Origin of the sequence: Bowmanella pacifica, assembly GCF_014645355.1 — a bacterium.
Taxonomy (GTDB): domain Bacteria; phylum Pseudomonadota; class Gammaproteobacteria; order Enterobacterales; family Alteromonadaceae; genus Bowmanella; species Bowmanella pacifica.
The window spans coordinates 172,484-229,887 of record NZ_BMLS01000005.1 but is presented as its reverse complement, the minus strand read 5'-3'; the positions used below and the strand labels follow the sequence as shown (position 1 = coordinate 229,887).

At 49.5% G+C, this 57,404-nt stretch carries 53 protein-coding genes, 9 tRNA genes and 1 pseudogene (2 of these 63 running past the window's edge); 41 read left to right on the top strand and 22 right to left on the bottom strand.

From position 1 onward, the window contains the following. Together IEX02_RS15525 and IEX02_RS15520 are read left to right on the top strand one after the other, a co-directional pair. On the top strand, window positions 1-294 hold the end of the coding sequence (locus IEX02_RS15525) for a sensor histidine kinase (RefSeq protein ID WP_188697156.1). It extends 399 nt beyond the left edge of the window; 294 of the gene's 693 nt are visible here — the last part of the coding sequence; its start codon lies beyond the left edge, outside the window; its stop codon occupies window positions 292-294. A 44-nt stretch (window positions 295-338) separates the two neighbouring features. Beyond that, window positions 339-1,103 carry a hypothetical protein gene (locus IEX02_RS15520; protein ID WP_188697153.1) on the top strand — a complete coding sequence of 255 codons (765 nt, stop codon included), beginning with the start codon at window positions 339-341 and terminating at the stop codon, window positions 1,101-1,103. 10 nt (window positions 1,104-1,113) lie between these two features. Here the strand turns inward: IEX02_RS15520 and IEX02_RS15515 are convergent, their stop codons facing one another. Next, window positions 1,114-2,046, bottom strand: a complete 933-nt coding sequence (locus IEX02_RS15515) for a LysR family transcriptional regulator (protein WP_188697149.1) — start codon at window positions 2,044-2,046, stop codon at window positions 1,114-1,116. A gap of 128 nt (window positions 2,047-2,174) precedes the next feature. Between IEX02_RS15515 and IEX02_RS15510 the strand changes: the two genes are divergently transcribed. Both IEX02_RS15510 and IEX02_RS15505 read left to right on the top strand, forming a co-directional pair. Continuing rightward, window positions 2,175-2,876: a CoA transferase subunit A gene (locus tag IEX02_RS15510; protein ID WP_188697146.1), complete on the top strand. Its 702-nt coding sequence runs from the start codon at window positions 2,175-2,177 to the stop codon at window positions 2,874-2,876. Between the two features lie 10 nt (window positions 2,877-2,886). Continuing rightward, window positions 2,887-3,543 carry a CoA transferase subunit B gene (locus IEX02_RS15505; RefSeq protein ID WP_188697143.1) on the top strand — a complete coding sequence of 219 codons (657 nt, stop codon included), beginning with the start codon at window positions 2,887-2,889 and terminating at the stop codon, window positions 3,541-3,543. 177 nt (window positions 3,544-3,720) lie between these two features. On the opposite strand, the gene IEX02_RS15500 is transcribed toward IEX02_RS15505, so the two are convergent. The 3 genes from IEX02_RS15500 to IEX02_RS15490 all read right to left on the bottom strand — a co-directional run bounded on the left by IEX02_RS15500 (window position 3,721) and on the right by IEX02_RS15490 (window position 7,855). Beyond that, window positions 3,721-4,317 (bottom strand): PEP-CTERM sorting domain-containing protein, encoded by a 597-nt coding sequence (locus IEX02_RS15500; RefSeq protein WP_188697141.1) that lies wholly within the window; start codon window positions 4,315-4,317, stop codon window positions 3,721-3,723. A 233-nt stretch (window positions 4,318-4,550) separates the two neighbouring features. Beyond that, window positions 4,551-6,290 carry a putative bifunctional diguanylate cyclase/phosphodiesterase gene (locus IEX02_RS15495; protein ID WP_188697139.1) on the bottom strand — a complete coding sequence of 580 codons (1,740 nt, stop codon included), beginning with the start codon at window positions 6,288-6,290 and terminating at the stop codon, window positions 4,551-4,553. Then, the gene (locus IEX02_RS15490; RefSeq protein WP_188697137.1) at window positions 6,287-7,855 is read right to left on the bottom strand and encodes a methyl-accepting chemotaxis protein; all 1,569 of its coding nucleotides are present in this window, start codon (window positions 7,853-7,855) and stop codon (window positions 6,287-6,289) included. Before IEX02_RS15490 ends, IEX02_RS15495 begins: the two co-directional genes overlap by 4 nt. Before the next feature lie 250 nt (window positions 7,856-8,105). Here IEX02_RS15490 and tcdA point away from each other — a divergent pair, with 250 nt between their 5' ends. Further along, a complete protein-coding gene (gene tcdA / locus IEX02_RS15485; protein ID WP_188697135.1) occupies window positions 8,106-8,900 on the top strand; it encodes a tRNA cyclic N6-threonylcarbamoyladenosine(37) synthase TcdA in 795 nt (264 codons plus the stop codon). Here the strand turns inward: tcdA and IEX02_RS15480 are convergent. The 9 genes from IEX02_RS15480 to gltX all read right to left on the bottom strand — a co-directional run bounded on the left by IEX02_RS15480 (window position 8,897) and on the right by gltX (window position 14,040). Further along, window positions 8,897-10,327: a DUF418 domain-containing protein gene (locus tag IEX02_RS15480; protein ID WP_188697133.1), complete on the bottom strand. Its 1,431-nt coding sequence runs from the start codon at window positions 10,325-10,327 to the stop codon at window positions 8,897-8,899. The genes tcdA and IEX02_RS15480 overlap by 4 nt on opposite strands. A gap of 20 nt (window positions 10,328-10,347) precedes the next feature. After that, entirely contained in the window at window positions 10,348-10,746 is a 399-nt protein-coding gene (locus tag IEX02_RS15475; protein ID WP_188697131.1) for a SufE family protein, read from the bottom strand. Continuing rightward, on the bottom strand, window positions 10,739-11,296 hold the full coding sequence (locus IEX02_RS15470) for a DUF6942 family protein (protein WP_229702242.1): 558 nt from the start codon (window positions 11,294-11,296) through the stop codon (window positions 10,739-10,741). The genes IEX02_RS15475 and IEX02_RS15470 overlap by 8 nt, the downstream gene beginning before the upstream one ends. Beyond that, a complete protein-coding gene (locus IEX02_RS15465; RefSeq protein ID WP_188697129.1) occupies window positions 11,289-11,666 on the bottom strand; it encodes a DUF2750 domain-containing protein in 378 nt (125 codons plus the stop codon). Before IEX02_RS15465 ends, IEX02_RS15470 begins: the two co-directional genes overlap by 8 nt. A gap of 276 nt (window positions 11,667-11,942) precedes the next feature. Beyond that, a tRNA-Glu gene (locus tag IEX02_RS15460) sits at window positions 11,943-12,018 on the bottom strand. A 151-nt stretch (window positions 12,019-12,169) separates the two neighbouring features. Next, window positions 12,170-12,245, bottom strand: a tRNA-Ala gene (locus IEX02_RS15455). 23 nt (window positions 12,246-12,268) lie between these two features. Further along, window positions 12,269-12,344, bottom strand: a tRNA-Glu gene (locus tag IEX02_RS15450). A gap of 140 nt (window positions 12,345-12,484) precedes the next feature. Beyond that, window positions 12,485-12,560, bottom strand: a tRNA-Ala gene (locus tag IEX02_RS15445). Between the two features lie 76 nt (window positions 12,561-12,636). Further along, a complete protein-coding gene (gene gltX / locus IEX02_RS15440) occupies window positions 12,637-14,040 on the bottom strand; it encodes a glutamate--tRNA ligase (protein ID WP_188697128.1) in 1,404 nt (467 codons plus the stop codon). 260 nt (window positions 14,041-14,300) lie between these two features. Here gltX and IEX02_RS15435 point away from each other — a divergent pair. From IEX02_RS15435 to IEX02_RS15395, 9 genes are all read left to right on the top strand, one after another. Further along, window positions 14,301-14,376: transfer RNA gene (locus IEX02_RS15435), tRNA-Val, on the top strand. 27 nt (window positions 14,377-14,403) lie between these two features. After that, window positions 14,404-14,479, top strand: a tRNA-Val gene (locus tag IEX02_RS15430). Between the two features lie 33 nt (window positions 14,480-14,512). Further along, window positions 14,513-14,588: transfer RNA gene (locus IEX02_RS15425), tRNA-Val, on the top strand. A 405-nt stretch (window positions 14,589-14,993) separates the two neighbouring features. Further along, on the top strand, window positions 14,994-16,616 hold the full coding sequence (locus IEX02_RS15420) for a response regulator (RefSeq protein ID WP_188697125.1): 1,623 nt from the start codon (window positions 14,994-14,996) through the stop codon (window positions 16,614-16,616). A 54-nt stretch (window positions 16,617-16,670) separates the two neighbouring features. Further along, entirely contained in the window at window positions 16,671-18,461 is a 1,791-nt protein-coding gene (locus IEX02_RS15415) for an ABCB family ABC transporter ATP-binding protein/permease (protein ID WP_188697124.1), read from the top strand. Continuing rightward, complete coding sequence (locus IEX02_RS15410) at window positions 18,458-18,670, top strand: DUF3820 family protein (protein ID WP_188697122.1); 213 nt, start codon at window positions 18,458-18,460, stop codon at window positions 18,668-18,670. The genes IEX02_RS15415 and IEX02_RS15410 overlap by 4 nt, the downstream gene beginning before the upstream one ends. A 4-nt stretch (window positions 18,671-18,674) precedes the next feature. Continuing rightward, a complete protein-coding gene (locus IEX02_RS15405) occupies window positions 18,675-19,070 on the top strand; it encodes a hypothetical protein (RefSeq protein ID WP_188697121.1) in 396 nt (131 codons plus the stop codon). Window positions 19,071-19,076: 6 nt separating this feature from the next. Beyond that, a complete protein-coding gene (locus tag IEX02_RS15400; protein WP_188697119.1) occupies window positions 19,077-20,111 on the top strand; it encodes a S66 family peptidase in 1,035 nt (344 codons plus the stop codon). Between the two features lie 208 nt (window positions 20,112-20,319). Beyond that, a complete protein-coding gene (locus IEX02_RS15395; protein WP_188697117.1) occupies window positions 20,320-20,940 on the top strand; it encodes a DVUA0089 family protein in 621 nt (206 codons plus the stop codon). A gap of 66 nt (window positions 20,941-21,006) precedes the next feature. Here the strand turns inward: IEX02_RS15395 and IEX02_RS15390 are convergent, their stop codons facing one another. Together IEX02_RS15390 and IEX02_RS15385 are read right to left on the bottom strand one after the other, a co-directional pair. Beyond that, window positions 21,007-22,329 (bottom strand): ABC transporter permease, encoded by a 1,323-nt coding sequence (locus tag IEX02_RS15390; RefSeq protein ID WP_188697115.1) that lies wholly within the window; start codon window positions 22,327-22,329, stop codon window positions 21,007-21,009. Further along, window positions 22,329-23,015, bottom strand: a complete 687-nt coding sequence (locus tag IEX02_RS15385) for an ABC transporter ATP-binding protein (RefSeq protein ID WP_229702241.1) — start codon at window positions 23,013-23,015, stop codon at window positions 22,329-22,331. Before IEX02_RS15385 ends, IEX02_RS15390 begins: the two co-directional genes overlap by 1 nt. A 62-nt stretch (window positions 23,016-23,077) precedes the next feature. On the opposite strand from IEX02_RS15385, the gene IEX02_RS15380 reads away from it, so the two are divergent. Together IEX02_RS15380 and IEX02_RS15375 are read left to right on the top strand one after the other, a co-directional pair. Next, entirely contained in the window at window positions 23,078-23,632 is a 555-nt protein-coding gene (locus IEX02_RS15380; RefSeq protein WP_188697112.1) for a DUF3299 domain-containing protein, read from the top strand. Window positions 23,633-23,769: 137 nt separating this feature from the next. Further along, a complete protein-coding gene (locus IEX02_RS15375) occupies window positions 23,770-25,908 on the top strand; it encodes a TonB-dependent receptor family protein (RefSeq protein WP_188697110.1) in 2,139 nt (712 codons plus the stop codon). Window positions 25,909-25,979: 71 nt separating this feature from the next. Here IEX02_RS15375 and IEX02_RS15370 read toward each other — a convergent pair whose 3' ends face one another. Further along, window positions 25,980-26,459: a zinc ribbon-containing protein gene (locus IEX02_RS15370; protein WP_188697107.1), complete on the bottom strand. Its 480-nt coding sequence runs from the start codon at window positions 26,457-26,459 to the stop codon at window positions 25,980-25,982. 189 nt (window positions 26,460-26,648) lie between these two features. Between IEX02_RS15370 and leuS the strand changes: the two genes are divergently transcribed. The 11 genes and pseudogenes from leuS (at window position 26,649) to IEX02_RS15315 (ending at window position 38,969) form a co-directional block, all read left to right on the top strand. Continuing rightward, entirely contained in the window at window positions 26,649-29,234 is a 2,586-nt protein-coding gene (gene leuS, locus IEX02_RS15365) for a leucine--tRNA ligase (RefSeq protein WP_188697103.1), read from the top strand. Continuing rightward, window positions 29,234-29,725, top strand: a complete 492-nt coding sequence (locus IEX02_RS15360) for an LPS-assembly lipoprotein LptE (protein WP_188697101.1) — start codon at window positions 29,234-29,236, stop codon at window positions 29,723-29,725. Before leuS ends, IEX02_RS15360 begins: the two co-directional genes overlap by 1 nt. Then, complete coding sequence (gene holA, locus IEX02_RS15355) at window positions 29,725-30,759, top strand: DNA polymerase III subunit delta (RefSeq protein WP_188697097.1); 1,035 nt, start codon at window positions 29,725-29,727, stop codon at window positions 30,757-30,759. Before IEX02_RS15360 ends, holA begins: the two co-directional genes overlap by 1 nt. Beyond that, the gene (gene nadD, locus IEX02_RS15350; RefSeq protein WP_188697095.1) at window positions 30,756-31,406 is read left to right on the top strand and encodes a nicotinate-nucleotide adenylyltransferase; all 651 of its coding nucleotides are present in this window, start codon (window positions 30,756-30,758) and stop codon (window positions 31,404-31,406) included. Before holA ends, nadD begins: the two co-directional genes overlap by 4 nt. Before the next feature lie 67 nt (window positions 31,407-31,473). After that, window positions 31,474-31,791 (top strand): ribosome silencing factor, encoded by a 318-nt coding sequence (gene rsfS / locus IEX02_RS15345; RefSeq protein WP_188697092.1) that lies wholly within the window; start codon window positions 31,474-31,476, stop codon window positions 31,789-31,791. A 6-nt stretch (window positions 31,792-31,797) separates the two neighbouring features. Beyond that, window positions 31,798-32,268 carry a 23S rRNA (pseudouridine(1915)-N(3))-methyltransferase RlmH gene (gene rlmH, locus IEX02_RS15340; RefSeq protein WP_188697087.1) on the top strand — a complete coding sequence of 157 codons (471 nt, stop codon included), beginning with the start codon at window positions 31,798-31,800 and terminating at the stop codon, window positions 32,266-32,268. 21 nt (window positions 32,269-32,289) lie between these two features. After that, window positions 32,290-34,182, top strand: a complete 1,893-nt coding sequence (gene mrdA / locus IEX02_RS15335) for a penicillin-binding protein 2 (protein ID WP_188697085.1) — start codon at window positions 32,290-32,292, stop codon at window positions 34,180-34,182. Continuing rightward, complete coding sequence (gene rodA / locus IEX02_RS15330) at window positions 34,154-35,269, top strand: rod shape-determining protein RodA (protein ID WP_188697082.1); 1,116 nt, start codon at window positions 34,154-34,156, stop codon at window positions 35,267-35,269. The genes mrdA and rodA overlap by 29 nt, the downstream gene beginning before the upstream one ends. A gap of 9 nt (window positions 35,270-35,278) precedes the next feature. Then, window positions 35,279-36,085 carry a septal ring lytic transglycosylase RlpA family protein gene (locus tag IEX02_RS15325; protein WP_188697080.1) on the top strand — a complete coding sequence of 269 codons (807 nt, stop codon included), beginning with the start codon at window positions 35,279-35,281 and terminating at the stop codon, window positions 36,083-36,085. Between the two features lie 200 nt (window positions 36,086-36,285). Continuing rightward, the gene (locus IEX02_RS15320; RefSeq protein WP_188697077.1) at window positions 36,286-37,458 is read left to right on the top strand and encodes a serine hydrolase; all 1,173 of its coding nucleotides are present in this window, start codon (window positions 36,286-36,288) and stop codon (window positions 37,456-37,458) included. Between the two features lie 130 nt (window positions 37,459-37,588). Then, a pseudogene (locus IEX02_RS15315) lies at window positions 37,589-38,969 on the top strand (IS4 family transposase). Between the two features lie 27 nt (window positions 38,970-38,996). On the opposite strand, the gene IEX02_RS15310 reads toward IEX02_RS15315, so the two are convergent. Beyond that, window positions 38,997-39,857, bottom strand: coding sequence for a type 2 periplasmic-binding domain-containing protein (locus IEX02_RS15310; RefSeq protein ID WP_188697074.1), 861 nt, complete (start codon window positions 39,855-39,857; stop codon window positions 38,997-38,999). Between the two features lie 26 nt (window positions 39,858-39,883). Continuing rightward, window positions 39,884-40,534 carry a 7-carboxy-7-deazaguanine synthase QueE gene (gene queE, locus IEX02_RS15305; RefSeq protein WP_188697366.1) on the bottom strand — a complete coding sequence of 217 codons (651 nt, stop codon included), beginning with the start codon at window positions 40,532-40,534 and terminating at the stop codon, window positions 39,884-39,886. A gap of 139 nt (window positions 40,535-40,673) precedes the next feature. Between queE and queC the strand changes: the two genes are divergently transcribed. After that, window positions 40,674-41,333: a 7-cyano-7-deazaguanine synthase QueC gene (gene queC, locus IEX02_RS15300; protein ID WP_188697072.1), complete on the top strand. Its 660-nt coding sequence runs from the start codon at window positions 40,674-40,676 to the stop codon at window positions 41,331-41,333. Window positions 41,334-41,364: 31 nt separating this feature from the next. On the opposite strand, the gene IEX02_RS15295 is transcribed toward queC, so the two are convergent. From IEX02_RS15295 to IEX02_RS15285, 3 genes are all read right to left on the bottom strand, one after another. After that, the gene (locus tag IEX02_RS15295) at window positions 41,365-42,279 is read right to left on the bottom strand and encodes a LysR family transcriptional regulator (RefSeq protein WP_188697069.1); all 915 of its coding nucleotides are present in this window, start codon (window positions 42,277-42,279) and stop codon (window positions 41,365-41,367) included. Window positions 42,280-42,413: 134 nt separating this feature from the next. After that, window positions 42,414-44,417 carry an excinuclease ABC subunit UvrB gene (uvrB, locus tag IEX02_RS15290; RefSeq protein ID WP_188697067.1) on the bottom strand — a complete coding sequence of 668 codons (2,004 nt, stop codon included), beginning with the start codon at window positions 44,415-44,417 and terminating at the stop codon, window positions 42,414-42,416. Then, window positions 44,414-45,796, bottom strand: coding sequence for an MATE family efflux transporter (locus IEX02_RS15285; RefSeq protein ID WP_373285020.1), 1,383 nt, complete (start codon window positions 45,794-45,796; stop codon window positions 44,414-44,416). The genes uvrB and IEX02_RS15285 overlap by 4 nt, the downstream gene beginning before the upstream one ends. 828 nt (window positions 45,797-46,624) lie before the next feature. On the opposite strand from IEX02_RS15285, the gene IEX02_RS15280 reads away from it, so the two are divergent. From IEX02_RS15280 to glpQ, 11 genes are all read left to right on the top strand, one after another. Further along, window positions 46,625-46,701 (top strand) — tRNA-Asn (locus IEX02_RS15280). 21 nt (window positions 46,702-46,722) lie between these two features. Further along, window positions 46,723-46,799: transfer RNA gene (locus tag IEX02_RS15275), tRNA-Asn, on the top strand. 142 nt (window positions 46,800-46,941) lie between these two features. Then, on the top strand, window positions 46,942-47,523 hold the full coding sequence (gene rsxA / locus IEX02_RS15270; protein ID WP_188697065.1) for an electron transport complex subunit RsxA: 582 nt from the start codon (window positions 46,942-46,944) through the stop codon (window positions 47,521-47,523). Beyond that, window positions 47,523-48,077, top strand: coding sequence for an electron transport complex subunit RsxB (gene rsxB, locus IEX02_RS15265; protein ID WP_188697063.1), 555 nt, complete (start codon window positions 47,523-47,525; stop codon window positions 48,075-48,077). The genes rsxA and rsxB overlap by 1 nt, the downstream gene beginning before the upstream one ends. A 13-nt stretch (window positions 48,078-48,090) precedes the next feature. Further along, window positions 48,091-50,595, top strand: coding sequence for an electron transport complex subunit RsxC (gene rsxC / locus IEX02_RS15260; protein WP_188697061.1), 2,505 nt, complete (start codon window positions 48,091-48,093; stop codon window positions 50,593-50,595). Beyond that, window positions 50,592-51,659, top strand: a complete 1,068-nt coding sequence (gene rsxD / locus IEX02_RS15255) for an electron transport complex subunit RsxD (protein WP_188697060.1) — start codon at window positions 50,592-50,594, stop codon at window positions 51,657-51,659. Before rsxC ends, rsxD begins: the two co-directional genes overlap by 4 nt. After that, a complete protein-coding gene (gene rsxG, locus IEX02_RS15250) occupies window positions 51,656-52,309 on the top strand; it encodes an electron transport complex subunit RsxG (RefSeq protein ID WP_188697057.1) in 654 nt (217 codons plus the stop codon). The genes rsxD and rsxG overlap by 4 nt, the downstream gene beginning before the upstream one ends. Continuing rightward, window positions 52,302-52,997, top strand: a complete 696-nt coding sequence (locus IEX02_RS15245; protein WP_188697054.1) for an electron transport complex subunit E — start codon at window positions 52,302-52,304, stop codon at window positions 52,995-52,997. The genes rsxG and IEX02_RS15245 overlap by 8 nt, the downstream gene beginning before the upstream one ends. A 41-nt stretch (window positions 52,998-53,038) precedes the next feature. Continuing rightward, complete coding sequence (gene nth / locus IEX02_RS15240; protein ID WP_188697051.1) at window positions 53,039-53,674, top strand: endonuclease III; 636 nt, start codon at window positions 53,039-53,041, stop codon at window positions 53,672-53,674. A gap of 41 nt (window positions 53,675-53,715) precedes the next feature. Next, complete coding sequence (gloA, locus tag IEX02_RS15235) at window positions 53,716-54,096, top strand: lactoylglutathione lyase (RefSeq protein WP_188697049.1); 381 nt, start codon at window positions 53,716-53,718, stop codon at window positions 54,094-54,096. Window positions 54,097-54,105: 9 nt separating this feature from the next. Continuing rightward, window positions 54,106-55,104, top strand: a complete 999-nt coding sequence (gene glpQ / locus IEX02_RS15230; RefSeq protein WP_188697046.1) for a glycerophosphodiester phosphodiesterase — start codon at window positions 54,106-54,108, stop codon at window positions 55,102-55,104. 30 nt (window positions 55,105-55,134) lie between these two features. Here the strand turns inward: glpQ and IEX02_RS15225 are convergent, their stop codons facing one another. Further along, complete coding sequence (locus tag IEX02_RS15225; RefSeq protein ID WP_188697044.1) at window positions 55,135-56,001, bottom strand: flagellar protein MotY; 867 nt, start codon at window positions 55,999-56,001, stop codon at window positions 55,135-55,137. Between the two features lie 145 nt (window positions 56,002-56,146). Here IEX02_RS15225 and rnt point away from each other — a divergent pair, with 145 nt between their 5' ends. Then, entirely contained in the window at window positions 56,147-56,785 is a 639-nt protein-coding gene (gene rnt, locus IEX02_RS15220) for a ribonuclease T (protein WP_188697041.1), read from the top strand. Window positions 56,786-56,872: 87 nt separating this feature from the next. Beyond that, window positions 56,873-57,404, top strand: partial view of a universal stress protein gene (locus IEX02_RS15215; RefSeq protein ID WP_229702240.1) — the 5' portion only. The gene runs 347 nt beyond the window's last position; only the first 532 of its 879 coding nucleotides appear in the window; it begins with the start codon at window positions 56,873-56,875; the stop codon falls past the right edge of the window.

The window sequence follows — 57,404 nt, the reverse complement described above, 5'->3', positions numbered from 1 at the left end:
TTGATCAACGCCTTGCGTTACAGCCAACATCAGTTAAAGCTGAGTACTTTTGAACAGGACGGTTATCTTTGCTTTCGTATCGAAGATGACGGTCCGGGATACCCACAAAGTATGCTGCTGGCCGGCAACAGTGCGATGCACGAATTTGATATTGCCAGCGGACGCACGGGATTGGGATTATTTTTTGCTCGCATGATAGCCCAGGCTCACAGCAATAACGGGCGTCATGGATCTATCCATCTGGAAAACGGTGGTATATTGGGCGGCAGTGTGTTTACCCTGAGATTACCTTAATATGCCCTGCCAAGCGGTTATAATAACAAGAAAGTGACGATTATATGTTTACCACTGTCATCATTTTGATCGTGGCTTTGGTCATTGTGGCCATAGTCATCAACGCCATTCAACAGCATAAAGAGCAGGTTGAAGCGGAAAGGCGTGCCGAATTGGCCAAGCAAAAATCTATTGTCGATGAGACTGAAGATGCGCTGATGGCCGCCGCACAGATGCCGGTTTCCCAGCAATTGATATTGATCTTGCACAAACGTGTGCACAACGCCCTGCAAACTATGTACGAACTCAACCCCAAGGCACTGGATATTAAACAGCGGGTGAAAGACGCTCAAGACCGGGTTGAGGCCACCAAGCCTGAACAACTGGCGCCCCCCAGTGACCATTTCCTGTTACCTGACAATGACAAGCAAATCATAGTGTTAATTCAGGGGATAAAGAAACTTCGTACCCTGCTTCGTTCAGAAAACTCCAAGGGTAAAGTAGACACTCACGTGTTTATTGAGGAAGACAAACGCCTGGAACGTTTGCAGTTGAAGGTCAACGTAGAAACCTTAGGAAAACGTGCTAGGGGTGCGATACAGAGTAATATGCTTGGTTCAGCCAGACAGTATTTTGAGAAGGCCATTGCCGCCCTCAGTGCCCAGCCCAATCCCGATGAGTATGTAATTAACAAGCGCCGAGAGCTTGAAGAACAATTACAGAGCATCAAAGACAATCTGCGCAACGCCAACGCAGCCGATCGAGCCAAGCGGCAGGATGCCGAGCGAGACGATCTGGATGAGTTATTTGCCCCTAAGAAAAAATGGTAACTCCGCTTAACTAAGGCGAGTTGTCTGACGCGGTCTGAACGGCAAAGTTCTCCAGCAGCAAAGTCAGAAACTGTGTGGCGGGTACCGATAGGTTACTGCGGATGCGCCGAATAACCCCAATTCGCTTAGCAGGCCCTTGATGTTGCAAAGGCACGCAGCACAATCCACGGCGCAGCATGTCTTCACGGCAAATAGCCGGCACTACAGAGACGCCAAGACCCGCAGCGACCAGTTGGCCGACAGTAGACAGCTGGCTCGCCTCTGCAACCATGTTAATACGTGCATCGGCTTGGTTTATCGCCTCTTCACACCAGGCCCGGATGGTAGACCCCCGATTCATTGCCACATAGCTTTGCCCCTGCAGATCGGGCCAGGTTAAGACGGACTCTTGACTGAGTGGATGTTCCGGATTGACCAATACCACAAAACTATCATCAACCAAGGGAATGAATTCCAATCCTTGCATATGCTGAGCCTCGAAGATAATCCCTAACTCCGCCCGACCATCCAGCACTGCCTCCATTACCCTTTCCATAACCACATCCAATAAGCTGATATTGATATTGGCATGCTGCTGATGAAACAGCTTTAACATGCGTGGCAATAAGCTATTGGCAAAGGACGGCATCGCAGCGATGGTCAGTTTGCCACGCTGCATGGCAAACAAGTTATGCAGGTCGGTAAAGGCCTCATCCCAGTCATGCAATAAACGCTGTGCAATAGGCAGGAACGCCCTCCCCTCTGGGGTCAACTCAACCATACGGGTACTGCGCGACAACAGGCTACCGCCGACCGTTTCCTCGAATTTACGGATAGCGATAGACAGAGCAGGTTGAGATAGATGCAAGCGAAGCGCCGCTTCAGCAAAGGAGCGACTCTCAGCGAGCTGAACGAAGATTTGCAATTGTCGGATAGAAATACTGCTAGGCGCCTGCTGATTCATAAATATTATTAATTAATTCTTAAATTAAATTGATTTTACATATTTACAACATTCCTCAATACTGAGGCAAGTGTCTGATAAGGTGATCCCTGATATTCAGGCAAATAATCATAAGACAGGAGAAGCAAATGGCAGGTTTTGACAAGGTGGTGTCCAGCTACGAAGAGGCCATGGCCGGACTGGAAGATAATATGACGGTGATCGCCGGGGGTTTTGGTCTATGCGGCATTCCCGAGGGCCTGATTGGCCAAATTAAAAAAATGGGGGTAACCGGTCTGACCGTAGTATCCAATAACTGTGGCGTAGATGGTTTTGGTTTAGGGGTTTTGCTTGAAGACCGACAGATCCGCAAAATGATTGCCTCATACGTAGGGGAAAACGCGCTGTTTGAAAAACAGCTCCTTAGCGGCGAGTTGGAAGTGGAACTCACTCCCCAGGGTACGCTGGCTGAGAAAATGCGAGCCGGCGGCGCCGGTATTCCGGCCTTCTATACCGCGACAGGCTACGGCACCCCTGTAGGTGAAGGCAAAGAAGTCCGTGAGTTCAATGGCAGACCCCATATTTTGGAGCCTTCCATCACCGGTGACTTTGCCATCGTCAAAGCCTGGAAAGCAGACCGTTATGGTAATTGCATCTACCGCCACACCGCACAAAACTTCAATCCCATGGCGGCCACAGCTGGCAAGATAACCGTAGTAGAAGTGGAAGAAATTGTTGAACCGGGGGACATTCCCCCCAGCCAAATTCATACCCCAGGTATTTATGTAAATCGCGTTATCAAAGGCAGCTTTGAAAAACGTATTGAACGCAAAGTCACCCGCAGCGCATAAGGAGAACATCATGGCCCTATCAAGAGAACAAATCGCCATGCGTGTGGCGCAAGAATTCAAAGACGGTAGCTATATCAATTTAGGCATTGGTATCCCTACCCTGGCGGCAAACTATGTGCCAGACGGTATTACGGTAATGCTCCAGTCGGAAAATGGCTTATTGGGTATGGGTCCCTATCCCACCGAAGAACAAATCGATGCTGACATGATCAACGCGGGTAAAGAAACCGTCACCGCCAGTACCGGTGCCTCTATTTTTAGTTCAGCTGAGAGTTTTGCCATGATCCGAGGTGGTCATGTGGACATTACTGTACTAGGTGCATTTGAAGTGGATCAAAACGGTAATATTGCGTCATGGATGATCCCTGGCAAGCTGGTCAAAGGGATGGGCGGCGCTATGGATTTGGTCGCCGGCGCGAAGAATATCATTGTCACCATGACCCATGCCGACAAACACGGCAATTCCAAGTTGCTGGACCAATGCACACTGCCATTAACCGGCGTAAATTGCATAAACCGCATTATCACCGATTTAGCCATGCTGGAAATTCGTGACAATGCTTTCCACCTACTAGAACGCGCACCAGGTGTAACGGTAGAGGAAATTAAGCAAAAAACAGCTGGCAAGCTGGTTGTGGACGGCGATGTGCCGGAAATGCAATTCTAATAGCTCTGAGTCACCCTAATCAGGCCAGTTATCACACTGGCCTTTTCTTCCTCGTAGCGAATAAATAATTCACCCAGCTACGCCTGTTTTCTCAGCTGGCGCAGCAAGTTCATTACCAAAACTGCCCATAAACTGCAGTCAGCCGAAAAAAAAGCCCTGTTAAAACAGGGCCATAAGTCATTGGAGAATGATTCTTTTGCGTCGACGCGTAGCCAGTAAAAAACTGCCAGCCAGCACCAACATTGCAGACGTGGGTTCAGGTATATCCTGCGTTACTCCCTGTGACTGCTTCGTTTCAATTTTGAACGTCGCACTTCCGCCACTGAACAAAAACACATCGGGACTGGCGCTGTAAGCTATATGCAGACTGTTATCAGTCATATTGATTACAGGGACTAATCCTTCTTGGGTCAGATTATTGGTTAAGAGTACGATATTGGCGATAGTTTCACCAGCCTGAGCGAACACAATGTTGCTCATCCAGGCATCAAAAGTTTGAAAATCCCAATCATCGCGGGAAGATAAAGTCAAAATAGAGGATATGGGATCAAAATCCATCCACACCCGACCGCCACTCCAACCATCAGGATTTTGCAGAAAATCGTCACTATCCAACTCAGCACCAGCGCCAATCTGCTTATCCAAACTTTGATATATCAAAGGCAAACCATTGCGATAGTCTGGCAGGTTAGACTCGGTACGAAAATCCGCACGTATCAGCGCAGCTTGGCAGGACAGGCTAAAAAGTGTCAAAAACAGGACAAATACTTTCATAAACATCATGAACCTCAAGTCAGTTTCCCGTTACAACCTTCTCGACATCCATGTGCATGGTAAATAAAGCATTAATCAGGCCAAAAAGTAACCCTATGTTTTTATTGAAATATAGTTGAGGACAGCGGAGCAACTTAGCAACACATGTAAAGTTTATTGACAAATAAAGGGCTGAGCTGTGCTCTGAAATTAAGACAGCTGGCGTGCGAAAATGTGACACGCCCCCATCAGCATTAATCTGGATTAAAATGCCAGGCAGGATAAGCCAGTAAAGCTAATAACTCCTGCATCGGCATGGGCCGGGCATATAAATACCCCTGCGACTGCTGACACCCCAGTTTCCTCAGTAACTCGTGCTGTTCAATGGTTTCCACCCCCTCCACCACCAGATTGAGAGAGAGGTCAGCAACCATCGCGGTGAGATTCTTTACAATACTGCTGGCTTTGTCGTTACTGGTAATATCTTGAATCAAGGAGCGATCGATTTTAACCGTATCCAGCGGCATATTTTTCAGGTGGCTCAAACTGGAATAACCACTACCAAAATCATCCAGCGCAATATGGAAACCCTGCAGTTTAAGTTCAGCCAGGATCTGGCTGGCCTTATCTTCGTTGTCCATCAACGCCGTTTCCGTAATTTCCAGCTCCAGTTCATTAGGATGCACAGCATAAGTAGAGAGGCAGCTTAGCAGCCAATCGCATAAATCAGGTTGGCACAGATGCCGCGCCGATAAATTAATCGATAAGGTAGGAAGACCATGACTTTGCGCGCGCAACCTAGGCATCAGTTTACAAAGTTGTAGAACCACCCAACGGTCAAGTTTAATGATCAAATCACTTTGCTCAGCGATAGGAATAAACTCGGCGGGAGAAATATCTCCAAGTTCATCATCCCGCCAACGAATCAATGCTTCAATACCTGTAAGCTGTCGGCTGTGCATGCTCCATTTAGGTTGAAAGAACAAATGCAAAGCATTGTCTTCCTGCACCATAGCCTGAGACAGACGTCGCAATATCTGATGTCGTCGCAGACTGGCTTGTCCATCCGACGGATTATAATAAGCAACGCAGTTTCCTCCCCGGCGCTTGGCATCTTGTACTGCCATTTCCGCGGCATTTAACAGGGTTTCACGCTTGTCCGAATCATGAGGAAAACAGGCAACCCCAATACTGGCACAGCAGGAAATCTGTTTATCGCCCAGGCTAATAGGCTGTCGTAATGCCTCCAGAATCGTCTCACACAGCATATCAGCGCCAGCATCGCGACTCTGATGCAACAACACAAAGTCATCCGCATACAAACGCACTAAGGTACCTTGCTCATCAATGATTTTCTTCAGCCTGAGCCCTTGCACTCTGACCACCAAATCACCAATAGTTAGCCCGTACTGCTCATTGATATGCCCTAACTGACTGGCGTCGACCCACAGAATCAGTAATTTGCTGCGCGTTGCTTTGGCATGAGCAAGTGCCTGAGGAAAGCGGTTAATCAACATATCCCTGCTTCCCAGCCCGGTCAGGCGGTCATAATGAATAAAATCAAAAGCATGAGTCTCGCGGGAAGGCCGTTCACTGAGATCTTGCATCATCCCCAAGTAATAACAAACCTCACCTGCGGGGTCTTTGATTTCTGTAATTTTTAACCATTGGCGATAGATGGCATTATCACGTCGCCGGTTCCAAATCTCCCCCTGCCAACTTCCCTGCTCAGCGATGGTCTGCCACATCTCCGTATAAAAAGATGCCGGATGCTGGGAAGAGCGAAATAGGGCCGGCGTCTGACCCAATACCTCGTCACTGGCATACCCGGTAATTCTGCAAAAGGTTTCATTGACCCGCAAAATACGTGCCTTTGCATCGGTTAACATCAGCCCATGGCTAGCATCATCAAATAGCACATCAGCAACATTTGGTAGCACATCATTTAGCGACTGCCCGCAAAAGCGTTGCAATGACATCACAGGCTCATTCATGCCATGCCCCGTTTTTGCAAGCTCAAGAAATGCTTAGCCAACATGTGCAGCTTTTCCACATCACTACCTAGCTGCTGTCCCTTCATTTGCGCCGAGCTGGCCGCTGCAGCTGAGCACCTGGCTTGCTCAAACAAGGCATCAGCACGTTTGTTGAGTGCTTCGAGGGTATCCAGCTGGCGGTTCGTTGACTGGTCGGTATGATGCGCCTGCTGTTTTATATCGCCGATGGCACACAGAATATCAGCAATGGACGTCACCGCGTCTTCTACAGCCTGATTTGTCGATTCAGACATCTTGGCTCCTTCTCCCATGCTGGTCGATGACACATCAACCGCCAACAACAACTGGTCGATAATAGCTTGAATCTCTTCTGTTGATTGTTGTGTGCGGCTTGCCAGTTCCCTGACTTCGTCTGCCACAACGGCAAAGCCTCTACCCTGCTCGCCAGCTCTGGCCGCCTCAATGGCCGCGTTTAATGCCAGCAAGTTTATCTTCTCTGCCACTTCCCGAATCACGTTGACAACCTGGCTGATACTGCCGCTTTGATGATTAACCTGCGTAAAGCCAGACTGCAGTCCCAACAACTGCTTATTTAACTGCGCCATGGCCTGGCGCATATTGCTTAATTGCCCTTCCCCCTGACGAGCAGCATTTTCAACATGACTGGAATATTCATTGGTGCGTCGAGACGAATCAGAGGTTTGATTTTGTGCATGCAGCATAGTGGCAAGATCGGCCAGCAACGCCTCAATATTTTGCTGTTGTTGCAAGCTTAAATCCGCAGCCTGACAAATATCACTGGCAGCCTGACTGCGCATATCCAACAAGTGTGCAGCGGTATTGCTAAGCCTGGCCATCAACGCTTCCAGTTCTTTGCGCTGTGAGTCATAGGCATGACGCAGATTGGCACTTATGTCGCGACGACCTGTGTATATATAGCCCATCAAGGGATTGATATCGGCATGTTGCAGTAGTGCTTTCAACTGTCTAAGTCCATTACTTTGTTTTATTCCATATGCGCCAAACAGCGGCCACAGTGACAATGTCAGCAAGGCTGCTACACCATGTCCAATAGATGCCTGTACCGCACTCGCTACAGGCAGACTAAGGGGTAATAACCAGCCCCAGGGTAACTCATAGTGCCAAGCAGGTGATAAACGTGCTGGCCATTTGGCATACACCTTAGCTGCCCGGTTTTTCTGCACTTCGGTCAGCGCGGTTCGAATAGATTGATATTCAACAATCTTCCCCTCAGAGAAGACCGGTGTGACATAGGCATCCACCCAGTAGTGATCGCCATCCTTACACCGGTTCTTTACCACTCCTCGCCAGGAACGACCGGCCTGAATCGTAGACCATAAGTCAGCAAAGGCTTCTTTGGGCATATCAGGGTGACGAATTAAATTGTGATTCTTGCCTAGTAGTTCCTCCTGTTGATAACCGGACACATCAACAAATGCCTGGTTAACGTAGGTAATGACTCCCCGGGGATCCGTAGTGGTAATTAAATAAAGTTCTGGTGAAAAATGCTTCTCTTGTTGCGTTACAGCCACACCTCGGCGCATAGCCATCCTCGATATAATTATTATTAAAAAAAGGACCAGATAATAGCGACGCGAACTCTTTCGATATTCGCACGAGAATTGTTAACTTCATGTAATAAAATATTCTCAGAGCCACAATAAAAAGTTGATCCAGATCAAGTTTTGATGAAAAAAACCACAATAACTAAAGGGTTATAGATATGGACAGCAGACAGTGCCTTGAGCAGGAATATGCTATAGTGCGCCCCCTGCAAATAAGGGTAACAATCTGATGAGTGAAGAGAGTCAGCGCTTTGGTGGAACAAGTCGGCTATATGGAAGCCAGCAAGCACTATGGCTAAGCCAGGCCCATTTTTGCGTGGTGGGCATAGGTGGCGTCGGTTGCTGGGTAGCAGAAGCCCTGGCGCGCACGGCGGTGGGTAAACTCACCCTGATTGACCTGGATGATATCTGCACCACCAACACCAACCGTCAGATTCATGCACTACAAAATACCGTCGGCCAAAGTAAGGTCGAGGTAATGGCGGAGCGCATCCGCCAGATTAATCCACAATGTCAGGTACATTGTGTTGAGGACTTTGTCACACCTGAGAATGTCCGCGATTATCTGCAAAAGTTCGACTATGTGATTGATGCCACAGACTCGGTAAAAGCCAAGGCGGCCATGATTGCTCACTGCAAGCGCAATAAAATACCGGTGCTGACTGTGGGTGGCGCGGGTGGACAAACCGATCCCACCCAAGTTAAGGTGACCGACCTGGCTAAAACCGTACAAGATCCGTTGGCGGCGAAGGTACGCTCACTGCTCAGACGCGATTACAGATTTACCGCTAACCCCAAACGCCGCTTTTCGGTGGACTGCGTGTATTCCACCGAGCAGTTGAAATACCCGCAGCAAGACGGCACGGTGTGTGCCGCCAAACAATTTCAGGATGGCAGTGTAAAACTCGACTGCAACTCGGGATTTGGTGCCTCGGTGGCCGTTACCGGGACATTCGGCTTTGTAGCGGCCGCTCGCTGTATCGAAAAATACCTAGAACGCTGTCAGAGGCAAGCCCAGAACTAACCCGTTGCAGCTTTTACCCTTCTAAAGGGTTGCCAGGCTTTATAGGTCAGGCAGCGCCATAGCCATTCCAGCGGCCCGAACTGAAAATACTTTAGCCACCAGGGGCTAACCAGCAGCTGGCAGGAAAGTAGCGTCAGAGCTATCAGCAGTTGCCAGGCTCTGTCGATTTGTCCATACCAGCCCAGGCCATAGCCGAAAAACAATAAGCTGAGCACCAGCGAATGAGTTAAATAATGGGTCAGTGCCATTTTGCCCATGGCCGCCAGCCCTCTTAGCCTTGCCAGCCAGCGGGGTTGACTGCAAAGCCATAACAATCCCCCCAGATACCCGGCACTCAGCACATATTGGCTTAAATAGTACAAGGAATAGGCCACCGCCCCTAACCAGGAGTCCAATTCAAACCCGGGAGCCCGCATAAGTATCAGCGCCCATAAACTCAAAGGTAAACCTATGCCGATTCCCCCACAGCAAAGTATCTTCCATACTCTTGAATAGCGCTGATAATTTTCTATCATACCGCTCCCCTGCAGCGCATAGCCGAGCAAAAACAGCGGAAAAATCGCCAACAGGATGTTAATTAGGCTAAACGGAAACTCCGCTGTTGCCTGTTGCAAACGGAACGCGCTAGCTTGCAAAAATGTCCCTTGCCCTAAAACTTGTATTTCCTGCCCAAGCTCAAGGGCATTTTGCTTAAGCTCCTCGGCGCGCAGTCGGGCATCCAATTCGAGCAGCTGTGGCTCGGATAACTTGGTGCTGTTTTCATCGACAGGCATAGGCGTCGCGCCTGACATCAGCAGCTTAGCTCTGGCCTCTACCGCCTGCTCGTATTGCCAGTCCTGCTCATGCTGATTGCCGGTATTCTGAGTACTAAACAGTAAAGCTGCCAACAACAGCAGCACACTGGGCGTCCCTAGCCACCAAAGCGCGACGCGCAGCTGGTTGTGAGGCCGCTGCAAATCCTGCAGATAGCCCTTATCAAACAGCCACACCATACCCAGCAAGATAAACCCCGCCATGGCATAGCTATGCAGAATATCGCCACTCCATAGGAACACCAGATGCAGCAAACCGAACAGGAAAAGTACCGTCAAGCGCCGTGAAAACCAGGCAAAATAGTCGCGTCCAGTCGCCTTGCCGTGGCGCAACATAATCGCAAAGCCCATACCAAATAGCAGGGAAAATAAGGTATAAAATTTACCTTCAACAAATAACCTTACAAACCACGCAGCGGCTAAGGCCAGCCCCTCTTGTCCTTGCTCCCATTGGCCGAGCTCAGATACTGGCCGATTAAACCACTCGATATTCATCAGCAGGATCCCCCACAAGGCGAAGCCTCGTAAAATATCCAAAATGATCAAGCGTTGTGTCTCCGCAACCGGACCCGGGGAGGAAGAAATGGTCGATGGATTGGCAAACTGATCTGTCATACCTGGCTCCTTGCCAAAGATTAGCTTAAGCCTGAAGCACGGGTTTTGATGGCTGACATCACCGCATTTAAGCCATTACTGCGGGACTGGCTTAAATGTCTCCCCAGGCCTAAGGTGCTCAGATAATTAGCCAAATCCAGCGATGGGATCTGTGTAACAGCATGGCTTTGCACGTAGTCGAGCAACACCACTAGTAAACCTCTTACAATCTTACTATTTGACCAAGCCTGGATAGATAAGACTCCCCCCTCATCCAACGCACAGCTTAACCAAACCTGACTCTCACAACCTGGTACTTCATTTTCTGCCTGGCAAAGTGCATCAGATGGCGCAGGCAAGTGTCGGCCTGCCAACATCAACTCACGCATTTGGGCATCCCATCCGGTTGTCTGGCGAAGTCGGTCAGCCAGCTCAGTCATATATCTTGCCTCCTAAGGCGGATACTGCGTACTCTGCAAGCAATGATTGTAAATAAGCAATCTTGTCATTGCTTAGCTGACGATAATCAAAATAAGGGCAGACAAATAATCGATAACGCGGATTTATCGCAAACTCCGGGGTCAGCCAAAAAAGTCCCAGACTCTGTTGCTTGTTGAGCGCATTGGCATATGTTCGACCACTGATGATCTGTATGGCCTGTTGCTGCTCATCCAAAACCGGCGGCGAAAACAAAAGTGCCGTTGATGAGCCGGCTTGCAGCAGACGGTTGTCCCGGTAATGTTGCCAACTGGGCATCCCTACAGCCAGATTCACCTTCTGCGCCTGCAGCGCAAAGACCAGCTTGGCATACACATTAAACACCTTACGCCAGCCATTGCCGCAGGCTTGTCCCACTGCAGCAATATCGCCACAGTCCAAGGCATGACATACAGATAAATGCTGATAAGGAGCCGGGCGGTTGGCAATATAGACTTTAACAAGAGCGTCAACATCCCCAAGCCCGACAATCGCAGGAAAAGTGTTACTCACCCGCTTGTGCCAGTGCGTCCAGCAACTCTTCCACTTTGACCATAATGCCTTCTTCTTCCTGTGCCAGAGGAAAAAGCATCAGCAGTACCTCATCTTGCTGCCATTGGTTAAACAAGACCTGCCGTAATTCGGCGTAAGGGATCACTTTGGGCTTAGACTCAGGATACTGCTGGGTTCCCCACAGCTGGGCACTTTGGGCGTCAGGAAACAGTGGCGTGCATGCGTCTCCTTCGGCACTTAGCATTACCCAGCCTAATTTGCCTTCCAGCCCCCATAGTGGTTGTTTGTCCAGTAACAACTGAAAACAATACTCGGCGCGAGTCTCTGGATCCTGGGCGATCAACGCATCCAGTGTTAGGGGCTGTGTCATGATTGGTTCCGCGATAGAGTTAAAGGTGTATTGTGCCGGAATTTTTCGGTGAAAAAAATCTATGAGTATCGCTCAGTACAAATGGATTTAACTGGCGCACAGAAACTTTGCATCCCGCAGCAGAGACTAAAACAAGAGCCCGCTCAATAGCCCTAATGTCCTATCTCAATTAGCAACGGGATTACTCCGGGCTTCCTGCCCTTCGCCCTGCGGGCCACGTGGGTACAACAAATAAAAAAATACCCCGGTCATTTCTGACCAGGGTATTTTTTTATATGGCGTCCCCTAGGGGATTCGAACCCCTGTTACCGCCGTGAAAGGGCGGTGTCCTAGGCCTCTAGACGAAGGGGACAGAATTTTTGTCAGCGAAGCATGCTTCGCTAAAATTCTGTAAGGGTGAAGTGAGCCAGCGAACTGAGCGGCATCATCCTTACTGAACTTATATTCTGCGCTACCAACTAGGCTTGGCAACTGGTCAAGGCCTTAGGCCTTGACGTGAAATTTGGTGGAGCTAGGCGGGATCGAACCGCCGACCTCTTGCATGCCATGCAAGCGCTCTCCCAGCTGAGCTATAGCCCCGGGAATTCTGTTTTTCTATGAAGTGGCGTCCCCTAGGGGATTCGAACCCCTGTTACCGCCGTGAAAGGGCGGTGTCCTAGGCCTCTAGACGAAGGGGACAGAATTTTTGTCAGCAAAGCATGCTTTGCTAAAATTCTGTAAGGCGAAGTGAGCCAGCGAACTGAGCGACATTTTCATCTTACAAATTCTGTCGGTAGGAAGTTACCTTCCAACCCAACGCAAACCTTCATAGTGAGACGTGGTGGAGCTAGGCGGGATCGAACCGCCGACCTCTTGCATGCCATGCAAGCGCTCTCCCAGCTGAGCTATAGCCCCGTCGTCTCAAACAGGCGCTGTTCCGTGACAGCGGGGCGCATTCTAGGCACGCCCCTATTCCCTGTCAACGCTTTTTTTAAGATTCCGATCTGTTTGCTATATAATTGAGCGCCTTGTCTAAACGCTGTGCAACTTGCTCGGGTTTTAACAGATTTAAGGTCACATCGAGCGACGGCGAATTCCCCGAACCGGTGGCCGCAACACGCAATGGCATACCCACCTTGCCCATACCCACGCCTAATTCTTCTGCTGTCGCATTGATAGCGTCATGAATGGTGGTCGGATTCCAATCACTGATGGCGGCTAATTTTTGCTTAACCAGCGCTAAAGGCTCCTTGGCGACAGGGCGCAAATGCTTTTTCGCGGCATTTTCATCAAAATCGTCAAATTCTTCGTAGAAGTAACGGCTGGTTTCAGCCAGTTCTTTAAGAGTTTTGACTCTTTCGCCCTGAATGGCCAGCAAGGCTTCCAGACTTGGGCCACTGGTAAGTTCTATACCTTGTTGGTCAAAATGCCACTTAGCGTGAGCAGCAACCTCAGACGCTGGCAAGGTTTTAATATAATGCTGATTCAACCAGATCAGTTTATCGGTATTAAAAGCCGACGCAGACTGACCGATAGCATCCAAACTGAACAGCTTAATCATTTCATCCAGGCTGAAGATTTCCTGGTCACCATGGGACCAGCCCAAACGTACCAGATAATTCAGCAATGCCTGGGGCAAGAATCCGTCATCGCGGTATTGCATCACGCTGACCGCACCATGGCGCTTGGACAGCTTTTTGCCATCATCACCCAAAATCATCGATACGTGAGCATACTCGGGTAAGGGCGCATCCAGTGCCTTGAGGATGTTGATTTGTCTTGGCGTATTATTGATATGGTCTTCACCACGTACTACGTGAGTGATCCCCATATCCCAGTCGTCCACTACCACACAGAAGTTGTAGGTGGGGGTGCCGTCGGTGCGACGGATAATCAAATCATCCAGCTCGGCATTGGCAATTTCAATACGACCACGAATATGATCATTAATAACCACGGAACCATCTTGTGGATTCTTAAAACGAATTACAAAAGGCCCCTCTTGTTCGACACCGTGGCGACATTTACCGTCATATTTAGGTTTCTGCCCCGAGGCCATTTGCTCTTCACGCAAGTTATCCAGGCGCTCTCGAGAGCAATAACATTTGTAGGCCTTACCTTCAGCCAGCAATTGATCGATAACCTCGTTATAGCGATCGAAACGTTTGGTCTGATAATAAGGACCATCATCCCAATCCAGCCCCAACCATTGCATCCCTTCTAAAATGGCATCAATAGCTTCCTGAGTAGAACGTTCAATATCGGTATCTTCAATCCGCAGTACGAATTTACCGCCCTGGTTTTTAGCATGTAACCAAGAATACAAGGCAGTGCGAGCGCCGCCTACGTGTAAATAACCGGTTGGACTGGGCGCGAAACGGGTCACCACTGTCATCTTATGTGCTGTCCTATCAATCAAAAGTGGCGGTATTTTACCAGCCTTGACGACAGAAACCTATGGCCTTACCCGCTGAAAAGCCATACCCATAATCCATTAATAAGCGAGCAACTTTCATCCATGACGGTGCAATTAACATCATGATGCTGAGTTTTTGTGCACTTAAACCTATTAAGAAAAATTACTGTTGACAGTCAAGCTCGCCTCCCTATAATACGCCTCCACTTGCCAAGCACAGCACGGCGGGTAGGAAAAATGGATGGTTAGCTCAGCTGGGAGAGCACCGCCCTTACAAGGCGGGGGTCACTGGTTCGAACCCAGTACCATCCACCACCTTCTCTGTGCAGGCAATATCTCTCTGGATGGTTAGCTCAGCTGGGAGAGCACCGCCCTTACAAGGCGGGGGTCACTGGTTCGAACCCAGTACCATCCACCATATTTTTTGCTAGACATAATAGCAACACTCCCTGGATGGTTAGCTCAGCTGGGAGAGCACCGCCCTTACAAGGCGGGGGTCACTGGTTCGAACCCAGTACCATCCACCATAATTTTCATCTTATTTTCATCTATCTTAGTCGGTGCAAGCACCACCCGCTCCCTTTGCCAACACGGGCATCACAGGCTCCAACCCAATACCATCCACCATAATTTTTATCTTATTTTCATCTATCTTAGTCGGTGCAACCACCACCCGCTCTCTATAACGATGCCGTATCACCGGTTATTAGAATGTTTTAAATGATGCCCTTAGCGCCTCCCATTTAAGGCGTTTCTGGCTAAGTTACCCTGGCCTGAATACCCTGCTATTTTGATTCCCTTCCCCGCGCTGTCATCTGTCCTTAGCAGAGTTTCCTTATGCCCAACCCTGTGAATTGCCTGACAAAGCATTTAAGCATCTTGCAAAATATGCGATAAGCTAGACCTAAGTGATTAAAAAAGAGCTGGGTTCTATGGATGCAAAGCTGGCAAAAACCTGTCGGGTTCTGATTATTGATGAGCAGGTGCTGGCTCAGGGGTATATAAAATACTCGCTGGAAGAATTGGGTTTTCGCGATATCACCTATGTAGATAAAGCCAATGCCGCCCTGAAAATCATAGAAGAAGAGCATTTTGATCTTATTGTTTGCTCCTACAACCTGAAAAAAGATCAGGACGGTTATTATCTTTACGATCAGTTAAAAAACAGCCACGCCTTACCCCTCACCACGGCTTTTATTTTTATCAGTGCTGATACTAATTCTGAACTTGTGCACAGCATTATCGAGCTTCAGCCCGATGATTTTCTTGCCAAACCTTTTAGTGTTAAGGACTTGGATAAACGTTTAAGCCGGGTATTAAAACGCAAGAAAGTATTAAATCCAATTTACCGACTAATGGACAAGGACGATTTTATTAATGCCCTTGAAGCCATTGAAGAGTTTCTCACCCGCCCGGAGTTTGCCGAATTTTATCCACTGGCATTAAAAACCAAAGGCGAGTTGCTGCTGGCGTGTGACAAAGCTAAAGAGGCAAAAGATTTTTATCATGCTGTAATCAATGTGCAGCCTTTTACCTGGGCCAAACTGGGATTGGTTAACGCGTTGATTAAACTGGATGAAGATGAAGAAGCGGAAAAACTAATCCTGCAACTCGCCTTTAAACCAGACTCACAGTTAGTCGCCTACGATTTACTTTGCGCGCTTCATGTTAAGCTACAGGATTTTGAATCGGCCTTGGAAGCCGTATTGATGGCAGCAGAAACATCCCCTCGTAATCTGCGTCGCCATAGGGTCGCTATCAATCTCTCCCGCCTGACCCATGACTATGAAACACAGTTTGAAGCGGCTAAACGCATTGTAAAATTTGCCAAACATTCTATTCACGATATGCCGCAGAACTATCTCAATGTAGCCAGAGCGGGTATTGACTATGCGATGACCGCCGATGATCAGGAAACCACTAATCTGATAAAACAGGCCAACGATTATATCCGCCAGTTTCAGCAAGCCTTTCCCAAATCGGAATTGCAGGAACAAATGAAAGTGGTCAATGCAAGACTATTGTATCTGCAGGATGAAAAAGAGCGCGCCAGAGCTCTAGTAGAACAGCTTGGCGAAGAGTTAAATCAAAGTCAGGATTTAGAAGATCTGCTGGACAAAGCCAAAGCCTTTCACGCCTTGGGTTTATACGATCGTTGTCAACATGTGCTGGATGAAATAGAAAAACGTTGTCGGCTCACGCCCGAGCACGGCGAGCTTTTTCTGCATTACATTCAGCAAGAGAAGCGAGAGAAAGCAGAAATTCGGCAAACCCCTAAAGAACTTAACAACAGTGCCGTCGACTTCTATCAAAGTGGTCAGTTGGAAGCGGCCCTTAAAGCATTTCGCCAGGCTTACAGCCTGATGCCGAAGAACCCATCTATTGCCTTAAACCTGTTACAAGCTATTGCCATGAAAGCACGGGAGCAAGGCCTCTCGGAGAGTGCCGCAGGCATGGTGGAACGCTGCATTCTGACCATTGAAAATGGCAAACTCAATGATGAGCAGGAAGAACGCTACCTGAAGGTGAAAAGCTTTCTTCAAGAGGCGGTGTAGATTTCTGCTGTCGGTTGTTACAATCCGCCCTCTTAGCTATTCACTATCAACAAGATGCGCCGCAGTAAATTTCCTATCAATGACGATAAGCCGGTTAATTGGTCGGTTTTCTGGCAACTGCTTCCCTATTTAAAAGAATTCAGATCCCGAGTTCTGCTGGCACTGTTGTGCCTGGTAGGCGCTAAGCTCGCCAGTGTTGGCATGCCCTTTGTGCTCAAACATGTGGTTGATGACTTGAATCTGTCGGCTCCCCAAGCCGCGCTGATTACCGTACCCATTGCGCTGATCATTGCCTATGGTTTACTAAGGCTCTTCAGTGTGCTCGCCGGGGAAATACGCGACACGTTATTTGGTCGGGTTACCGAACGCGCCATGCGTCGCCTCGGCCTGAAGGTCTTTGAACATTTGCATAAACTGGATCTGGATTTTCATCTAAATCGTCAAACCGGCGGCTTATCGCGAGATATTGAGCGCGGCACCACAGGCATTGGCTTTCTGATGCGCTTTATGGTGTTCAATATTGTTCCTACCTTACTGGAAATTGGTTTGGTAGCCGGACTGCTGCTGTACAACTACGGGGTAAGCTTTGCTGCGGTGATTATGCTGTCCGTGGTCACTTATGTGTGGTTTTCCGTTAAAGCGACCCACTGGCGCACCCGCTATGTCAGAGAAGTGAACCAAGCAGACTCTTCTACTAACTCCCGGGCCATTGACAGCCTGCTAAACTACGAAACGGTAAAATATTTCAATAACGAAGAATACGAAGCCAGTCGCTACGATCAGGATTTGGCTGGGTGGGAACAAGCCCGACGTAAAAACCGTTTATCACTCTTTGTATTAAATGGTGGTCAAGCCTTCGTGATTGCCGCCGCCATGACCGCCATGATGTGGATGGCCGCCAGTCAGGTGGCAGCAGGTAACATGACCTTGGGGGATTTTGTCCTTATCAACGCCTTTACCATGCAAATCTTTATGCCGTTGAATTTTCTTGGTTTTGTTTACCGGGAAATTCGCGGTGCCTTGGCTAATATTGAAAATCTGTTCACCCTGCTGGATAAAGCGCCCAAGGTCAGCGATGCCAAGGACTGCCCTTCGCTGCAGGTGGCCAAAGGGCATATCCACTTTAAAGACGTGGGTTTCCATTATCGACCCGATCGCCCCATACTGCGTGGCGTAGATTTCAGCATTAAACCTGGTCAACGTGTGGCTGTGGTGGGCGAGTCAGGGGCCGGAAAATCTACCCTGGTTAAGCTGCTGTTTCGGTTTTACGATGTGGTTAGCGGCGGTATCTATATTGATGGTCAAGAAATACGTCAGGTTAGCCAGTCGTCGCTGCGCAAAGCCATAGGCATAGTTCCGCAGGATACCGTGTTGTTTAACGACACCTTATACGAGAATGTCCGCTATGCCAGACCACAAGCCAGTGACGAAGAGGTTAAAGAAGCGTTTCGATTGGCGCATCTTGAGCATTTTGTGCAAAGCCTGCCGGATGGATACCAAACCATGGTGGGAGAGCGTGGTCTGAAATTATCTGGCGGCGAAAAACAGCGGGTGGCGATTGCCAGAGTTATCTTAAAGCGCCCCCCTATCCTTTTGTTCGACGAGGCGACCTCATCACTGGACAGTCAGTCCGAAGGCGCCATTCTTGCCGCGCTGCGCGAGGTAGCCCAGGGTCACACCAGTCTGGTGATAGCTCACCGCTTATCTACTGTTGTGGACGCTGACAACATCCTGGTGATGCATCAGGGGCGCATTGTTGAACAAGGCCAGCATAGCGCATTACTGAGTGCCAATGGACACTACGCTAAGCTCTGGCAAATCCAGCAGCAAGAGGCCAACTCATGACGCCACAACAACTTATGCAAGAAGCCATCAACCAAACCATGCCCTTTGGTAAATATGCCGGGCGAAAGCTGTTAGAGTTACCTGAGCCTTATCTGGTGTGGTTTTCCCAACAAGGCTTCCCTGCCGGTAAACTCGGTGAGCAACTGGCGCTAGTACACGAAATTAAGGTCAATGGTTTAGAGCAGATGCTAAGGCCTTTATTAAGGTAGTCCTATGCGTAGTCGTCACAAAAAAGACCGCCCTTATCAAATTAAGAAAACCGGCATTAAGGATGAAAACATCGACCGGCAGATCTTAGTGTTGCACAAGGCCATGTTGGATAAACTTTGTGCTCAACCCGCCTTGCTGGAAAGCGTCTTGTTAACCCTTGAGAGCCGTAAAGAACAAGGACGCCTGGGTCACGGTGCCTACCTGACTTGGTATTGCGCGCTGGAGCAACTCACCACATCCCCAGAAAAAATGTATCAGGCCTTGTTGGAAGACAGTTCCCGTATGCGTAAGCTGCGTCGCCAGACCCCATTAGTGGGCCTGTTAACCGAGCAAGAGCGCCAGCAAGCCCTGATGGCCGATGCCCTGGGGCAGACAAGTATTCAAACCCTATTAGGTTAAGCAGCCATGCTCCATTACCCTAAGCCACTTAAAAAAGGCAGTACTGTCGCAGTTACCGCCCCATCTTCCGGTGTACCAGAGGCTATGCACGCGCGTTTGGATATAGTGCTTGCGCACCTACGTCATCAGGGTTTTAACGTTATTGAAGGACAATGTCTGCGCGCAAACCACCAGCATGCCAGTGCCAGTAAGCCCCGCCGAACAAAGGAACTTATGGATTTTTTGCTGGATCCGCAAGTTGACGCCATATTGCCCCCTTGGGGTGGAGAAATTGGCATGGACTTGTTGGATGCCCTTGATTACGACCAGTTAGCCAAAGTGCGTCCCACATGGCTAGCAGGTCATTCAGACGTAAGCACACTGTTAAATGCACTGACCAGTAAACTAGGCTGGTGTACAGCCCACACTACCAATCTGATGCAGATGGTGCCAACAGAGGTAGAGTTGCTGACTGTCTCAGCATTAACGCCACTACGTTTAGAAACAGGACAGTCCTTTACTCAGCATGCTTCCAGTCACTATCAGTTAGATGGCCTTGATTTTAGTGAGTTTCCGCAGCACGGATTGCAGCTGGGGCCAAAAAGCCAGTGGAAAGTATTAGGAGCAACCAACGAAGCACATTGCCAAGGACGCTTATTGGGTGGTTGTCTGGATATTCTGGTCCACCTGGCTGGCACAGAGTATTTTGATATTAAACAGTTTAAAAAGAGGTCTGCAGAACAGGGGGTTATTCTTTATCTGGAAAATGCAGAGCTTAGCCCCACCAGCCTATTTCGCGCCTTACAAGGGTTAAAGTACCGCGGTATCTTTAACCATATCAATGGACTACTGATTGGTCGCAATGCCGCTTTATCAAGCACTAATCACGATCTAAATGACCAGCAGATACTGGCGAAATTGTTTAACGACGCGCCCTTCCCGGTCATTTATGATACTGATATCGGTCACCTACCGCCCAATATGACGTTGTTAAATGGCGCCCTTGCTGTTGTTAATGTGAGGGGCGACAAGGCCTCATTGACACAGCACTTATTCACATAAAAGGCTTGAATTAATACATGTCTATTTTTTTTACACTACATGTAAACCCCCCATACAGAAAACACCTAACCTATTGAAATAACTTGAAATTAAAAAATGGCACAAATTTAGCTTTAATGCGATACAACTTACGTTATGCCGTACCTCCTGCATCGCGGTAAGTTGTCACCCTCACACCGAATTCTGTAGTTAATTCAGGGAATTAAATATGAAAAAAATAATCGCCTTATTAAGCTTGTTTGGATTTTGTTGCACCGCGCAAGCCGCGCTGATCACATCATCCTTTACCGGCAACTTTAACGATGACAATAGCCGCTACTACATTCAATTTGATGTCACAGCCGATAATACGCTGGTTAATCTGCTTAGCCTAAGTTACGCCGGTGGCGTTAATGCCGCAGGCACCAGCATTGCTGACGGCGGTTTTGATCCACAGCTATTTGTGTTCGACAGTGCTAATAATCTACTGCAGTCTAATGATGATAGTGCGTCCAGCATATCCGCCTCAAGCAACCTGTCTTATGATGCGTTAATCAATATCACATTGAATATCGGCACTTACTTCGCGGTACTGACCCAGTACAATAGCGACTATCAAGCTGGTGATTTAGTCACTGGCACCTGGTCTGATGCTAACACTACCAACTTTGTCGATGTTGGTGGTCATACCCGCAGCTCATTCTTCGCTTTCGATATCAGTGGCGAAGACTTAGCTAACGTTGGTGGTATCGGCCATGACGTAACCCCATCTCCAGTTCCAGAGCCAACCACCCTGGCCCTGTTCGGTTTGGCCTTGCTGGGCCTAGGCGCGCGTCGTAAGCTTGCCTAATTCGATAGACTAAACAAAACAACCGCCTACGGGCGGTTGTTTTGTTTATGGCTTAAAAAGCCAGGGTTAAACCCGAACGCTTAATCCACGCGATAATGCAGTGCGGTAGGACAAGATGGCCGGAACCAACGCCAGCACAGCGGCTAATCCGACTATTAATCCAAGGTAACCAAGGGTTGAGCCCGATAAGGGTAAGCTGTTGATAAACAAACCATACTCACTACTTATCCAGCCCTTTAACAACGCCAGTAATCCCGCCAGCCCCAAATACCCCGCGGCGGCCCCCACCAAGGCAATCAAAATGGCTTCGAGCTCTATAAGCAGTAACACAAAGCTGGCGTGGGCACCTATGGCACGCAATACCGCAATTTCTCGCTCTCGCTCGCGCATGGACGCTAACAACATAGTGGTCATGCCTAACAAACTGGCCAGTAAAACCAGCAAGGCGATCAGCGCCAGGGCTTTTTCCACCATCCCCATCATCTGCCAAAGCTCCGCCAAAGCAACACCAGGAATGATGGCCAACAATGGCTCGGCTTTGTATTCATTGACCTTGCGCTGGAAGGTCAGCGTACCAATACGTGATTTCAGCCCCACCAGCATCGCGGTAACAGAGCCGGGCTGCAGGTGATGTCCGGCGCCCTCCTCCGCATGGTCATGGTCATGGTCATGGTCATGGTCATCAGTATGCTCATGATTCGATGAAGCCGGAGTCGAGCTTTGTACCTGCGGATGGTCATGTCCGGCATGACTGCCCGAACTGTGAATCAATTCAATAGAAGCCAGATTAACATGCACGGTTTGGTCAACCGGTGTCCCGGTTGGTTCAAGGATCCCTACCACCTTAAAAGGATAGGCGTCATGATGTGTAAAGCTGACTTCACCTGTACCATGGGATATCACCAACTCATCACCTAAATGGTAATGCAGCTTGGCCGCCACCTCACTGCCCAGTACGACTTGCTGGGTAGTATGAAAGGCTTGCCCCTGGTTAAACACCAAAGCCTGGCGACTGCCATACTTAAAGTGCTCAAAATAATCAGGGGTGGTGCCAAGCACGCGGTAACCTTTATGGGAATCCCCGAGCGAGATAGGCACTGCCCAGGCGACTTCTTTCGATTGACTGAGCGCCTGATAGGTTTGCCAGGATAGGTTGTTGCTTGGATTACCAATACGAAACACCGAATACAGCAGCAAGTTGGTGGAGCCGGTTCTGGCCCCGACAATCAGATCTACACCGGAGACTGTGCGGCCAAAGCTGGTTTTCAGTTCATTTTTCAGATGATCCACGCCCAGCATAATAAATACCGACACGGCGATGGAAAAAGCGGTCAGCAGTACCGTAAGGCGACGATTCCATAAGCTGGCAGAGGCAATACGTAACAACATCAGGCAAGCTCCTCAACAGAAGACAGGGCACGCAGGTCCTGGTGAATATCAAAGTAATCCTGCAAGGTCTTGTCGTGACTAACAAATACTACTGTGGCGTCAGTTTCTTGTGCACAGCCCAGCAACAAATGCAAAAACTGATCTCTTAACTCTGAGTCCAGCGCCGATGTGGGTTCATCTGCAATGATAATTTCAGGCTTGTTCAACAGTGCACGCGCCACAGCCACACGCTGCTGTTGTCCCACACTCAGGTGACTGGCCTTACGAGTCAACAACCCATCATGCAATTCCAGGCGCTCTAGCATATGCTTAAGAAACGCTACATCAGGCTCACCATTACCGCCAAACTTCCATGCCAGCTCAATATTTTCCCGTACGCTTAAGTAAGGCAGCAAATTAAACTGCTGGAAAATCATGCCGATATGTCTGGCCCGAAAACGGTCGCGCTTACCTGCACTCAATGTGGTTAATTCCTGTCCCAACAGGTTAATACTGCCACGCTGAGGTTTAAGAATGCCTGACAACAGATTAAGCAATGTTGATTTACCGCTACCGGATGGTCCGTATAAAAACACCCGCTGGCCTTTATTCACCTGCCAGTGTCGAATATCCAGCAAGGGCTTGTCTTCCCAACTGAAGGCTAGGTTATCCAGTTGTATAACAGGTTGATTTTCTTGCATCGCCATGTTCTCTTCAGACCACTTTTTGTTATGATGTAACATTCTTCAGGCTATTCTGTCGGTTTCCAATGCGACTTGCAATTTTGCTTATCCTTGTATTCACGCCATTGGTCTTGGTGGCTGACGATTTTCGTACCATCGAATGGGAAGCTTTGTTACCCGAGCAAGATCAAAAAGCCTTTGATGAAGCCCCTCCGATCAATCACAGCGACGATCCTTTTGCTGTGCCACAGGCAGATCAACAGGAAGCCGACAGCATTCAACAACAAATAGATGAAATAAAACGTCAACGTCTCAACGCGGCCTTAGTATCCACCCGCATTCGTTCAGAATTTGACAAGCAGTCGCTGCGCTTGGCAGGTTTTGTTGTGCCATTGGAATACCATGCGGATAACAGCGTACAAAGCGCATTTTTGGTGCCCTACTTCGGTGCCTGTATCCATATGCCCCCGCCACCTCCCAATCAAATCATCTACTTGCAATTTCCCCCCGGCTATAAAGTGAATGATATTTACCAGGCCTATTGGTTGTCAGGCATTCTTTCCACTCAGCTTACCGAGAACGAGGTGGCTACCGCCGCCTACAGCATGCAGGTACAGGCCTTAAGCCCCTACGACCAGTAGTCTGCCCTGACACCACTAACCACCAATAAAATTGCGCGCAGACAAGCCAATGAGATTGATTCGCAATAGCATAGTTGTTAAAGTTAGCGCGTTTAAATTCTTCTGCTCACGCACTCATCAACCTTGATGGATTTATCATGACGCACAACTTTTCCAAACTGACCTTGGCATTGGCCGTGGCAGCTTCACCTGTATTTGCTGATGACAACGTAGAAAAACTCACCGTTTTGGGCTCTACCTCAACCATTAATCATATTCCGGGCTCGGCCCATTACCTTGACAGTAAGACCCTCGCTCAGTTTGCTTACACAGACGTTATGCGCGCTTTAGTAAGTGTGCCAGGCGTTTACGTCACCGAAGAAGATGGTTATGGATTACGTCCCAATATTGGCATGCGCGGCACAGGTCAGGATCGCTCCGACAAGCTGGTCATTATGGAAGACGGCGTGCTGGCGGCACCGGCCCCCTACACAGCCCCTGCGGCTTATTATTTTCCCACCATGGGACGCATGCAGTCAGTGGAAGTGTTAAAAGGGACTTCTTCGGTACGTTTTGGTCCCAGGACAACCGGCGGCGTAATCAACCTCAATTCCGTTGATATCCCAGAGCAAGCATTTGCCGGGCGCCTGAATCTGGCACTGGGCACCGATAATTTTAATAAAGAGCATCTGGTTCTGGGCGGCTCCACTGAACGCTTCGGTGCTGTGGTGGAGGGCTTTCGCTATGCAGCAGATGGTTTTAAGTCTCTACCTGGCGGCCAGGATACCGGCTTTGAGAAACATGATTTACTGGGTAAGTTTTCTGCCACGCTGACCGAGGATGGTCGTCATCATTTACTGGTTAAATTAGCCCAGGCAGAAGAACGCTCTGATGAGACCTATATTGGCATTACCGACCAAGACTTCGCCAACGACCCACTGCGCCGCTATGCAGCCTCGCAACTGGATGTGATGAACACCGATCACGACCTGATTCAGGTGTCACACAGCTGGTTGATTAACAATGACAGCAGCTTAGTCACCACAGTTTATCGCAATGAATTTGCTCGTAACTGGTATAAAGCAGACCGAATCGGCGGTAAAAGCTTGAGCGGTGGTGGGTTAGCACTAGCCAGCGAATTTGAAGCTAATCCTGAAGGTGAGCTGGCCGTGCGGCTAAAGAACAATAACCGCCAATACCTTAGCCAAGGGATTCAAACCGAGTACAGCCTGAGTTTAGGCGAGCACCAGTTAGTACTGGGAGCACGGTTACACGAAGATGAAGAAGACAGATTCCAATGGACAGATAATTATCTGATGGACGCCAGTCTGGCAATGCGTTTGGACAGTGCTGGCGTACCAGGCACAGATACTAACCGTTTAAGTAGCGCCGATGCGCTCGCGCTGTACGCTCAGGGTAGCCTGGTATTTGATAACCTGACAATCAATGCCGGCCTGCGCTACGAAGATGTAAAGATGAAGCGCGAAGATTGGAATAAAGCACCGGATCGTTTACAAGCCCCGAGCGTCAAACAGCATGACTTATCATTACTTAACCCTATGCTGGGTATGAGTTATCAATTCGGCGATAACTGGGTACTGATCGGGAGTGTACAACGGGGAGTCGCACCGCCATCACCGGGCAACGAGCAAACAGCTGAAGAAAAGAGTCTCAGCACAGAAGCCGGGGTTCGCTATCGCGATAGCGACTTGGCTTTTGAAGCTATCGCCTTTAGTAGTGAATACGACAATATGCATGGCAACTGTACCGCCAGCCAGGGCTGTGACGATGCCAATATTGGTAATCAATACAACGCCGGTGAGGTGGACATTCAGGGCTTTGAAATGCTGGTAAGCCAGACCTTCCAGGCCGATAACCTGCTGATCCCTGTCAGTTTGACCTACACCTACACCAAAGGTGAGTTCCAGAACAGCTTTGAGTCAGATAATGAAATTTGGGGCAGTGTGCAAAAAGGTGACGAATTGCCTTACCTGCCAGACCATCAGTTGCTGTTACAAACCGGCCTGCAAAGTGGCGATTGGCAAGCAAACCTCAGCCTGCGCTACCAGCAGGAAATGCGCACTAATGCAGGACAGGGAGAGATTGCCGACCAAGAGCGCGTGAAAGCTCAAACCGTGGTAGATGCCAGCGTGCATTATCAATTGGCTGACAATCAGCGCCTGTCACTACTAATCGATAACTTGCTTGATCGCGAATACGCGGCCACACGGGTGCACGGTGGTCTGCAACCGGGCAAACCACGCTATATCACCCTGGGATATGAACTAAGTTTCTGATCAGGAAAAACACCAAGGCCGCGATTTTCATCGCGGCCTTTTTTCTTTACTGGCTGGGCTGGTAAATGTGCTTACAAGGCTCTTGAAAATCGGCTGTGTCCACATTCAAGACAAGGGAGAATACGTTCAACATGGGTAACACTGTGTCGGTGATGGCATTGGGTACATTCCAACTCCCCTAATGCCACCAGCTCACCCGCGTGATAGATACCCTGATGTTGGATATCACGCAAAGACTCATGCAGCGCCAAACCACTCTTATCCGACGCGTCAGCGAGCAATGACCACAGTTTATCTTTGGTCGCCTGCCACCAGGGCGACGCATCTGCGTCCTGCTGCCAGTGATGGGCAAAGGTCTCCAGATCTCTGGTCAGCGTGTTCTCCAACAAACGAGCCTCTTCCTTGCTTAATTCCCCAGCTGCTTGCAGGTACGCTTTGGCTTTGGCCTGAATCTCCATCAGGTCTACCACATCCTGTTCCACCGAATGCACTACCCAGTCGGACATTTCTTCAAGCAACTTGCTGTACTGAGAAGAGTCACTTTTCTTCATGCTTTTACTCCTTATTACCAGTGCCTGTAACGAATAACGCGTCATCTTTACCAGGACATTTAAGCAAGGATATGGATATCGCTACCAGCGAAACCAGAGAAATCCCCCCTTGCTATTGTTCCTGACGGCCCCAGTGAAGTATTCTATGGGGCTAAACCTTTATCAACTTTTGTAGTTCGGAACCCAAGATTGATGGAAAGACAGTACAATCCCCAGCAGATAGAAAAAGACGCCCAACATTACTGGCAACAAAGCGGTCTATTCAAAGCCCTGCCAGATGATAACAAGGAGAAGTTCTACTGCCTTTCCATGTTCCCTTACCCAAGTGGCCGCTTACATATGGGTCACGTGCGTAACTACACCATAGGCGATGTGATCAGTCGTTTCCAGCGGATGCAAGGCAAGAATGTTATGCAGCCCATGGGATGGGATGCCTTCGGTCTGCCGGCAGAAAATGCCGCCATCGATAACAAGACCGCCCCCGCCAAATGGACCTACGCCAATATTGATTACATGAAAAATCAGCTGAAGTCCCTGGGTTTCGGCTACGACTGGGACCGCGAGCTGGCCACCTGTCAACCCGATTATTATCGCTGGGAACAGTGGTTCTTTACCCGCCTGTATGAAAAAGGCTTGGTGTATAAGAAAAACGCCACCGTAAACTGGGATCCTATTGACCAAACCGTACTGGCCAATGAACAGGTTATTGATGGTCGTGGCTGGCGCTCTGGTGCCCTGGTTGAGCGTAAGGAAATCCCACAGTGGTTTATCAAGATCACCGACTATGCCGAGCAATTGCTGGCCGACCTGGACAAGCTGGAAAACTGGCCGGATCAGGTTAAAGCCATGCAGCGTAACTGGATTGGTCGTTCCGAAGGTATTGAGATGACCTTCCAGGTCAAAGACGTTGACGCCAGTTTCGATATCTACACCACCCGTCCAGATACCTTGATGGGCGTGACTTACGTGGCCCTGGCTGCCCAGCATCCACTGGCATTGGAAGCGGCTAAGCAAAATCCACAATTGGCCGCCTTTATTGAAGAGTGCAAGAACACTAAAGTGGCCGAAGCCGATATGGCCACCATGGATAAAAAGGGCTGTGCCACAGGTATTACCGCTATCCACCCCATCACAGGTGAAGCGGTACCTGTGTGGGTAGCGAACTTTGTTCTGATGGACTATGGCTCTGGCGCAGTTATGGCTGTACCGGGTCACGACCAACGCGATTGGGAGTTCGCCACTAAATACGGCCTGAACATTAAACAAGTTATCGCTGCCAGCGATAACAGCGAGGTGGACTTGTCCAAAGCGGCCTACACAGAAAAAGGCCTGCTGGTAAATTCCGGCCAGTTCGACGGTCTGACCTCTGAGCAAGCCTTTGACGCTATTGCAGACAAGCTGAGCAGCGAAGGCAAAGGCCAGCGAAAAGTAAATTATCGCTTACGCGACTGGGGAGTATCCCGCCAGCGCTATTGGGGCACTCCCATTCCAATGCTGAATCTGCCCAATGGTGAATCTGTGCCTGTGGCAGCGGATGAGCTGCCGGTACGTCTGCCGGAAGATGTGGTGATGGACGGTGTAACCTCCCCCATCAAAGCGGACCCTGAGTGGCGTAAGGCCACTTATCAGGGACAACCCGCAGAGCGTGAAACCGATACTTTCGATACCTTTATGGAATCTTCCTGGTATTACGCCCGTTATTGCTCAGCCCAATTTAATCAAGGTATGTTAGATGCTAAGGAAGCCAATTATTGGCTACCAGTAGATCAGTATATCGGCGGTATTGAGCATGCAATCTTGCACCTGCTCTACTCGCGCTTTTTCCACAAATTATTGCGTGACGAGGGACTGGTCCAGTCCGACGAGCCGTTCAAACGCTTGTTGTGTCAGGGCATGGTATTGGCCGACTCTTTCTATCGCGAAGATGCCAAGGGCGCCAAGACTTGGTATTCACCGGCCGATGTCGATGTGGAGAAAGACGAAAAAGGACGGGTTGTGCGCGCTATATTGCGCAGTGATGGCCAGGAAGTGATTCATGGCGGCATGACCAAGATGTCCAAGTCAAAGAACAACGGCATCAACCCGCAAGAAGTGATTGACCTGTATGGTGCAGATACCATCCGCTTGTTTACTATGTTCGCGGCCCCACCAGAACAAACATTAGAATGGGTGGAATCTGGCGTGGAAGGTGCGAACCGCTTCCTGAAGCGTTTATGGAAACTGGTTCAGGATCATCTGGATGCAGGCGAGGTTACCAGCCTGGATAAAGCCGTATTAAATGGGGATCAAAAAGCCCTGCGCCGCGAAATCCATAAAACCATCGCCAAGGTGTCTGATGATATTGGTCGTCGCCAGACCTTTAATACCGCCATCGCCGCGGTAATGGAATTACTTAACCACTTACAACGTGCACCACAGGCAGATGCACAGGACCTGGCAGTAGTGCGTGAAGGTATTGAAGTCATTCTGACCTTGCTCAATCCTATTACTCCACATATCTGCCACAGCCTGTGGACTCAGCTTGGCCATCAGGACATTGAATTTAGCCCTTGGCCACAAGTGGATGAGTCTGCTCTGGTCGAAGATGAAAAACTCATCGTGGTTCAGGTTAACGGTAAAGTACGAGCCAAACTGACAGTGGCAGCCGATGCCACTCAGGAGCAAGTACAAGCCCATGCGCTTGAACAGGATAACGTACGCCAGCATACCGATGGTAAAACCCTGCGTAAGGTTATCTACGTGCCGGGTAAACTGCTTAACATTGTGGCCAATTAATGACTAGGCTGAGTCTCGTATTGGTTTCAGCATTGCTGCTGAGTGCATGTGGCTTCCATTTACGTGGAACCGGGTTGTTAGGCGACAAAGTCACCAAGGTGCATGTCGCCAGCGACAACCAACATGCCCCCCTGCCCAGAGCACTGAAAACCAGTTTGAAAGGCTACAAGGTGCAGGTATTGTCCTCCCCTCAGGAGGAGGACATTACCCTCTATCTTTACCCTGAAAAGTTGGAGCGCAGCTTGCTGTCCCTATTCTCTACCGGGCAGGTGGCCGAATACGAGCTCAATTACCATGTGCGCTTTGAAGTCATGCTGCCGGGACAGGATGCGCAGTTGTTGGAGTTCACTTTAAACCGTGAATACCAGGACGATCCTAATGCGGTACTGGCTAAGTCCAGAGAATTGAATCTGATTCTGGATGAATTGCGCAGGCAAGCGGCCGACCGCATCATCCGTCAGTTGAGCCAGTTAACCGAACAACAGCCCTGATGCAGCTTTATCCAAACCGGCTCAATGAGGCCCTTAACAAAGGTCTGTCGGCCTGCTACCTGATCTTCGGCGACGAACCGCAGCAGAAACTTGAGAGCCTGGAAGCTATTCGACAACAGGCTCGCCAGCAAGGATTTGATGAACGCACGTCTTTGGTCGCCGACACGGGGTTTAACTGGAATCAGTTGCTGGAAGCCAGTCAAACCTTGTCGCTGTTTGCCAGTCGGCAGATTATCGAAGTGGAAATGCCCAGTGGTAAACCCGGCGTTGAGGGTGCCAAAGTACTCACCCAATTGGCATTACAGCCTAGCCCTGATGTGCTGCTGATTTTACATGGCCCCCGCATCGGCAAAGACGTACAAAATGCCAAATGGTTTAAAAGCCTGGATAAGCAAGGAACCTATATTCCCTGTTACCCCTTGGAAGGTAAACAGCTAAACAGCTGGATAGCAGACCGCCTTCGTCGCGCTGGCCTGCAGGCCACGTCCGATGTGACTAAACTGCTCAGTGACTATTGCGAAGGCAATCTGCTGGCCGCACGCCAAGAAATTGATAAGCTTGCGCTTCTTTACCCAGCAGGTCAGCTTGACCGAGCTAAGGCCGAACAAGCCCTGGTTGATCAATCCCGTTTTAATGTTTTTCAACTGGTAGATGTACTGTTGGCCGGTGACGCGCAAAAAGCAGTTAAAATGCTGTATCGTCTGGAAAGCGAAGGGGTTGAACCCACTATTGTGTTATGGGCCCTAGTACGTGAATGGCAAACGCTGAGTAGTCTGCAGTTTGCCCGTAATCAGGGACAAAATCTGGCCGGGTTGTGGAACAAATATAAAATCTGGAGCAATCGTCAAGCTCTCTACCAGCAAGCCTTACAACGTTTAGATGCTGCACACCTTGAACAGATGCAACATAAACTGGGAAGCTTAGATCAGGCTCTGAAGCAATCCGCGCTAACCAGACCTTATGTGGAATTGTGCCATCTTTGCCTGCTTTTTATACCTATGCCATTGCAGGGGATCTCCCTGGAGTATACATGACTGAGGTCATCGCGTTATTTGGCGGCACCTTTGATCCTGTGCATATGGGCCACTTGTATGCGGTCTCCGATGCAGCCAAACAGGTTGGCTTAGACAAAGTTCGTCTGCTGCCCTGCCATATTCCACCGCACAAGCCTGGTCCAAAGGTCAGTGCAAGACATCGCTTGGCCATGCTGGAGCTGGTGTGCCAAGACTGGCCACTGTTTTCGGTGGACCCAAGAGAACTGAACCGCAACCTGCCCTCTTACACAGTGGAAACGTTGCGCCAGTACCGCCAGGAAAGCCCGGCGGCAGCATTGATTTTTATCATAGGAATGGACTCTCTAAAAAGTGTCGACACTTGGTATCATTGGCAGGAGCTACTCAAACTTTGCCACATACTTGTGTGCCAAAGAGGCGACTACCCGGCCGAGTTCAACCCTACTATTCAAACCCTGCTGCGTGAGCATCAAACAGATAACCCTGCGCGTTTAAAAGCGACCACCCATGGCCACATTTTGCTGGCGCAAACCCGGGCTGTTCGTCAGTCATCGACCGAGTTACGCCACATTTTGGCCAAGGGCCAACAACCGGATTTGTTGCCGCCGGCTGTTCTAACCTATATTCAGCAGCACAAGCTGTATCAGGTGCCTAACCAGCCATGTTAGAATGCGCGCCCTTTTTCGCGGCGGTCTGGCCGTGAACTGAGCCTTTTTTGTCTATTGAGGAGAACCTTTGGAACACGAACAGCTCAAACAATTTGTTATCGACAAGGTCGAGGATATGAAAGGACGCGATCTGATCGATTTGGACGTGGCCGAGAAATCCAGCATCACAGATACCATGCTGGTATGTTCAGGTAATTCAAAACGCCATGTAGTATCCATTGCCGAAAAAGTGGTGATGGAAGCCAAACTGGCCGGCATTACGCCACTGAGCATTGAAGGTCAGGATAGCGGTGAATGGGTACTGGTAGACTTTGGCGACGTTATCCTGCATGTGATGCAGGACGAAGCCCGTGATTTCTATCAACTGGAAAAACTCTGGGGCTAAGCCAAGGTGAAACTTCAACTTATCGCAGTAGGCACGAAAATGCCGGATTGGGTGGAGACCGGATACAACGAGTATGCTCGACGCTTTCCTTCAGATATGCCGCTGCAATTGGTAGAAATAGTCGCCGGTAAACGTGGCAAAAATGCCGACATTCAGCGTATTTTGCACAAAGAAGGCGAACAGATGCTGGCCGCTGTTCCTAAAGGTAACCGCATTGTGACCCTGGAGGTAACAGGGAAGCCCTGGGATACCGGTCAGTTGGCGCAGCAAATGCAGCGTTGGCAAATGGACGGACGCGATGTCAGCCTGTTGGTCGGAGGGCCAGAGGGATTGGCGCCGCAATGTATTCAGGCATCCGAGCAGAAGTGGTCGCTGTCGACCCTCACCCTGCCCCACCCGCTGGTACGTATCGTGCTGGCGGAAAGTCTTTACCGAGCCTGGTCATTGAATAATAATCACCCCTATCATAGGGAGTGAGGCGTGGAAAATTAGTCGTTAATGCCACCAAAACGCATAACCATCCGAGATCACAGTGCCGAAGCCAACTTGTTTGCCAGGCGCACCGTCATTACCCTGCTTGGTATTGTCGGCTTGTTGTGCATCCTCATCAGTAATCTTTACTATCTGCAGGTCACCCGCTTTCAGGACTACCAAACCCGTTCCAACGGGAATCGCATCAAGGTACTCCCCGTCGCGCCTAACCGTGGTCTGATTTACGATAGAAACGGCGAACTGCTGGCGGAGAACCGGCCCTCTTTCACACTGGAGGTGATTCCCGAGCAGGTTGATGATCTGGACAATACCCTGTTGGAGTTGGCCGAGCTGTTGGCTATTTCCGAAGAAGATATTGAAGACTTCCGCCAGGAGCTGAAAAGCCAGCGCCGCTTTAAACCTGTGGCCTTAAAGACACGTCTCAGTCATGAAGAAGTGGCAAAATTCTCAGCCAACCAACATAGGTATCCGGGCGTCTCGGTAGAAGCGCGTCTGACCCGACATTACCCCTATGCTGACACCCTGACCCATATGCTCGGCTATGTAGCCAAAATCAATAAAAAAGATCTGCAAAAGCTGGTAGAGGCTGGTCAGGAAGATAACTATGCCGCCACTTACAATATTGGTAAACAAGGGGTAGAAAAGTTCCACGAGGACAGATTACACGGCCAGGTTGGTTATCAGGAAGTAGAAGTGAATAACCAGGGACGGATCATTCGCACCCTGGAATTCCAGCCGCCTATTCCCGGCGAAGATATTGTGCTGAATATCGATGTTAAGCTGCAAAAAGTGATTCAGGATCTGATGGCTGGCTACCGTGGTTCAGTGGTTGTCATCGATCCCAATAACGGTGCTGTGTTGGCGCTCTATAGTAATCCTAGCTATGACCCTAACCTGTTTGTACATGGCATTAGCAGCAAAGATTATCGCAAGTTATTGCAGTCTCCCGACCGGCCACTAATAAATCGGGCCACCCAAGGACAATACCCTCCAGCCTCCACAGTAAAACCCCACCTGGCCTTATTGGGATTAGAGGAAGAAGTCATCACCCCACAAACCAAAATGTTTGATCGCGGCGTCTATCAGCTTAAAAACGTTGAACGCCCCTGGCGTGACTGGAAGAAATGGGGCCATGGCTGGGTTGATGTAACAAAATCCATTGAAGTGTCATGCGACACCTTTTTCTACGATCTCGCTTATCGCCTGGGTATAGATCGTATCAGCGATATGATGGTTAAATTCGGTTTTGGTGACTATACCGGCATCGACTTGTATGAAGAATCTGACGGCAATATGCCCAGCCGGGGCTGGAAACGGGCCAAGCACAATCAGCCGTGGTATATCGGCGACACTATTTCGGTAGGCATAGGCCAAAGCTACTGGACTACCACACCATTGCAGTTAGCCAAATCCGTTACCGTATTGGTTAATCAGGGGACCCGTTATGTGCCGCAGTTATTGCGCGGCCGCTATGTGGATGGGCAAATGCAGCTCAATGAACCCAGAGAACTCGCCCCGCTGGTTCTGAAACATCCAGAGAACTGGGATGTGGTAATGGATGCTATGTACGGTACAGTTAATCGCCAGCATGGTACTGCCCGTAAGGCCTTTAGAAACACTAAATATATTTCCGCTGGTAAAACAGGGACGGCCCAGGTCATCAGTATTGCTGACGGCGAAGAGTATGACGCTGAGAAAATTGCCGAGCATCACAGGGATAACGCTATGTATATTGGCTATGCCCCTTATGACGACCCACAAATTGTGATCACCGTTGCCATGGAGAATGCCGGTGGTGGCAGCTCTCAGGCCGCGCCAATTGCACGCCAAATAATGGATTATTTCTTCACTATCCACCCACTTGAGTCTTATGCAGAAAACCAAGTTAGACCCGAATAAGCGCAGTATCTGGCAAAAGATACATATTGACCTGCCGCTGTTGCTGGGTTTGCTCACCTTGATGGGTGTCGGCTTGTTTGTGATCTACAGTGCCGGCGGCCAGGACTGGGATTTAATCAAGCGCCAGCTGATCCGTCTGACCTTAGCATTAGGCGTTATGTTTGTCGTCGCGCAGATCCCACCTTTGGCTTACCGGCGTTTATCGGTGCATTTTTACGTGGTTGGCATATTAATGCTGGTCGCGGTATTGGCCATAGGTACTGTTGGAAAAGGCGCTCAGCGCTGGCTGGATTTAGGGTTTATGCGCTTTCAGCCATCTGAGATTATGAAACTGGCCGTTCCCATGATGATGGCCTGGTATATCAGCCGCTTTAATCTTCCGCCCAGGTTACTGCATATTGTTGGTGGTTTTCTTCTGCTGGTGGTGCCTACCTTACTTATCGCCAAACAACCAGATTTAGGCACTTCATTGCTCATCGCCAGCGCCGGGCTTTTCGTGCTGTTTCTGGCCGGGATGAGCTGGAAACTAATAGGTTCAGTGGCAGTATTAGCCTCTGCCTTTGCGCCCGTAATGTGGTTTTTCCTGATGAAAGACTACCAAAAGCAGCGTGTGTTAACCTTTTTGAATCCGGAGTCCGATCCTCTCGGCTCGGGCTACCACATTATTCAGTCAAAAATTGCCATAGGTTCGGGTGGCTTCTCGGGTAAAGGATGGCTGCACGGTACACAGTCACAGTTGGAATTTCTGCCCGAGCGCCATACGGATTTTATCTTCGCGGTATTCAGTGAGGAATTTGGCTTTACCGGCATCCTGCTGTTGCTGGCATTGTATTGCTTTATCATTGTCCGCGGCATGATCATTGCCATGCGCGCCCAAGATGCCTACAGTAAACTATTGGCTGGCAGCCTGACCCTAACATTCTTCGTATATGTATTTGTTAATATGGGCATGGTTTCCGGCATATTGCCAGTGGTGGGGGTTCCCTTACCACTGGTCAGTTACGGGGGGACATCAATGGTGACATTATTAGCCGGATTTGGCATGCTGATGGCTATTGGTACACAACGACGCCTGTTATCCAGATAGAAGTACGATATGAGACTATTGTTGGCCATTTGCCTGATGACCTTGGTTGCTGCTTGCAGTACTGCCCCTACAGGGCGCTATAGCCAGCGACATGATTCTGCTCCTCATCGTCTGCCCACGCAAATTTCATTGCAGGATGCCGTACCAGCCTACGAAGATTACAGCCGTGGCGGTAACGCCCCCTATCAAGTCTTTGGTCAACATTACACCCCCATAGAGACAGCCAAAAACTTCCAACAACAAGGGGAAGCCTCCTGGTATGGTCAGAAATTTCACGGCCACCTGACATCTAATGGTGAGATTTATGACATGTATGCCATGACAGCCGCCCATAAAACCTTGCCGCTCCCCTCTTTCGTAAGGGTTACAAACCTGGTTAACAATAAGCAGGTCATCGTCAGAGTTAATGACCGTGGGCCCTTCCATGGTGGACGTGTTATAGATCTCTCCTACGCCGCAGCCATGAAACTGGATATGCTCAAAACAGGCACAACCAAAGTCAAACTCGATGCCATCCATGTTGAATCAGATGGCACGGTCCTGATAGCGGGTGAACCGCAAATACCACCGCTTAAACCAGTGGACAGCTTGGCCTGGTTTGTTCAAGTCGCCGCTCTGTCAGACGGTGCGCGAGCCCAACAATTGGCCAAGGGCCTTGAAACTCTTTACCAACTGCCGACTCACGTACCACACGATCAGGGCATTTATCGACTACGCCTGGGGCCACTGAATAACGAAGGGCATGCCAGACAACTGATAGAAGAACTAAAGCGCAACGGATACGAGAAGGCATATCCTCTGTATGCCCCGCATTAAAACCGCAAGCTTGACGAGAAAAGCAGTCAATTAAGGTAAGTTGCGGCACTTTTTCGGCTAAATACACTCTAAAACTCGCTAACCTGGCGGCACAAAGCAAATGATTAATGTTATATTGTCGCCCAGCCTGTGATTGGCGCGGATCCCGTCTGGGATCGGCACTCGACAGAACATGACAGATACAAAAAAGTGGACGGGTAATGCTTAAAACCAAACTTTCTTCGACAAGACTAATTGTCAGCTTCATTTTTCTACTCTTCAGCACCATTTCCTATGCGGCAGTGGTGATCCCCAGCCCTCCGGAAGTGGCAGCCAAGGGGTATGTCCTGATGGACTACAATACTGGTAAAGTCATTGCAGAAAGCAACGCGGATATCCGTCTGGCGCCCGCCAGCCTGACAAAAATTATGACCGCGTACGTTATCGGTATGGAGCTCAAAAGCGGTGCCATCAAAATGGATGACATGGTCACTGTGTCACAAAATGCCTGGGCCAAAAACTTCCCTGAATCGTCGAAAATGTTTATCGAAGTAGGTAAGCAGGTCAAAGTATCTGATTTGCTGCACGGCATTATCGTGCAGTCGGGCAATGATGCTTGCGTTGCCATGGCAGAACATATTGCTGGCAGCGAAGACGCCTTTGCCAGCATGATGAACAGCTATGCCGAAAAACTGGGCATGAGTTCCTCCCACTTCGCCAACAGTCATGGTTTGGACGATGCCGAGCTTTATACCACGCCCCGCGATATGGCATTGCTGTCCGCCGCCATTATCCGCGATGTGCCGCAGGTATATCAGGTGTATTCAGTGAAAGAGTTTGAATACAACGGCATCAAACAGTACAACCGCAACGGCTTGCTGTGGGACAAGAGTTTAAATGTTGATGGTATTAAGACCGGTCACACCAATGACGCTGGCTACAGCCTGATTACGTCAGCCATTCAGGATGATATGCGTTTGGTATCCGTGGTTATGGGAACTGACAGTGAACGCACCCGTAAGGAAGAAAACCGCAAATTGCTGAAATACGGCTTCAGATTTTTTGAAACTATTGTGCCTTACAAGGCCGGTGAGAGCTTTGTTTCTCACAAAATCTTTATGGGCGACAAAGACACCGTAGATTTGGGTATCACGGCTGACACCCCCATTACGATCCCACGCGGACAACGCAAAAATCTGGAAGCTAATTTTGAACTTAACAAAAAGCTGGAAGCTCCTCTTGCCAAAGGTGAGGTTGTGGGTACCTTGTATCTGCAACTGGACGGCGAGGATGTTGCCCAATATCCATTGGTGACTTTGCAGGAAGTTCAGGAAGGCGGGCTATTTAAACGCCTGATGGACTGGGCCAAAATGAGCGTGGGTCTGGACGGCTAAGCAGCATTAAAAAAGGGGCCTCAGCCTGTCTTTTCTACACAAATCCCTCGGCATTGCCGGGGGATTTTTTTTGAACTCTTTTTACCTGTTGTGATCTTCCACTTTGACATTGAGAGTGGAGGAATACGCAATGCTTATAAATTCAAGCGATTGGGCTTACGATACATTCCAACATGCAAAGCTAGGTGACCAGCGACGCGTTCATCGATTAGTTCGCTTGGCGGGCGCGCTAGCCGACCAACTTGGAAAATCTATTGTGAAAGCCTCTAGCAGTTCTGCGGAAATAGAAGCGGCCTACCGCTTCGTTCGTAATCCCGCCATTGATGCCGATGCGATTGCCGATGCCGGATTTCAGGCGACAGCAAAGTTTGTCTGCGAATTTGACACTGTTTTGGCCCTTGAAGACACCACCTCGTTGAATTTTAACCACGCCAGTGTGCACGATGAGTTGGGTCATATTACGTCTCACAAGTCATCCCGAGGGATGCAGGCGCATTCTATCTTGCTTTACGCGCCGCATGAGCATCATGTTCTGGGGTTAATTGAGCAAACTCGATGGACAAGAGACGTCGAGCAGATGGGACAACACAAACGCGCAACTCAGCGGCCGTATCACGAAAAAGAGAGTGTTAAGTGGGAGCGTGCCTCAAGGCATATGGCCACGCGTCTGGGAGCCGACATCTCTCGGGTCATCTCGGTCTGTGACCGCGAATCAGACGTGATTGAATACCTAAAATACAAATGTGAACACCAGCAACGTTTTGTGGTGCGTTCTATGTTGAGTCGTCATATTGAAGAAGCAGGTAATAAGCTCTACGCCTATGGCGCGGCATTGCATAGCGCAGGCACACGACAAGTCGTCATCCCCCAGAAGGGAGGGCGTAAAGCCCGCGTAGCGACCTGCGATGTCCGTTACGCCCCTGTGACAATCAAAATGCCATCGAACAAATCAGGTACATCGACACCACTGTACTACGTAAGCTGTATCGAGCAAGCTCATGCTGATGGGCTTAGCTGGCACCTGTTAACGACGGAAAACGTGCAGTCCAAAGCCGAAGCAGAGCGCATCATTACGTATTATGAAAGGCGTTGGTTGGTAGAAGAGTTTCACAAGGCATGGAAAAGTGGCGGTACACAGGTTGAAAAACTGCGCATGCACAGCAAAGACAATCTGGAGCGTATGATAGTGGTCCTGGCGTTTATTGCCGTAAGGGTACATCAGCTTCAATTCATGGGCATGGATAAAACGCAGGCGGAACAACAAAGTTGTGAAGTCATATTGAGCAATATCGAGTGGAAGCTGCTGTGGAAAAAGCGGGAGAAAGGCAGCCTTCCCAAGCAGCCTCCAAGCTTGCGCTGGGCCTATCTAAACATAGGTAAGCTGGGTGGTTGGCATGACAGTAAACGAAATGGCAGAGTGGGATGGCAATCCCTGTGGGAAGGATGGTTCAAATTACGAACCATCCTTGAGGGGGTATGAGCTGGCCCAGTCCCTTGATACCGAAATGTGATCAAGAGACAGGCGTCAGCCCCTTTTCTTATTCTGGTACCGGATGCCAGAGTTCTTTTCTCGACAATGGTGTTTGCGCAGGCAGTATGGGGTTATCCAGATGCAAAATAGTGCGCTGCTCCAACCCGGCATTTTCCAGCATGGCTTTGTGCTCGAACATAAATAGCTCGTCAAACTTGCCGTTGGCAATGATCTTCTCCAGACCACTTTCAATCAACTTGGCCAACACCACATTCTTACGATTCACAAAGAAGTAGGTGGCAGTGGGATAATAGAGTCCAACATTGCTGTCGATGCTCAAGGGTTGCTGATCAACATGCAATTCGAATTCATACCAAATCTCCACCACAGAACGCGGCAGAAAATCACCACGTTCCTGTTGTAGTGAATAAAACAACTGGTCGTAGTCTTCGGCCATTACCACATCAAAACCATTGGCTTGCAAAATCTTAGTATCCGGCCAATCACTGCCGGAAATAGGACGGAAGTTCAGCAAAGCTTGCAGATTATTAATATTGGTGAAGTTGGCACGACTGCCTATTTTTACTAATGGCAAACGTAACCCAATCAGGCCTTTGAATATGGGGATCCGAATAGGCAGCAACTCTTCTTCTCGCTGGTTATCCGTCATGCTCCACAGCACGTTGATTTCCCGGTTAGATTCCAACTGACTGATAGCTTTCCCCTGCAGCATGATTCTGTCACTGGCGGTCAGCTTAAAATTAACCCCGGTGTGTTCCAGCGCCAGGGTCAGTAGTTCCACCGGATAACGAGTACGATCATCCAACTCAGACATCGGCCTTGGGTAAACAATATTCCAGGTGGCAGCGGTCGCCGCACCGCTAAACCACACCCCGGCTAATGCCAGTAAAAGTTTGGATTTCAACATATTATTCTCGTTACATCCGCCTCGACCTATTCTATGCCGATATACTTGTGAGTTTGAAGGGATAAACGCCAATTACGCTCGATACAGGTCGCCACCGCCAGATCTGTAGCGCGCTTCTGCTGGCTGATAGGCTGCAGGAAAACTTGTGCGCCTGGGTTGGTCGCCTCTCTTGCTAACAAGGTATCTAATTCATCAATATGCTTAGCCATGGCCACAGGATGCTTAATTTCATCAGCGCGCGCTAATGCCTGATCCAGGATCTCATAGCCCCCTTGCATATTAACTTTAGGAGATAGGGTCACCCAAGTCTTGTCGTGCACGAGGATCTCAAAAGTACCGCTAGTCTCTATTTGGACCGAGTAGCCGGCATCAATCAATACCGAGGTCAACAGCCTAAGATCATACATGGCAGGTTCGCCACCGGTGATCACCACATGTCTGGCCTTATAACCTTGAGAAACAAAAAGCTGTAATAATCCTTCAGCATTGTCACTAAACCAGCTGTCGTCCGGTTCCGACTTACTTAACACTTGCTGGGCTGCATGTTCGCGCTCAGGATCAACCTCCCAAGTATGTTTAGTATCACACCATGGGCATCCGACCGGGCACCCTTGCAGGCGAATAAAAATGGCCGGCACGCCGGTAAAGCTGCCCTCTCCCTGAATGGTTTCGAACATTTCATTGATTTTCAGGCTGTTACTCAAAAGAAGTTCCTGCGGTTGAATTACATTGGTGGTCGACTCTGAACATAGAGCCAGACCGGGCAAAACTGGTATGATTAGCACCAAGTTGGCAGATTATAGAGAAGGCAGCCAAATGGCACAAAAAGTAGTAGTGATTTTTTCCGGGGGGATGGACTCCTTCACCGTTTTGAACAAAGCCCATCGTGAGGGCTATGAGTTGTATGCGCTGTCTTTTGACTACGGTCAACGCCACAAGAAAGAACTCGTCTATGCGGCGAAAGTGTGTGAGGAATTAGGTATCCACCATAAGGTGGTGGACATCAGCGCCATTAACCAACTGATCGGGAACTCTTCCCTGACCAGTCAGGATATTGATGTTGCCGAAGGACACTATGCAGCAGAAAACATGAAAAACACCGTGGTGCCCAATCGCAATATGATTCTGCTATCTATGGCGGTAGGCTACGCAGTGTCGCTTGGCGCCAGCAAAGTCTATTATGGTGCCCACTCCGGCGACCATAACATCTACCCCGACTGTCGCCCGGAATTCGTGATTAAAATGAATGAAGTATGCGCCATCGCCAACTATGAACCAGTGGAAATCGTCAGCCCTTATCTAAACGTGAGTAAAATAGCCATCCTCACCGATGGGTTAGCCATGGGACTGGATTACAGCCAAACCTGGACCTGCTATAACGGCAGAGATAAAGCCTGCGGACAATGTGGCGCCTGCAATGAGCGCCTGGAAGCTTTTGCTGAAAACGGGGTAACCGACCCGCTCCCCTACGAATAACAGTAAAAAGCCGCCTCTGTGGTGGCTTTTATCAGCTATTTTTAGTGGCGAAGTAGGCCAACTCCCGAATACAGTGCTTCAACACCGGATTGAGAATGGTATTTTTGCCATTGATGGCATAAAACTCGTGCTTAAAACTAAAGTCCACACCACCCACCTGCACTAACCCCAGCCCTGGATTGCTATTAACCAGTGAATGCGGCAGCAACCCGAGATAATTGCCGGTCAATATCGCCGCCATACATGACTCAAAGGAGTCAGAAAAGGTGTGAATCGACATGCGCTGATTTTCGCCAATGTAATTAGACGAAGACAACCCCGTAATACCGATGGAAGCATAATCCTCCAGTCGCACTTTATCAGGAAACTCTTCTCTATATTTGGCCAGTGGATGCGATTCATGGCAGTACAGTCCGCCACTATTGGCGACGCCAAGCGGATGAAATACCAAGGACTCTGGTTTGACCATATCGTAACTGGACACCACCAGATGACATTCGCCAGACAAGGCCACATGCTCCACTTCGTTGTAGAGACGCGTTTGGATATTAAAGTGAATATCATCAAACTTCTGCATGGTGCTCTTGACCGCCTGGCTAACGGCCTGGGACAAACTCAGCGGTAAACTGGACATCAGTACCAGCGTAATATGCCCCGAGTAGTCATCATGTAAACTTTTGAGATTAAAAACGAAGTTATCAAAGGCATTAAAAATGCGCTTGGTTTCCTGGAAAACCACTTCGCCTTCCTTGGTCATTTGAAAACCACCACGACCGCGATGACACAACACCAAATCCAATCGCTCTTCCAATTTTTTGATGGCGGCACTAATGTTGGGTCGCTGCATACGCAGCACAGGCTCAGCGGCGGTAAAACCATTGCAGGATGCCACAGCGTAAAACACCCTCAACAACTTGATATCAGATTCTTGTAGTCTGTTTAGCATATCGGTCCAGATCTTATAGGTATGCCAAAAGATACTACACTTGTTTAGACCAGCCTGGCAAACAACAATTTATCGGTTTCGGGTATATTTCACAGCCCTGTAACCTGCACTCACCGCTTAGATTGGCTATTTTGTCATGAAATAGCGACTAACTGCTGGCGTAATTGCTCGATCTGGTCGCGTACTGCAGCCGCCTGTTCAAACTCCAACTCCCTGGCATGTTTAAACATTTTATCTTCCAGTTCACCAATCTCATGCAACAACTTGTCTGGCGATTGAGCTGCATAGCCTTTACGATTCTCAGCCACGTTAGCCTGTCGCTCGGTTCGCTTACGCTCACCTAAGTCCATCACATCGGTAACAGGTTTATTCAGCCGTTGTGGCTGAATACCATGTTCCAGGTTATGGGCTTGCTGCTTTTCACGGCGTCGGTTGGTCTCGTCAATAGCACGCTGCATCGAGCCTGTTATCACATCGGCGTAGAGTATCGCCCTGCCATTCGGGTGTCGGGCCGCACGGCCAATAGTCTGAATCAAAGAGCGATCTGAACGTAAAAAACCTTCCTTATCCGCATCCAGTATGGCCACTAGCGAGACCTCTGGCATATCCAGGCCCTCTCGCAATAAGTTGATTCCCACCAATACATCGAACTTGCCCAGACGCAGATCACGGATAATTTCCATCCGTTCTACCGTATCGATATCAGAATGCAGGTAACGAACCTTTACCCCATGCTCGTCCAGGTAATCACTTAAATCTTCAGCCATACGTTTGGTCAGGGTTGTCACCAACACCCGTTCATCCAAGGCCACTCTTTTGTGCACCTCGGATAGCAAATCGTCCACCTGAGTCCCCACCGGACGAATCTCCAACTCAGGATCCACCAGACCAGTGGGCCTGACCACCTGCTCCACCACATCGCCGGCCGATTTCTCCAGCTCATATTTACCTGGTGTAGCCGACACATAAACGGTTTGGGGAGACAGTTGTTCAAACTCTTCAAATTTAAGGGGACGATTGTCTAATGCCGAAGGTAAGCGAAAGCCGTATTCCACCAGCGTTTCCTTACGCGAGCGGTCGCCTTTATACATGGCACCAATCTGTGACACCGTGACGTGTGACTCATCAATAAAAAGTAACCCATCTGCCGGAAAATAATCTATCAGGGTTGGCGGTGGCTCACCCGGAGCCCGTCCGGACAGGTAGCGTGAGTAGTTTTCTATCCCTGAGCAATAACCAAGCTCAAGCATCATTTCGATATCAAACTGGCAGCGCTGAGCAATACGTTGCTCCTCGATGAGTTTGTTCACGCTTTTCAGTTGCTCGCGTCTTTCTTTGAGCTCAACCTTGATATGCTCAATGGCATCCAGGATTTTTTCCCTTGGGGTCACATAGTGGGTTTTAGGGAATACCGTGGCCCGAGCTACCGATTTCTCCACCGCCCCGGTCAGCGGATCAAACAGACTGATCTTTTCAATCTCCTCGTCAAACAATTCGACCCTGACGCCCTGTCGATCGGAATCAGCCGGAAAAATATCAATCACATCCCCACGTACACGAAAAGTACCGCGCTCAAAGCTCACATCATTACGGGTATATTGCAGCTCGGCCAGACGACGCAAGATGTCGCGCTGGTCCATCAGGTCTCCTTGGCGCAGATGTAACAACATCTTCATATAGGACTCAGGATCACCCAAGCCATATATGGCGGATACGCTGGACACTATTACCACATCACGGCGCTCCATCAAGGCTTTGGTGGCAGATAAACGCATTTGCTCAATGTGATCGTTGATAGACGCATCTTTCTCTATAAAGGTGTCGGTAGTAGGAACATAGGCTTCAGGTTGGTAGTAGTCGTAATAAGAAACGAAATACTCCACCGCATTGTTGGGGAAAAACTCTTTCATTTCCCCATACAATTGAGCGGCAAGCGTTTTATTGTGAGCCAAAATCAAGGTAGGACGCTGCACTTTCTCAATCACGCTGGCCATGGTAAAGGTCTTACCGGACCCGGTAACCCCCAGCAAGGTTTGACAAGCCAGGCCATTATCCAGTCCGTCGACCAATGCCTCAATGGCTTTGGGCTGGTCACCTGCTGGACGATAATTGGCTTTCAGTTCAAATCCACGGCTCATCCGGCCACCTCCTGTGCTTGCTGCAATTGATGCTCTTCTTCCAACAAACGTTTAAACCACAAAAATGCCACCAAGGCCGTGAGTACATTGGCGAGAATACCGGCCACGAACATGCCAGGTAAGGCATACAAACGGCTGCCAAGGTAAGAAATCGGCACAAAAAACACAAATAAACGCAACAAGCTCAGTAACAGTGCACTCATGGGCTTGTGCATGGCATTAAAAGACGAGTTAGTCAGGATAATAATGCCCTGCAAACCATACCCAAGTGGCACTATCATCAAAAATAGCTGGATCAGGTCGGCCACGCGCTGCTCCTCAGCAAAGGTCATGGCGATCAGCGGCGATGCCAACCAAAGCAGTAAAAAGATCCCAAACTGCCACAGCATAACGAATCGCATACACAGCATGTAACCTTCTTTCACCCTATCTATCCGGCCAGCACCAAAATTCTGACTGATAAAAGGCGGTAAACTCATAGACAGCGCCAGCACGACAATACAAGCGATAGACTCCAATCGGTTTCCCACCCCCCAGGTTGCCACAGCTTCTGCACCGTAGGTCGCCACAATCGCGGTCAGAACCCCATTAGCGACAGGTGTCAGCATATTAGCTCCCGCTGCCGGTAGACCAATCTTTAACACCGCGCGGCTGGTCATGCGAAACTCACTCAGTGTTAACAGACGTGGCAAGATCAAGCCTCTTTGAACCAGCAAATACAGGATATAAACACAGCCAGCGATCCAGGCGATCATGGTGGCCAATGCCGCCCCTTGTATACCCAGAGCTGGAAAGGGTCCCCAGCCAAAGATCAACAGAGGATCTAAAATCGCATTAATAAGTCCCCCTGCGGCCATCACGGCGCTGGGGGTTTTAGTATCACCAGAGGCTCTGAGTACGGCATTACCCACCATAGGCAAGGCGAGAAAAATACCCGCCACATACCAGATATGCATATAGTCGCGTATATGCACAAGTTGAGACTCGGACGCGCCCAACAAACGAAATACCGGTTCGATAGAGAAAAAGCCGATTACGGCCAGCAATCCGACCAGTAAAAAAGACAGCATCAGGGCACCACTGCCAAACTCCCTGGCCAGATGCGCATTACCGGCCCCCAAGTAACGGGCAATAGTTGCAGAGGTGCCGATACCCAAACCAATATTCAAGCTGATGACCGTAAAGGTAACCGGAAAAGTGAAACTGATTGCCGCTAACTCATCCGTCCCTAGCAAACTGACAAAAAACGTATCTACCAACCCAAAGGTCATCAGCATCACCATACCCATAATCATGGGAAGGGTCATTTGCTTCAAGGTGGTAGCTATGGGGCGATTAATCAAATCATGGCTGGCGGAAGATCGCACTGTGTCGCTCAATCAGTAAATTGGCCTTCCATAATAAGGGAGGAGCCTCAGAAGACCAACTGATCGATACAGAACATTTGTATGGAAATATGAGTGTTAGCGTAATTTCTGACGTGGTTTAATGGCGGCAGGTTAAGTCAAGCACAATAGCCGGAAGAACCTCATCAGCGAGTTTAATCAACTGATTTACTGGATAATTTAATTTCTACAAACAAAAACAACTAACAAGGAATGTACATTCGCGTGCAAAATTCGGCCAAGATGTCCAACCATTCACCAAGAAACAACATAAAGCATTGTTAAATAAGCACTTTATCAAAATAATCAAGATTTCTACACCTGCCCCCTTGACAGCATTTTTACTGCGCTCAGCGCATTTTCTCCCGATTCATCAACATAGTTATCCACAGATTTAGTGGATAACTCCTGTCTGCCCAGTGGCCTCGCGTTTTTCACCCCACTGTGGACAAAAAATGGTAAGTCGCCACTAACCTTTGGGACGCCAGTGCTATGTTGCAGTTTTGTTAAACACTGTTTGCCTATACAGCCTGCAAGGGTTTTGTAATAACAAATTTGGATAAGCGGTCGTTTTTTATTCCCATCATAGATCCTTACCCCACACACTTGATGTCCGGCCAGGATCGTCTAGATCCTCACAATCACATCGATGCCCAAGGGGCGAACTTTCCACCTGTTTGCCTAGCAAATAGCCAAACAGTCATAAAGTGGTAAAATTTATTAATTCCGCTGTTGACACCCTTAGGGCAGCTCATTAATATTCGCCTCCGTTGAAACGGCCCTTCTAACGTTAGAAATGTCGCTTCAATAGTGAATATCTGCTCCCCCTTAGCTCAGTTGGTTAGAGCGACGGACTGTTAATCCGCAGGTCCCCCGTTCGAGTCGGGGAGGGGGAGCCAAATTCACTAATACATTTCTGTTCCCCCTTAGCTCAGTTGGTTAGAGCGACGGACTGTTAATCCGCAGGTCCCCCGTTCGAGTCGGGGAGGGGGAGCCACTCCTAGGCTAAAATTCTCCTTATCTCTTTGCTAAGCCGCACTATACCTACATTTTTCCATTAATAACCCTAGTAATATCAAGTTGTTAATCTGCTCGTAAAAACGGATAATAAGCCCAGCAATCCGAACCTCCGTATAGGCATGACTGAATATCTCCTGCTGCTAATTGGCACAGTGTTGGTAAACAATTTTGTATTGGTCAATTTTCTCGGCCTTTGCCCTTTTATGGGCGTATCTGGCAAACTGGAAACAGCCATCGGTATGTCGATGGCGACGACCTTTGTACTAACCCTGGCCTCACTAACCAGTTATCTGGTTGAACATTATGTACTGTTACCTTTAGGTATCGGTTATTTGCGCACCCTGAGTTTTATCTTAGTGATTGCCGTTGTGGTGCAGTTCACCGAAATGGTGGTGCATAAAACCAGCCCTACCCTGTACCGCTTACTGGGTATATTCCTACCCCTTATCACCACCAATTGTGCAGTGTTGGGGGTGGCATTACTGAATGTGCGTGAACAACACAATTTTATCCAATCTGTGGTTTATGGTTTTGGTGCCGCAGCTGGATTTTCTCTGGTGTTGATCCTGTTTGCCGCCATGCGAGAACGGCTTGCCGCAGCCGATGTCCCTACCCCATTTAAAGGCGCATCCATTGCCATGATTACCGCTGGCCTTATGTCCCTTGCCTTTATGGGCTTTACCGGCTTGGTTAAACTCTGATGACCTTGTTCTACGCTCTTGTAGCTATCGGCTTGCTGGCACTGATATTCGGCTTGGTACTGGGATACGCGGCCATACGCTTTAAGGTGGAAAGTGACCCCTTAGTTGAACAAATAGACGCTATTTTGCCGCAAACTCAATGTGGCCAATGTGGCTTTCCCGGTTGTCGTCCCTATGCTGAAGCCATTGCCAACGGTGATGATATTAATAAATGCCCACCAGGGGGCGAAGCAACCATCAGACAATTGGCCGACCTGATGGGGGTGGAAGCCAAGCCTTTGGATTCAGCGCATGGCGAGGGAGAAGTCAAAAAAGTCGCCTTTATCCGCGAAGATGAATGCATCGGGTGTACCAAATGTATTCAGGCCTGCCCTGTTGATGCCATAGTCGGGGCTTCCAAACAGATGCACACCGTGCTGACGGATGAATGTACGGGCTGTGACCTTTGCGTAGAGCCCTGTCCTGTAGATTGTATCGATATGCTGCCGGTCAATCCGACCGTGGCCTCGTGGCGTTGGCAGTTAGATGCGATCCCGGTAAAAACCATAGATTGAAAGGCGAAGCACATTGCAATCACTGATAGATAAAATTCGCCAAGGTCGCTTTCACGATTTTCCGGGCGGTGTTCATCCGCCGGGCCGTAAAGAGATGTCCAATCAGGAACTCATCGGCAAATGTCCCTTACCGGAACGCCTTTATCTGACGATTAAGCAGCATATAGGTACAGAAGGCCAGTTGCAGGTCAATGTGGGAGACGGTGTGCTTAAAGGTCAGGCACTGACACGCAGCACGAATCCCTTTGCACTGCCTATTCATGCCCCCACATCGGGCAAAATCAGTGCTATTGCTCCGCATGTTTCTGCCCACCCATCCGGTATGCCAGAGCTGACTGTAGAGATAGTCCCTGACGGCCAGGACCAATGGTGTGAGCTGACACCCCTGCCCGATTATCAACAACTGCCCAAAATTAAAATTATTGAAGCCATTTGTGATGCAGGTATCGCAGGTATGGGTGGTGCTGGTTTTCCAACCCATATCAAAGTCAGTCCCAAAAAAGATGTCGATTTTCTGATTATCAACGGCGTCGAATGCGAACCTTACATAACAGCCGACGACAGGCTAATGCGCGAACACGCTTGGCAGATACGCCAGGGCATTGATGTGCTGTGTCATCTGCTCAATCCCGGACATGTACTGATAGCCATAGAAGACAATAAACCCCAGGCGATCCAGGCAATGCAGGTAGCCTGCCAGGAAAATCCTGATTACATTGTTTGCAGCATTCCAACCAAGTATCCGGCAGGCGGAGAAAAGCAGCTTATTCAGGTATTAACCGGTCGCGAAGTGCCCCATGGCAGATTGCCTATCGATGTAGGCGTGATCATGCAAAACGTTGGCACTTGCTTTGCGGTGGCCGATGCCATCTTTACCGGCAAGCCGCTGATACAGCGGGTGGTTACCCTGACCGGCGATGCCATGGAACGTCCCGGCAATGTCTGGGCATTATTAGGTACCCCGGTTAATCACCTCCTTGAGCAAGCTGGTTATCAAACACAGCGACAACATACCAAGCGCCTGATTATGGGCGGCCCGATGATGGGATTCAGCTTAGTCTCAGATCAGGTACCTGTGGTGAAGAGTACAAACTGTATTCTGGCCCCAACCGATCAAGAGATGACCTTGCCCGAGGAAGAGCAGGCTTGTATTCGTTGTAGTGCCTGTGCCGATGCCTGTCCGGTCAGTTTATTACCTCAACAGCTTTACTGGCATAGTAAAGCCAAAGAGCTGGATAAAGCCCAGGACTACCATCTGTTCGACTGCATAGAATGCGGGGCCTGTGCCTATGTCTGTCCAAGCCAGATCCCGCTAGTGCATTATTATCGGGTTGCCAAAGCACAAGTTCGTCAGCAAGAAGAAGAGAAGCAAAAAGCAGATAAGGCCCGCGACAGGTTTGAAGCGCGCAAAGACCGCCTGGAACAGGAAAAAGCCGAGCGAGAACTTAAGCATCAACAGGCTGCCGAAGCGCGTCGTCAAGCCATGGCAAGCAGAGGTGACAATGCCACCGATAGCGCAACTGCGGCCCTTGACAGAGCTAAGCTGCGCCAACAAGCCACATCTCCCACTTCTGAAACCGGCAGCAATGATAAAGTCGCCGCAGCTATCGCCCGCGCTAAAGCCCGAAAAGAAGCTCAGGCAATAGAAGAGAGCCAGGCAACACCAGAAGCGCAGACGCCCGAGCAGGATAAACAGGACAAAGTTGCTGCAGCTATTGCAAGGGCGAAAGCCAAAAAGGCCGCGCAGGCAGCAGAGAATACAGACTCCCCAGACAGTGTGCCGGCCGACACCGATAAGCAGGCTAAGGTGGCCGCCGCTGTGGCCAGAGCCAAGGCCAGAAGAGCCGCGCAGGCAGCAGAGAATACAGATGCCCCCGACAGTGCACCGGCCGACACCGATAAGCAGGCTAAGGTGGCCGCTGCTGTAGCCAGAGCCAAGGCCAGAAAAGCCGCGCAGGCAGCAGAGAATACAGACTCCCCAGACAGTGCACCGGCTGACATCAATAAGCAGGCTAAGGTGGCCGCCGCTGTGGCCAGAGCCAAGGCCAGAAAAGCCGCGCAGGCAGCAGAGAATACAGATGCCCCCGACAGTGCACCGGCCGACACTGATAAGCAGGCTAAGGTGGCCGCTGCTGTGACTAAAGCTAAGGCCCGAAAAGCTGCCCAGACAGCCGGCGAGGACGATGCGGACCACGCAAAAAATGCCGACAAGCCGACAAGGGCACGCAAGGTTTCGCGCGCAGCCAGCAAGACATCTGCGGGTAGCAGCAAAGCGGCGAGTGACGATCCTAAAGCACAACGTATAGCGGCTGCGATCGCACAGGCGAAGGCCCAAAAAGCGGAAAAAGACAAAGTGGTTAAACAATCGGATGACGAGCCAGCCTCAGCGCCAGATGTGACCATAAACGAGGATAAAAAACAGCGGGTGGCCGCCGCTATTGCCAAGGCCAAAGCTCGTAAAGCTCAACAAACTGCGCAGAACAATGCCGCTAATCAGCAGGAGAACAATGAAGAATGAGTCTTAGATTAGCCAGTTCTCCACATCAACATCAGCAACGTAGTACTGCGCAACTGATGCGATTGGTTTGCTACTGTGCCCTGCCCGGCTTTGCCTTGCAGAGCTGGTTTTTCGGCTGGGGAAGCCTAATCCAATTTGTTATCGCCGCGGTTTTTGCGCTGGGCACAGAAGCGGCAATATTGGAGCTGCGTAAAAAGGACTTTGAACGTGCCTTGGCAGACGGTAGCGCGCTGCTAACCGCACTGTTGCTGGCAATTTGTATTCCGCCGCTTACCCCGTGGTGGATAACCGCCATCGGTGCTTTTTTTGCGATAGGCATTGCCAAACAGCTTTACGGCGGATTAGGGTTTAATCTGTTTAATCCTGCCATGGTGGCCTATGTCACCTTGCTGGTCTCTTTCCCCGTCGCCATGACATCCTGGATGCCACCAGCAGCCCTTGCTGAGCAAGGCTATGATTTATTCGATGCACTGCGCGTGATTTTCACCGGTTTTACCGCCGATGGGTACAGCCTTGCGCAACTTAGAATGGGGGCGGACGGCTTTACCATGGCAACGCCTTTGGATAGCGTAAAAACCGATATTAGTTTGGGGTTAACCCTGCAGGAAGCCACCAGTAAGGTGCAATTTGCAGATGGCTTCGGTATCGGCTGGCTATGGATTAATCTGGCCTATTTAGCTGGCGGCTTGGTTTTATTGAAACTGCGCGCCATCAAATGGCAGATTCCAGTCAGTATGTTGGGGGCGATTTTGTTGGTTGGCGGGATTATTCATCTCACCAGCCCTGACCTCTTTGCCTCTCCCTGGTTTCATCTGCTAAGTGGCGGCACTATGCTGGGCGCCTTCTTTATTGCCACGGATCCGGTATCGGCCAGCACTACAGATAAAGGGCGACTGATTTTTGGGGCAGGTATCGGGGTGTTAGTCATCGTTATCCGCACCTGGGGCGGCTATCCGGACGCCATCGCCTTTGCCGTGGTATTAATGAATATGACCGTGCCGCTGATTGACTACTACACCAGACCCCGCACTTATGGCTATCAAAGTAAGGCTAAAAGAAGATGAAAACCCATCTGAAACGTAGCGGTCTGACGCTAACCGCCTTTGCTTTAATAACCACAGGTCTGATTGCCCTGACCTATGAGTTAACCGCGCCACGCATTAAAAGCCAGGAGCAGCGACAACTGCAAAAGATCCTTGGCAGCATTGTCCCCCCAGCACTACACGACAATGATATAGAGCATGATTGCACTGAAGTAACCAACGTCAGTTTATTGGGTGATGACAGTCCCAAAACCGTCTATCGCGCGCGCTTACAGGGCGAACCTGTAGCCCTAGTGCTTCAAACCATGACACCAGACGGCTATAGTGGCGATATCGAGTTACTGGTTGGTGTAAACCTCGCCGGCCAGGTTACTGGTGTTAGAGTGCTGAAGCATCAGGAAACCCCAGGGCTGGGTGACAAAATAGATATCAGAATCAGTGACTGGATCTTAAGTTTTAATGGTAAGAGCATAGCCAGCGGCGAACAAAAATACTGGGCGGTGAAAAAAGACGGAGGGCAGTTTGACCAGTTTACCGGTGCCACTATTACCCCTCGCGCTATGGTAAAAGCCGTTAAAAATGCTTTGTTGCTGGCAGCAGAACAACAGCAGATACTGTTTGATGCCCCTAATCAATGCTTGGCCCCGACTAGTGGAGACCACAATGAGTGAGCTCAAAACCCTGTCCTGGCAGGGGCTTTGGAAGAATAACGCTGCCCTGGTCCAGCTGCTGGGCTTATGCCCCCTGTTAGCTGTTACCGGTAGCTTTATCAATGGCCTGGGCTTGGGGCTTGCCACCACGGCGGTGTTAATAGGCTCCAACACCACGGTATCACTAGTACGAAACCTAGTGCCTAATGAAGTACGTATACCCATTTTTGTGATGGTTATTGCCGCCTTTGTTACCATTATTCAGCTCTTGATGAATGCCTATACCTACAACCTGTATTTGGCACTTGGCATCTTTATTCCCTTAATCGTGACCAACTGCGCCATTATTGGGCGAGCGGAAGCCTACGCCTCAAAAAATCCGGTTGGCTATGCCGCCTTTGATGGCCTAATGATGGGCATTGGTTTTACCTTGGTATTGGTCACCCTTGGCGCACTGCGCGAGATTTTAGGCAGCGGTACCCTGTTTAGTGGTGCGGAAACCTTGTTCGGTGATTGGGCACTGAGTCTTAAGCTGACCTTATTTGTCACTGAGCATAAATTTTTACTCGCTATACTTCCGCCAGGGGCCTTTATCGGTATGGGGCTGCTGATTGCCCTGAAAAATGCCCTGGATAAACGTATCGAACAATTACATAAGCAGCCGGCCAAAGTCGTTCAGCGAGCCCGGGTGACCGCAGAGTCATCCTGAACAATGCGTCATCGCCTGCCTGTACACAAAGCAAGACCAGAATGAATCAGACTAAACGAAAAGAAATTCTGACCAGGTTGAGGGCGGAAAACCCTCACCCTACTACAGAGCTCAACTACAGCTCCCCATTTGAGCTGCTGATTGCCGTGATCCTCTCAGCGCAAGCAACAGATGTGGGGGTCAATAAAGCCACCGACAAACTTTTCCCGGTGGCCAATACCGCTGCTGCCATTCTGGCGCTAGGGGTAGACGGCCTTAAGGATTACATCAAAACCATCGGCCTGTTTAACGCTAAGGCCGAGAATGTGATCAAAACCTGTCGTATCTTGGTGGAGCAGTTTGACGGTGAAGTTCCAGAAAGCCGCGAAGCCCTGGAAGCCCTACCTGGGGTAGGAAGAAAAACCGCTAATGTAGTGCTGAACACCGCCTTTGGCTGGCCTACCATCGCTGTGGATACGCATATTTTCAGAGTCAGCAACCGCACGGGCCTTGCCCCTGGCAAAAACGTGGTTGAGGTGGAAAATAAGCTACTTAAAGTCGTACCAGCGGAATTTAAGGTGGATGTACATCACTGGCTTATCTTACATGGCCGCTATGTTTGCGTGGCCAGAAAACCCCGCTGCGGCGCCTGTTTGATTGAAGATCTCTGCGAGTTCAGAGACAAAACTGACATATAAGCCCTTTATACTTCCCGTAAATCCAAAAAAGGATCAGACAAATGAGACTACTGCATACCATGTTGCGCGTTGGCAATCTGGAACGCTCCATCAAATTTTACACTGAGCTACTTGGCATGAAACTGCTGCGTACCAGTGAAAACCAGGAATATCAATACACCCTGGCCTTCCTCGGCTACGGTGAGGAAGACACTCATACCGTGTTGGAGTTGACCTATAACTGGGATAAAGACAGCTACGATATGGGTACGGCCTATGGTCATATTGCGATTGGTGCTGAGGATATCTATGCCGTGTGCGAAACATTAGAACGTCAGGGCGCTGATGTCTATCGCAAACCAGGGCCGGTGAAAGGTGGTTCAACTGTGATCGCCTTTGTTCGCGACCCAGACGGTTACGCCGTCGAACTCATCCAGGAATAAACCCACGCTATGATAAGGACGTTGATTGCTACTGTCCTGCTGTCCACCTTAAGCCTGGCGGCCATCGCCAGGCCCGTGGTGATTGCCCATCGCGGTGCATCCGGTTATTTGCCAGAACATACTTTGCCGGCCGTTATCCTGGCCCATGGCATGTCACCAGATTTTATCGAGCAGGACTTGGTATTGTCCAAGGACGGCGTATTAGTGGTATTGCACGATATCCACCTTGATACTGTAACCAATGTGGCTGAGGTATTCCCGGCACGAAAACGCGCCGATGGGCGTTTTTATGCGATTGACTTTACCCTCGCTGAGCTGAAGCAGCTAACAGTGCATGAAAGGCGCGACGCGCAAAACCAACAGGTTTTTGCCAATCGTTATCAGCACAATGGCAGTAATAGCGATCTGTTTAAGATTGCCACCTTTGAGCAACAAATAAATCTCATTAGCGAGCTGAACCGCAGTCGCGGCACAAACATAGGTTTGTACCCAGAGCTTAAATCCCCAGCTTTTCACCGGGCCGCCGGGCAGGATATCAGCCAGATTTTTATGGCAATGCTGGAAAAGTACAAGCTCAATCAGGCTGACGCCAATATGTTTGTACAGTGCTTCGACTTTAATGAAACCCGCAGGCTACGCAATGAATTGGGATTAAAAACCGGCCTGGTGCAGTTACTGGCGGAAAATAGCTGGCAGGAGTCGGACAATGACTATGCTTACCTTCGCTCCGCTCAAGGCTTAAAAGAAATTGCGCAAGTCGCCGATGGCATTGGTCCCTGGTTGCCACAATTGGTTGATTTCGAAACCCAGGCGCCGACACAGTTATTAATGAATGCCAAGGCACAGGGTTTGAAGATTCATCCATATACCCTAAGGGCTGATCAGTTGCCACCAAACCTGAACTGGCAGCAGGCGTTAACCCTGACCTTTGATTGGCTGAAAGTAGATGGTGTGTTCACTGACTTTCCCGACAAGGTCAGCCAATACCTACAAAGCAAACAAAAATAAGGGCGCTACATACGCCCTTATTTTCTGAGCCTACAGGCCCTTTTCCATACGGATAACCACCCGCCGGTTCTTGGCTCGCGACAACGCATTACTGTTTTCTGCAATATGTCGCCGCTCACCGTGGCCAGTCACCTTAATGCGTTCCGCATCCACGCCCTGCTCCTCAAAGAACTGCTTAACTCGCTCAGCACGACGTATGGATAATTGCGTGTTGCTCCAACTGCCACCGTAGCTGTCGGTATAGGCATCCAGCAACACTAATTCTATATTGGTGTCTTCCTTCAGGTAATCGCTAATCATGCTGAGCTTTTTGCGCGAACCACGGGTGAATTCATCTGAGCTTTTCTGATAAGACAACACAGTATAAGCAATGTCTTCAAAATTAAATGGCAGCAAATTAGCAACACATTGTGAAAACTGTCGATATTGGTCGAGGAAGTTACTGGCGTTTAGCCCTACCGCCACGCGATCCTGTTCGTTATACCAGTCTCTGTAGTAAATAGTCGGCCAAAAACCCTTCTCCAGCTCCGATAAAATGGTCCAGGCAGCCTGCTCTGGCAAATCACCATTATATTGCTTACGAATAGGCATTTGGGCTATCTGGCGCTGCATGGCGCCGGGCATCCAATTGGGTGGAACCGAATAAACCGCCGCCATCCCATAAGTTTTGGGCAATTGCAGCATATCCAGCTCAAACTCCATATTCAGTTGCTTGCTGGCCAGACTAGTAAACATGGCATCGCCATAACCAGGCACATGGTGTTTCAGGGTACACTGCAAGCGGCTCTGGCTACTGAGTTGCCAGGACGAACTTTCGATGGTCGCGGCATAATGACGCAACCCAGCTGACGCTGGCACAGCAAGAAAACCGAGTAGAACACAAAAGAATTTATTCATAGCGTCTCTGTCCAATTCCTTAATCAGATATCGGCAGTTGTGTCAGCTTCTTGACCTGCATATTGCGCATTCACTGGATAGCCTCGGCCAGACTTGTCATAATCGCGGCCCAATAAGGGTCGCCAACGAGTAGATAGAGTAAAAGATGACAGCAGAAACGCAACAACTCAAGCAAAGATTCCGGGGCTACTTCCCTGTCGTTATTGATGTGGAAACCGCTGGCTTTAACCCCCTCACCGATGCCTTGCTGGAAATTGCTGCCGTCACCTTAAAGCTGGATGAGAATGGCCTGCTGGTGCGAGACAAGACTATCCACTTCCATGTTGACCCTTTTGAGGGCGCCAACCTGGAGCCCGCCGCACTGGAATTTAACGGTATAGACCCTCACTGCGCGCTACGTGGCGCACTGCCGGAAACAGACGTGATGAAAGAGGTATGCAAACAAATTCGTAAGGCACAGAAAGAAGCTGACTGTCAGCGCTCGGTGATCGTGGCCCATAATGCCGCTTTTGATCAGGGTTTTGTCAATGCCGCCATTCATCGCAGCGCCATTAAACGCACACCATTTCACCCCTTTGTGTCTTTCGACACCACCAGCTTATCAGCCCTGGCCTTCGGCCAAACTGTACTGATCAAAGCGTGCCGGGCCGCCGGCTTGGCCTTTGACCAGGCACTAGCCCACTCCGCTTTGTATGACGCAGAAAGGACCGCCGAGTTGTTTTGTATTATTGTCAATAAATGGCAGCAATTGGGTGGTTGGCCACCGCCTTTAGAAGAGAGCTAGGCCAGCGAGATTGCTTCTGATATAAATCCAGGCATTGTTTAGCAGTCATGCTAAGTTTACCCGGTTGATAACAAAAGGAATGTGCTGATGAAACAGATTTTGGTGATCGCAGATCTGCCAGGCAACAAGCCCAAAGCGTTGGCGAAAGCTAAACCGCTTGCCGATGCACAAGGTGCAAAGGTGACTGTACTTAGCTTTGTTCATGAACAGCTAAAGCATTTACCTGATAACCTCACAGCTGGTCAACAAAAAGCCATTCAGCAAAGCTTGCTTGAACAACGCCAGCAGTGGCTGAACCGTCAGCTAAAGGAGCTAGCACTTAACAGCGAAAATGTGACAAGCCAAGTGGTGTGGGAAAAAAATATTGCCAGTTGGACTGTAGAATTCAGTCGCACTCATAAGCATGACCTGATTATAAAAACCGGTCGACGCAGCGAAAGCATATTTTATACCCCCACGGATTGGCATCTACTCCGAACCAGCCAAGTGCCTGTTATGCTGGTTGCCGAAAAGAAATGGAAGAAACAACACAATGTGCTGGTGGCATTGGATTTAGGCAGCAAGCTACAAAGCAAATTGGCTTTGAATCAGCGTTTACTCGCGACCAGCATTGAATGGG

Excerpts from the sequence above, each read along its gene's own strand:
- IEX02_RS15410 (WP_188697122.1), top strand. The coding sequence starts at position 18,458 with ATGACGCCACAACAACTTATGCAAGAAGCCATCAACCAAACCATGCCC.
- IEX02_RS15495 (WP_188697139.1), bottom strand. The coding sequence starts at position 6,290 with ATGAATGAGCCTGTGATGTCATTGCAACGCTTTTGCGGGCAGTCGCTA.
- queC (WP_188697072.1), top strand. The coding sequence starts at position 40,674 with ATGGCACAAAAAGTAGTAGTGATTTTTTCCGGGGGGATGGACTCCTTC.
- IEX02_RS15390 (WP_188697115.1), bottom strand. The coding sequence starts at position 22,329 with ATGTTGTTACGTATTGCCTCTGCCAGCTTATGGAATCGTCGCCTTACG.
- mrdA (WP_188697085.1), top strand. The coding sequence starts at position 32,290 with ATGCCACCAAAACGCATAACCATCCGAGATCACAGTGCCGAAGCCAAC.
- rsxG (WP_188697057.1), top strand. The coding sequence starts at position 51,656 with ATGAAAACCCATCTGAAACGTAGCGGTCTGACGCTAACCGCCTTTGCT.
- gltX (WP_188697128.1), bottom strand. The coding sequence starts at position 14,040 with ATGACAGTGGTGACCCGTTTCGCGCCCAGTCCAACCGGTTATTTACAC.
- IEX02_RS15505 (WP_188697143.1), top strand. The coding sequence starts at position 2,887 with ATGGCCCTATCAAGAGAACAAATCGCCATGCGTGTGGCGCAAGAATTC.
- IEX02_RS15295 (WP_188697069.1), bottom strand. The coding sequence starts at position 42,279 with ATGCTAAACAGACTACAAGAATCTGATATCAAGTTGTTGAGGGTGTTT.
- IEX02_RS15405 (WP_188697121.1), top strand. The coding sequence starts at position 18,675 with ATGCGTAGTCGTCACAAAAAAGACCGCCCTTATCAAATTAAGAAAACC.
- IEX02_RS15245 (WP_188697054.1), top strand. The coding sequence starts at position 52,302 with ATGAGTGAGCTCAAAACCCTGTCCTGGCAGGGGCTTTGGAAGAATAAC.
- IEX02_RS15320 (WP_188697077.1), top strand. The coding sequence starts at position 36,286 with ATGCTTAAAACCAAACTTTCTTCGACAAGACTAATTGTCAGCTTCATT.
- IEX02_RS15375 (WP_188697110.1), top strand. The coding sequence starts at position 23,770 with ATGACGCACAACTTTTCCAAACTGACCTTGGCATTGGCCGTGGCAGCT.
- IEX02_RS15465 (WP_188697129.1), bottom strand. The coding sequence starts at position 11,666 with ATGACACAGCCCCTAACACTGGATGCGTTGATCGCCCAGGATCCAGAG.
- IEX02_RS15480 (WP_188697133.1), bottom strand. The coding sequence starts at position 10,327 with ATGACAGATCAGTTTGCCAATCCATCGACCATTTCTTCCTCCCCGGGT.
- IEX02_RS15400 (WP_188697119.1), top strand. The coding sequence starts at position 19,077 with ATGCTCCATTACCCTAAGCCACTTAAAAAAGGCAGTACTGTCGCAGTT.
- rnt (WP_188697041.1), top strand. The coding sequence starts at position 56,147 with ATGACAGCAGAAACGCAACAACTCAAGCAAAGATTCCGGGGCTACTTC.
- uvrB (WP_188697067.1), bottom strand. The coding sequence starts at position 44,417 with ATGAGCCGTGGATTTGAACTGAAAGCCAATTATCGTCCAGCAGGTGAC.
- rodA (WP_188697082.1), top strand. The coding sequence starts at position 34,154 with ATGCAGAAAACCAAGTTAGACCCGAATAAGCGCAGTATCTGGCAAAAG.
- IEX02_RS15500 (WP_188697141.1), bottom strand. The coding sequence starts at position 4,317 with ATGAAAGTATTTGTCCTGTTTTTGACACTTTTTAGCCTGTCCTGCCAA.
- queE (WP_188697366.1), bottom strand. The coding sequence starts at position 40,534 with ATGTTCGAAACCATTCAGGGAGAGGGCAGCTTTACCGGCGTGCCGGCC.
- IEX02_RS15515 (WP_188697149.1), bottom strand. The coding sequence starts at position 2,046 with ATGAATCAGCAGGCGCCTAGCAGTATTTCTATCCGACAATTGCAAATC.
- IEX02_RS15490 (WP_188697137.1), bottom strand. The coding sequence starts at position 7,855 with ATGCGCCGAGGTGTGGCTGTAACGCAACAAGAGAAGCATTTTTCACCA.
- glpQ (WP_188697046.1), top strand. The coding sequence starts at position 54,106 with ATGATAAGGACGTTGATTGCTACTGTCCTGCTGTCCACCTTAAGCCTG.
- IEX02_RS15520 (WP_188697153.1), top strand. The coding sequence starts at position 339 with ATGTTTACCACTGTCATCATTTTGATCGTGGCTTTGGTCATTGTGGCC.
- IEX02_RS15420 (WP_188697125.1), top strand. The coding sequence starts at position 14,994 with ATGGATGCAAAGCTGGCAAAAACCTGTCGGGTTCTGATTATTGATGAG.
- rsxB (WP_188697063.1), top strand. The coding sequence starts at position 47,523 with ATGACCTTGTTCTACGCTCTTGTAGCTATCGGCTTGCTGGCACTGATA.
- IEX02_RS15325 (WP_188697080.1), top strand. The coding sequence starts at position 35,279 with ATGAGACTATTGTTGGCCATTTGCCTGATGACCTTGGTTGCTGCTTGC.
- IEX02_RS15310 (WP_188697074.1), bottom strand. The coding sequence starts at position 39,857 with ATGTTGAAATCCAAACTTTTACTGGCATTAGCCGGGGTGTGGTTTAGC.
- gloA (WP_188697049.1), top strand. The coding sequence starts at position 53,716 with ATGAGACTACTGCATACCATGTTGCGCGTTGGCAATCTGGAACGCTCC.
- IEX02_RS15385 (WP_229702241.1), bottom strand. The coding sequence starts at position 23,015 with ATGGCGATGCAAGAAAATCAACCTGTTATACAACTGGATAACCTAGCC.
- rsxA (WP_188697065.1), top strand. The coding sequence starts at position 46,942 with ATGACTGAATATCTCCTGCTGCTAATTGGCACAGTGTTGGTAAACAAT.
- nth (WP_188697051.1), top strand. The coding sequence starts at position 53,039 with ATGAATCAGACTAAACGAAAAGAAATTCTGACCAGGTTGAGGGCGGAA.
- nadD (WP_188697095.1), top strand. The coding sequence starts at position 30,756 with ATGACTGAGGTCATCGCGTTATTTGGCGGCACCTTTGATCCTGTGCAT.
- IEX02_RS15510 (WP_188697146.1), top strand. The coding sequence starts at position 2,175 with ATGGCAGGTTTTGACAAGGTGGTGTCCAGCTACGAAGAGGCCATGGCC.
- IEX02_RS15370 (WP_188697107.1), bottom strand. The coding sequence starts at position 26,459 with ATGAAGAAAAGTGACTCTTCTCAGTACAGCAAGTTGCTTGAAGAAATG.
- IEX02_RS15225 (WP_188697044.1), bottom strand. The coding sequence starts at position 56,001 with ATGAATAAATTCTTTTGTGTTCTACTCGGTTTTCTTGCTGTGCCAGCG.
- tcdA (WP_188697135.1), top strand. The coding sequence starts at position 8,106 with ATGAGTGAAGAGAGTCAGCGCTTTGGTGGAACAAGTCGGCTATATGGA.
- IEX02_RS15360 (WP_188697101.1), top strand. The coding sequence starts at position 29,234 with ATGACTAGGCTGAGTCTCGTATTGGTTTCAGCATTGCTGCTGAGTGCA.
- holA (WP_188697097.1), top strand. The coding sequence starts at position 29,725 with ATGCAGCTTTATCCAAACCGGCTCAATGAGGCCCTTAACAAAGGTCTG.
- IEX02_RS15475 (WP_188697131.1), bottom strand. The coding sequence starts at position 10,746 with ATGACTGAGCTGGCTGACCGACTTCGCCAGACAACCGGATGGGATGCC.
- IEX02_RS15380 (WP_188697112.1), top strand. The coding sequence starts at position 23,078 with ATGCGACTTGCAATTTTGCTTATCCTTGTATTCACGCCATTGGTCTTG.
- IEX02_RS15395 (WP_188697117.1), top strand. The coding sequence starts at position 20,320 with ATGAAAAAAATAATCGCCTTATTAAGCTTGTTTGGATTTTGTTGCACC.
- IEX02_RS15415 (WP_188697124.1), top strand. The coding sequence starts at position 16,671 with ATGCGCCGCAGTAAATTTCCTATCAATGACGATAAGCCGGTTAATTGG.
- rsxD (WP_188697060.1), top strand. The coding sequence starts at position 50,592 with ATGAGTCTTAGATTAGCCAGTTCTCCACATCAACATCAGCAACGTAGT.